This window comes from Streptomyces corchorusii (assembly GCF_001514055.1).
Classification (GTDB): domain Bacteria; phylum Actinomycetota; class Actinomycetes; order Streptomycetales; family Streptomycetaceae; genus Streptomyces; species Streptomyces olivaceoviridis.
In genome coordinates this window covers 451,491-508,717 of the sequence record NZ_KQ948352.1, presented here as the reverse complement: position 1 = coordinate 508,717, position 57,227 = coordinate 451,491, and the positions used below count along the sequence as shown (strand labels likewise).

The following is a 57,227-nucleotide window of genomic DNA, read 5'->3' as shown; positions in this document are numbered from 1 at the left end:
TTGTCCGGGCTGGAGTCGACGCGTTCGGTGACCTCGCCGATGACCGCGAAGTCCTTGATGCGGACGTTGCCCGCCGAGCCGGACTGGTCGATGAAGCGGGAGGTGTGCACGACCGAGTACCAGCTACCCGCGCCCTGGAGGGTCACGTTCTGTACGCCGTTGAGCGAGGACGTGATGCGGTAGTCGCCCGGCGGTATCCACACCGTGCCGCCCTGGGCGGCGGCGATGGCGTCCCGGAAGGCCTGGGTGGAGTCGCCGTTGCCGCTGGGGTCGGCGCCCTTGGAGACGACGGACACCGAACCGGCGGGCTGGCCGGCGGCCGGGGCGACCTGTTCGAAGTCGGCGACGTCGACGGTGACCTGGACGCCGGCCGCCTCCACGGCAACCTTGTCGCCGGCCTGGACGTTCTGCCCGAGCAGCAGCCGGGTGTTGTCGAAGAAGTGGTGCGTCCTGGCGCCGGGGATCCAGCCGGTGTCGATGTAGGAGTACTTGGAGGTCACCGGAAGGGTCTTGGCGAGCTTCGTGCCGTTGACGTACACGTTCAAGGCGCCGGACTGGCCGTCCGGCACGCTGTAGGCGATGTTCACCGCGTTGGCGGCGCGTGGCACGGTGAACTCCACCCGCTGCCCGGGGGACAGCCGGACGGCCTGCCGGCCGGAGGCCTCCGAGGCGAGGCTGCCCTGCGTGTAGTCCGGGCCGATCTTCGTGCCGTTGCCGGTCGCCGACTCAGCCTCCACGGAGGTGAAGGGGAGGGTGGCGCCCGCGGCGGCGTGGGCGGCCGGGGCGATGCTGACGAGCATGCCCGCGGCGAGGGCGACGACCGCCCCGATGGCGGGCATGCGCCGGAGGTGTCCGACGGTGCTGCTGTGCATGTGCTGATCCCTTCGTGGTGGGGGTGCGTGGGATAGCAAGGTGCGTACGGGCGCGGCTCAGGCGCGCAGCCAGGCCGCCGTGTCCCGCGGCAGCCGGCCCGCGTCCAGCGGGCCGCTGCTGAGCAGGAGCCGGGAGTGCGCGGGCAGGTCGGCGGGCGTGGCCGCGAGGTTGACCACGCACAGCGCGTCCGCGCGGGAGAAGGCGAGCACGCCGTCGGGGGCGGGCAGCCAGGTCAGGGGGCCGTCGCCGAACTCCGGGCGCAGCGCGATGGCCTCGCGGTAGAGGGTGAGCGCGGAGTGGGGGTCGCGCTGCTGCCGGTCGACCGCGTACGAGGGCCAGTCGGCCGGCTGCGGCAGCCAGGGCTCGTCGCGGGAACCGAAGCCCGCGTGCGGCAGGCCGGCGGCCCAGGGCAGCGGCACCCGGCAGCCGTCGCGGCCGGGGTCGGCGCCCCCCGAGCGGAAGTACATCGGGTCCTGGATGCGGTCGGCCGGGATGTCGGCCTCCGGCAGGCCCAGTTCCTCGCCCTGGTAGAGGTACACCGACCCGGGCAGCGCGAGGGACAGCAGGGCGGCGGCCCGCGCCCGCCGGGTGCCGAGCGCCAGGTCGGTGGGGGTGCCGAAGGCCTTGGTGGCGAAGTCGAAGGCGGTGTCCTCGCGGCCGTACCGGGTGACCGTGCGGGTGACGTCGTGGTTGCACAGCACCCAGGTGGCCGGGGCGCCGACGGGGGCGTGCTCGGCGAGGGTGGTGTCGATGGAGGCGCGCAGCCGGCCGGCGTCCCAGGGGCAGGACAGGAAGGAGAAGTTGAAGGCCGTGTGGAGTTCGTCGGGGCGCAGGTAGCGGGCGAAGCGCTCGGGGTCGGGGAGCCAGACCTCGCCGACGAACACACCGCCGTACTCGTCGGCGACCCGGCGCCAGGAGCGGTAGATGTCGTGGAGTTCGTCGCGGTCGACGAACGGGTGCGGCTGCGGGTGCGTGGCGAGGTCGGGGAGGTCCGGGTCCTTGGCGAGGAGGGCCGCCGAGTCGATGCGGACGCCGGCGACGCCCCGCTCGAACCAGAAGCGCAGGATGTCCTCGTGCTCCTGGCGGACCGCCGGGTGCGCCCAGTTGAGGTCGGGCTGTTCGGGGGTGAACAGGTGCAGGTACCAGTCGCCGTCGGGCAGCCGGGTCCACACCGGGTCGGTGGAGCCGACGAACTGGGACGGCCAGTCGTTCGGCGGGAGTTCGCCGTGCGCGCCGCGTCCGGGCCGGAAGTGGAACAGCTCGCGCTCGGGGCTGCCCGGCCCGGCGGCGACCGCGGCCCGGAACCAGGGGTGCTGGTCGGAGACGTGGTTGGGCACGATGTCGACGATGGTCCGGATCCCCAGCTCACGGGCCTCGGCGATGAGTTTCTCGGCCTCGGCGAGGGTGCCGAAGGCCGGGTCGATGGCCCGGTAGTCGGCGACGTCGTAGCCGCCGTCCTTCAGCGGAGACACGTACCACGGCGTGAACCACAGGGCGTCCACGCCGAGTTCCGCGAGGTACGGCAGCCGGGCGCGGACGCCCGCGAGGTCGCCGGTGCCGTCGCCGTCGCCGTCCGCGAAGCTGCGGACGTACACCTGGTAGATGACGGCCGAGCGCCACCAGTCAGGGTCCTTCCGGGCATGGCTGGGCTGTCCCACTGGGCTTGCCTTTCTGTAGACGGGGGCGGCGGCGTCAGCCCTTGGTGCTGCCCGCGCTGATCCCGGCGATGATGTGCCGCTGGAAGACGAGGAACAGGGCCACCATCGGGATGCTGGCGATCACCATCGCGGCGATGAGCACGGTGAGCTGGATGTTCTGCGACAGCTGGACCAGGGCGACGCTGATCGGCTGCTTGCCGGTGTCGGAGAAGACCATCAGCGGCCACAGGAAGTCCTGCCAGACGGCGACCAGCGCGAAGATCGACACCACGCCGAGCACCGGCCGGGACATGGGCAGGACGACGGACCACAGGATGCGGAGCTTGCCGGCGCCGTCGATCTCGGCGGCCTCAAGTACATCGCGCGGCAGCTGATCGAAGAACCGTTTGAGCAGGTAGAGGTTGAAGGCGTTGGCGACGGCCGGCAGCCAGATGGCGAGGGGGTCGTTGAGCAGGCTGGTGTGGATCAGCGGCAGGTCGGCGACGGTCAGGTACTTCGGGACGACCAGCGCCTGTGCCGGGACCATGAGCGTGGCGAGGATGCCGCCGAGGACCACCTTGCCGAAGGCGGGCTTCAGCTTGGACAGGGAGTAGGCGGCGGCCGTGCAGAACACCAGCTGGAAGGCCCAGGCGCCGGCCGCCTGGACGAGCGTGTTCCCCAAGTGCCGGGGCAGCTCCATGAGGTCCCAGGCATCGGTGTAGCCGCTGAGGTGCCAGTGTTCGGGAAGCAGGGTCGGCGGGGTCCGGGCCACTTCGTCCGGGGACTTCAGGGCGCCGGTCGCCATCCAGTACACGGGGAAGAGGAAGGCGAGCGCGAAGAGGACGACGACGGCCGTGAACACCGTCCAGTAGAGGGCCTTGCCGCGCGGGCGGGCGAGGGTGGCCGGGGAGATCAGGGTGCGGGTGCCGGTGGTCATGCGTCCCCCTCGGAGCGGGTGAGCCGCAGATAGACCGCGGAGAAGGCGCCGAGCAGCAGCAGGAGCATCACGCTGAGGGCGCAGGCGCCGCCGAAGTCGTTGTAGAGGAAGGCGTACTTGTAGATGAGGTACAGCACGGTGACGGTGGCGTTCTCGGGGCCGCCGCCGGTGATGACGAACGGTTCGGTGAACACCTGCATGGTGGCGATGATCTGGAGGAGCATCAGCATCAGGATCACGAACCGGGTCTGCGGGACCGTGACGTGCCGGACGCGCTGGAGGAGGTTCGCGCCGTCCAGTTCGGCCGCCTCGTACAGCTCGCCGGGGATGGACTGGAGGGCGGCCAGGTAGATGAGGACGGTGCCGCCCATGTTGGCCCACGTGGCGACGATGACCAGGGAGACCAGCGCGGTGTCGGTGCCGTTGGACCAGTTCGAGGTGGGCAGGTGCAGAAACCGCAGCGTCTCGTTGGCGAGGCCGGCTCCGGGATCGTAGAACCACTTCCACAGCAGGGCGCTGACCACCGGCGGGATCATCACCGGCAGGTAGACCACGACCCGGAAGAAGGCCTTGGCGTGCCGCAGCTCGTTGAGCACGAGGGCGAGGACGAAGGGGATCGCGAAGCCGATCAGGAGGGCCAGCAGGGTGAAGGTGAGGGTGTTGCGCCAGGCGGCCGTGAACTCGGGGTCGTGCAGGACCCGGGTGAAGTTGGCGGTGCCGACCCACTCGGGCGGGGAGCCAGGGGTGTACTTCTGGAAGGCGATGACGACCGCGCGGATCGCCGGGTACCAGGAGAACAGGGCGAAGCAGAGCAGTCCGCCGAGGAGGAAGCCGTAGGCGCGGAGCTGGTCGGCAAGGCGGCGCCGCCTCCGGTCCCCTGCCGGGGGCGGCGCCGGGACCGGGGGGACGGCGGTGTGCGCCGGGAGCCGCCGCTCGGCCGTCTTCGTCATGGCGGTCAGCTCCGGGCCAGAATGCTGTCGATCTTGCCGGACGCCTCCTTGAGGAGCTGGTCGATGTCGGCGTCCTTCTTGGTCAGGACGGCGGATACGGTGCCGTCGAGGACGGAGTAGATCTGCTGGGCGTGCGGCGGCTCGATCTTCAGCTGGAGCTTGTGGTTGCCGTCGAGGAACGCCTGGTAGTTCTCCACCGGGACGTTGGCGTTGGCCTTCTTCACCCGCTGGTCGGTGGCGTCGGCGGCGCCGGTGAACAGGCGCGGCTCGGGCAGGCCGACGGGGGCGTCGTGCTTCTTGGCGCGCGCGTAGTCGCCGAGGAAGCCCTTGCCGGGGGTGAGGAACATGTGGTCGAGCCACTTCAGGCCGGCGCGGATCTGGGCGGGCGTGGCCTTCTTGTTGAACATGTAGCCGTCGCCGCCGATGAGGGTGCCCTTGCCGCCCGGCATGGGGGCCAGGGCGAGGTCCTTGTAGTTGCCGCCCTTCTCCTTGACGAGGATCGGGATGTTGTCGGGGGCGGCGAGGTACATGCCGAGCTTGCCCGAACCCATCATCTGCTGCGCGTCGTTGATGACGAGGAGCTGCTTGCTGCCCATGGAGTCGTCGGTCCACCGCATGTCGTGCAGGTTCCGCAGGACGGCGCGGCCCTCGGGGGTGTCGATGGTGGCCTTCTTGCCGTCCGCGCTGACGACGTCGCCGCCCTGGGAGTACAGCTCGGCCGTGAAGTGCCAGCCGCCCTGGTTCTGCGCGCTGTAGTCGGCGTAGCCGACGGTGCCGTCGCCGAGGGCGGCGATCCTCTTGGCGGCGGCGCGGACCTCGTCCCAGGTCGCCGGGGGCTTGTCGGGATCCAGGCCGGCCTTCCGGAAGAGCGCGCGGTTGTAGACCAGCCCCATGGAGTACCCGGTGCGCGGGATGCCGTAGACCTTCCCGTCGACGGTGTAGATGTCCCGCAGCTGCTTCTGGATGCTGTCGTAGTTCTTGAGTTCCTTCAGGTACGGGGTGAGGTCGGCGGCCTGGCGGATGTCGACGACGTGCCGGGCGTCCGTGAAGTACGTGTAGAAGACGTCCTCCATCTGGCCGCCGGCCAGCTTGGCGTCGAAGGTCTTCGGGTCCTGGCAGGGGAAGGCGTCGTGCGCGACGACGTCGATGTCCGGGTTGGCCTCCTCGAAGGCCGCGATGTCCGCCTCGAAGAAGGAGCGGTCGAGCTTGGCGCTCCGGGGCGGTTCGCAGTTGACGGTGATGCGGGTCTTGCCGCTCGCCGAACCGTCGTCACCGGACCCGCAGGCGGTGGCGGCGAGGGCGAGGGAGGAACAGACGCCGATCGCGAGGATGGTACGGCGGAACCCGGTGTGTCTCATCGGTGGACCCCTCATGGCACTCATGGCAGGAGCGGTGGGCGTCGCACACTCAAGCACCGCCGACATCGGTCCGCAAGATGTCGCGCAGAATCTGCAATTGTTCGACAGCAGGCTGGATCTTCCGGAGCTCAGTCGCGTGGGGCTTGCGCGGTGGAGCCGCGCACCACCAGCTCCGGCTCGAACAGCAGCTCCTCGGCGGGTACGGCGGTGCCCCCGATCTGCGCGTTCAGCAGCTCCACGGCCGCGCGTCCCATGGCCTCGATGGGCTGGCGGACGGTGGTCAGCGGGGGCTCGGTGCAGTTCATGAACGCCGAGTCGTCGTAGCCGACGACCGAGATCCGGCCCGGGACGCCGTACCCCTTGCGGCGCGCCGCCCGGACGGCGCCGAGCGCCAGCGGGTCCGAGGCGCAGATGATGCCGGTGACGCCCCGGTCGATCAGGCGCGCGGCGGCGGCGTGGCCGCCCTCGATGGAGAAGATGGCCCGCGCGACGAACTCGTCCGGCAGCGCGCCGGCGATCGCCCGGGCGGCGGCCAGCTTGCGCGCCGACGGCACGTGGTCGCCGGGGCCGAGCACCAGCCCGATGCGCTCGTGGCCGAGGGAGGCCAGGTGGCGCCAGGCCTGCTCGACGGCGACGGCGTCGTCGCAGGACACGCCGGGGAAGCCGAGGTGTTCGATGGCCGCGTTGACCAGCACGACCGGGATGTTGCGCTCGGCGAGCAGCCGGTAGTGGTCGTGCGGCGCGTCCGCCTGGGCGTACAGGCCGCCGGCGAACACGACGCCGGAGACCTGCTGCTGGAGCAGCAGCTCGACGTAGTCCGCCTCCGACACGCCGCCCTTGGTCTGCGTGCACAGCACCGGGGTCAGCCCGAGCTGGGCCAGGGCACCGCCGATGACCTCCGCGAACGCCGGGAAGATGGGGTTCTGCAACTCGGGCAGGACCAGACCGACGAGCCGGGCGCGCTCACCGCGCAGCTGGGTGGGGCGCTCGTACCCGAGGACGTCCAGAGCGGTCAGCACCGCCTGCCGGGTGGCTTCGGAGACTCCGGGCTTGCCGTTGAGGACCCGGCTGACCGTGGCCTCGCTGACCCCGACCTTCTTCGCCACTTCCGCAAGTCGTCGCGTCATGAGCGCAAGAGTAGCGCAAATGACGCAAGCGGCTTGCGTTGGCCGCACAGGGGGCGGAGACGCGCCGTACGAGTCGGGGGTCACGCAGGGAGCGGTGGGGTTCGCAAGGGGTCGGGGTTCGCGCAAGGAACTGTGAGGTGCGCGCGGAGTCGGTGTCGGTACGAGGAACCGGGGATCGGTACGAGGAACCGGTGGCTGCCCGCGAGGAATCGGCGGCGTGCGCGCGGAGTCGGCGGCACGAGGAACCCGCGGTGTGCGCGAGTGGGCGACGGCCGTGCCGCTCGGCCCCCGCGGGGAGCCCGTGTGCCGGCCCGGCGCCGTCGGCGACCTGAACGCCGGCGGTGCCGGGTCAGTCCTCCGTGGACGGCACGACCGTCAGGTGCGAGGCGGCGTCCCGCGGGCGGCGCGGGCGGCGCACCGGCACGGCGGGCCGGCGGGGATCGCGCAGGACCATCGTCAGACGCCGGTAGCCCAGCTCCCGCAGCGGCTGCGGGATCTCCTCGACGATGCGGCACTCGGTGCGCCCGCGCCGCGGGTCCGGGTGGTGCAGGAGGCGTACGGCGCCGTCGAGGCGGGTCGCGGCCTCGCCGACGGCCCGTATCCAGTGCGGCAGGCCCTGCCGGTAGGCGGCCTCCATGATCGGGTCCTGGGCGATCTCCCGGCGGACCGCCTGGAGGTCGTGGTCGTGCCCGTGGGTCTCCAGGGCGGTGCGGAGCTGGGCCAGCATCGGCAGGCACCAGCCGGGCTCGTGCTCGCCGAGGACCTCGCCGGCGTCGGGGTGGAAGAGCACGAACCGGAGGAAGTTCTCCCCCGGCATGGCCGTGGGGTGGGGGCGCACCCCGTGGAAAAGTGTCTCGAACGCGCTGTTGGCCATGACCACGTTCCAGTGGTGGTCGACGACCAGGGACGGGCAGGACTGCGACTCCAGCAGCGCTCCGTAGTCCTGGAGGTACGCCTGGATCTCGCAGGTGTCGGGGACGGGCCGCGGTGCCGGCCGCTGCCCTCCTGCCTGATATGCCATCGGGAGGTCACCCCTCTTGCCTCTGCGGCCTTTCTCGCGGCGATGCGATCCTGCTGCCCAGGCAAGAGCCATGTCAACTATCGTGGCATTTCGTGCCGGTCGGCGGCTGAAATTCGCCACAGTTGTGGCGACACCTGGATGTGAGTTCGAGACACCCGATACTCTCCGGGAGTTCACGCCGATCGCTCGTGAGAAGCACGGACGCATCTGAAGCCCTCTAGAGACGTAGGAGTTCTGTCGGTGACGGATGGCTACGAGGATCCGGGCGCCTCGGCGACCGCCCAGCTGCCGGCCGTCGTCGCCCGCGTCACCGCGCTCGCCGACCGCCTCGGCGTCCCGCACGCCGAGGTCTTCGACGTGGGGCGGCTCTCGACCGCCTGCGGCGTGCCGGAGCCGGTGGTCAAGGCTCTGCTCAGCGGTCGGCCCGCGGGCGAGCCGGACGTCCAGGCCCGCTTCCTGCAACGCCTGGACCTGCTGCGCCGTACCCGGCTGAAGCCGGGCGGACGCCGGTACACCCAGCAGGAGATCGCCGACGGCGCGGGCATGTCACGGCAGCAGGCCGGCGCCCTCATCAACGGCGACCGGCGGCCCACCATGGAGCACTGCGACGCCCTCCAGCGCTTCTTCCGGGTGCACGCCGGCTTCCTCACCGCGGAGGACCCCGAGGCGCTGGCGGGGGCGCTGCAACGCACCGAGCAGGAGCTGTTGCAGAAGCTCGCGGACCGGGAGCGGGCCGCCGCCGAGGACCCGGAGGATCCGCTGGAGCGGCTGTTGCAGGACCACGGCGTGCGCGGAATCGCCTGGCGCGCCGCGCAGTTGCCCACCGACCAGCACCGGGACAAGGTCGCTGAGTGGCTCGACATGCTCCTGGAGAGCGTCAAGCGACCCGAGTCGTGAGCCGGGGGAGAACTGTGGGCATCGGCAGGGACATGCGCCGGCTGTGCAACGAACTGGTGGGCGGGCTCACGCTGTCCGTGCCCGCGCCTCCGGACGAGCTGTACCGCGCGCTGTGCGGGGCGATGAGCCACCGGCGCGGCCGTCCGGTGCACTTCCGCACGGTCGCCTTCCCGCCCGGCACGGCCAGCGGGCTGTGGCTGGACCTGACCGACCGGGACGTCGTCGTGGTGGAAGAACGCACCGCGCCCGAGCACCAGTTGGTGATCCTGGGCCACGAGCTGTGGCACATGCAGGCCGACCACTGCGGGCTCCACATGGACGGCGTCGGCACCGCGACCCGGCTGCTGAGCGACCACACCGACCAGGAAGCGCTCCAGGCGGCGGTGCAACGCGTCGCGGCCCGCAGCCGCTTCGACGTCGCCGAGGAGCGGGACGCCGAGACGTTCGGGCTGCTGCTGGCCAGCAAGTGCCGTACGTGGCTGACCGGTTCGGGGTCGCGCGGGCCGGTGCAGCGGGACGGCGTGGCCGGCCGCATCGAGGCGTCGCTGGGGTACCCGGGTCCGCAGGGCTGAACCGGACCGGGGTCGCCGGGCGGGCGGTCCTGCGGCGCGCGGGGTCGAGTCGGCGCCGGGGCCGCGGGGAGCGGCACCTCGCCGCACCGGAGCGGAGTGTGACGCGCGGAAGTTGAGAAACGTTTCGTCGGGTCGGGCGGCAGGTCGTACGGGGTGATCGGGGGCGGTTCCGCCTCGGCTAAGCGGGCTAACCGGCGCGGGGCCGGGCGGCGTTGTCAGTGGTGGGCGGCAAGCTGGGAGTGTGCGCCGTACGACGCGGTGCACGGCGCCGCAGGGCGCGTGACCGTGACGCCTACTCGGGGAGAGCCGACCGATGCCCACCGCCGTACTGACCGACCGCGAGCGTACCGCCGTACAGGCCTACCTGCGTCTGCTGCACACGGTGCGCGCCGCCTTCGACGGGCCGCCGGAGCAGGACCGGCCCGCCGTCGTCCCGCCCGTCGTGCTCGCGGAGGCGGAACAGGCGCTGGCCCGGGCGGGGCTCGCGGGCAACGAGGCGGAGTTCTTCCGGCTCCTGCGCGACTGGTGCCGGCCCGTGTGAGCGTCGTGACGGCCCGGCGCCGCCGCCGTCACCCGGACGACGGGGCGACGGTGGCGGTGCGGGCCGGGTGGCACCGGCTGTCAGGGGCGTGGGGCGGGGTGCGGTATGACCACCGACGTGGCCACCACGCCGTGCCGTACGGTCCACCGGCCCTCGAAGGACTGGAGCCGGTGCCCGCCGATCACGGGGCCGGGGACGAGGAGCTCGGCGCGCAGGGAGCCGGACGGTTCGCCCTCGGCGTCCGGCCGCACGGTGATGTCGGCCTCGGAGAAGTCCAGCCACATGCGGGTGAGCGGGAACCACGCCTTGTAGACGGACTCCTTGGCGCTGAACAGCAGCCGGTCCCAGTGCACGGCGGGCCACCGCGCGGCCAGCCGGTCGAGGCGCTCGGCCTCGGCGGGCAGGAAGACGGAGGAGCCCACCCCTTCCGGCAGCGGCCCGTGCGGTTCGGCGTCTATGCCCAGGGAGGCGAGGTCGGTGGCGCGGACCAGCGCGGCGGCGCAGTAGCCGTCGCAGTGGGTCATGCTGCCGAGCAGCCCGTCCGGCCAGCGCGGGGCCCCCCGCTCACCGGTGAGCACGGGCTGCGGCGGCACGCCGAGCTTCTCCATGGCGCGCCGGGCGCAGCCCCGGACGGCCGCGAACTCACGGCGCCGCTTGGCCACCGCGCGCACGACGAGCGCCTCCTCCGCCGGGTAGAGCGGGGAGTCCCACAGCGGGTCGTCAGCGCGCGCCTCCACGGCCACGACCGACTCCGGGAGCAGCTCCTCGATCACCTGCTTCGACCTCCATCGGCAGGACGCGGCGCAGCCTTCCCGGCGGATCCGGACGCTTGCGCCACTCGCGGGGGTATCCCACGGAGACCTCCATGAAGCGGACTCCGTCGTGCCAGGTGGTGCGGGGGATGTGCAGATGGCCGTAGACCGCGGTGGCGACCCGGAACCGGCGGTGCCAGTCGGCGGTCAGCGTGGTGCCGCACCACATGGCGAACTCGGGGTGCCACAGGACCTCGGTGGGGTGCCGGTCCAGCGGCCAGTGCCCGGCCAGCACGGTCGGCAGGTCCGCGGGCAGCTCGGACAGCCTGCGCTCGGTCTCGGCGACCCGCGCCCGGCACCACGCCTCACGGGTCGGGTAGGGGTCGGGGTGCAGCAGGAACTCGTCGTTGCAGACGATGCCCGTGCTCTCCGCGTAGGCCAGGCCCTCCGCCTTGGTGGCGGAGCCGGCCGGCAGGTACGAGTAGTCGTAGAGCAGGAAGAGCGGGGCCACGACGGCCGGGCCGCCCGCGCCGCGCCACACGGGGTAGGGGTCCTCGGGGGTGACGACGCCGAGCTCGCGGCACACCTCGACCAGGTGCTCGTAGCGGGCGACGCCACGCAGGGTGACCGGATCGCTCGGATGGGTCCACAGTTCGTGGTTCCCGGGCGCCCACAGCACCTTGCCGAAGCGGCTCGCGAGCGTGCCGAGGGCCCAGCGGATGTCGGCGACGGTCTCCGCGACGTCACCGGCCACGATCAGCCAGTCGTCGTCGCTCTCGGGGTGCATGCCGTCGATCAGGGCGCGGTTGTCCGGATACCCGATGTGGAGATCACTGATGGCCAGAAGCTGTCCGGCCCCGGCCGTCGACTCCACCCCGCACACCCCTTCCGATCATCCGATGACACAACGAGAACACATGCCCCGGGCACCGGACAAGAGGTTCCCCCCCGCCGCGTGTCGCGATCCGGGCCCGGTCCGCCCCGCGCGCGACCGGGGCGAGACGGCCGCGCGTCCGGCCCGGGACGGCCCGGGAATGCGTGACTGGACGACCCGCGAATGCCTGACCGGGCGGCCCGCGAATCCGTAACACCCGCGTTGCACGGGGGACCCTTGGAAAGCCGTATGATCGCCCCAACACCAGCGCCCTCAACCCCCCTTGTTCCGGGGCTGTTTGGTGACCCTTCCTCCCTCTGCCCGGGCACGGGCCGCTCCGCCCTGCCCGCACACCCGAAAGGCGGCCTGCATGCCCTCTCGCGTACGCGTCTGGCTCAACCGCACGTACTCGGAGAACGTGTTCTTCATGGATCAGCTGCGGAGAAATCCCAGCGACCGCGCGGTCGAGATCCACGCCACGCACGGCGACCCGGACTCCCCCGTGCTGGCCGCCGCCGACACCGCCGAGCTGGAGCCGGAGGGCCTGTCCCCGGCCGCGTACGTCGAGTACGCCCTCGACCAGTGCGCCCGGCGCGGCATCGACGTGTTCGTGCCCCGGCTGCACCAGGCCGCGATCGTGGCGCACCGGGCCGAGTTCGCGGCGGCCGGTACGGCGCTGCTGGCACCGACGCCCGAGGCGGTCGCCGTGTTCGAGGACAAGGCGGTCGCGTACGCGGCGGTCCGCTCGGTGGGCGTCCCGGTGCCGCCGTGGCGCCGGGTCCGCACGGCGGACCAACTCGTCTCCGCGGTCGAGGAGTTGGAGGCGGACGGGCACCGGGCGTGCTTCAAGCCGACTGCCGGCGCGGGCGGGGTCGGCTTCCGGATGATCACCCGGGCCCCCTTCTCGCTCACGCACCTGACCGGCTTCCCGGGCCCGTACGTCCAGCTGGACCTGGTCGTGGAGGCGCTGCGGCGGGCCGAGGAGCCCGTGGACTGGCTGGTGATGCCGCGCCTGGAGCAGCCCGAGGTGTCCGTCGACTGCCTGACCGGGCCGGACAACCGGGTCCGGCTCGCGGTGGGCCGCACCAAGAACGGCCGCCGCCGGGGCTTCACCCTGGACGAGCGGTGGCTGGCGCCGGCCCGGCTGATCGCGGAGGGCTTCGGACTGCACCACCTGTCCAACATCCAGTTCCGGATGCTCGGCGACCGGCCGGTGCTGCTGGACGTCAACACGAGGCCCGCCGGCGGCCTGCACCAGCTGTCGCTCTGCGGGGTGAACGCGCCGTGGGCCGCGGTGCAGCTGGCGCTGGGCGAGGACCCCGGAGTCATCGAGCCGCCGTTCCTGGGGCAGGACTACACGGTGGTCTCGGGGCCGCGTCCGCTGGCGCCCGCGACGCTTCCGCGGCAACGGGTGGAGTCCGAGGTCCTGCTGCCCGTGGTGCCGGCGCCCGTGCAGGCGGCTTCGGCGGGCGAGGTACTGCCGCTCTAGTCACCGGCCGGCCGCGGGCCCGTCGTGGCTCGTCGCGCGGTTCCCGGCGCCCCGTCCGGAACGCCGGCGCCCACCGGTATGGACCAATTCCGCTCTTCTCCTTGACAGGGCGGATTGGTCCATACCAAATTCGTTGACGCAACGCTTCCGCACTCCCCAGCACTCCCGAACACCCCACCCCTGACAGGGAGATCGCGTGCGCGACACACTCGGGCGTTCCAGACGCCGGCTCCTCGCCCTGCTCGGCTCCGCCGCCCTCGCGGTCGGCGGGGCCATCGCCCTCCCCGGTACGGCCCACGCGGCCAACATCCTCACCAACCCCGGCTTCGAGTCCGGCGGCCTCTCCCCCTGGACCTGCACCGGCAACCTCGGTTCGGTCGTCTCCTCCCCCGTGCACGGCGGCGCCAAGGCGCTCCAGGGCGCGGTGACGTCCAGCGACAACGCGCAGTGCAGCCAGACGGTCGCCGTGCAGCCGAACACGACGTACAGCCTCAGCGGCTGGGTGCGCGGCAGTTACGTGTACCTGGGCGTCAACGGCGGCGCGTCCACCTGGACGTCGTCCCCGTCGGCGTACAGCCAGCTCAGCGTCTCCTTCACCACCGGCGCCTCGCAGACGAGCGCCACCATCTATGTGCACGGCTGGTACGGCCAGGGCACCTACTACGCCGACGACATCGGCCTGGACGGCCCGGGCGGCGGGGGCGGCGGTGACACCCAGGCGCCGACCGCGCCGAGCGGGCTCACCTCCACCGGCAAGACGTCGTCGAGCGTGTCGCTGAAGTGGAACGCGGCCACGGACAACACGGGCGTGACGGCGTACGACATCTACAGCGGGGCCAACCAGCTCCTGAGCGTCTCCGGTACGTCGGCCACGGTCAGCGGGCTGTCGCCGAGCACCAGTTACACCTTCACCGTGAAGGCGCGGGACGCGGCCGGGAACGCCTCGCCGGCCTCCAACTCCGTCACCGTGACGACCGACGCGGGCACCGGCGGCGGCACCGGCTTCAAGCAGGCAGCGCCGTACCTGTACCAGGGCTGGGGCGATCCGCCGAACCCGACCACGGTGATGAACGCGACCGGGGCCAAGTGGTTCACGATGGCGTTCGTGCTGGACTCCGGCGGCTGCACCCCGGCCTGGGACGGCAGCCGGCCGCTGACCGGCGGCGTGGACCAGTCGGCGATCAACCAGATCCGGTCCGCCGGCGGTGACATCGTGCCGTCGTTCGGCGGCTGGTCGGGCAGCAAGCTCGGCGCCAACTGCTCCTCCGCGAGCGCGCTCGCCGGGGCGATCCAGAAGGTGGTCGACGCCTACGGCCTGAAGGCCATCGACTTCGACATCGAGAACACCGACGAGTTCGAGAACGAGGCCGTCCAGGCGAGGATCCTCACCGCGCTGAAGACGGTCAAGGCCAACAACCCCGGCCTGAAGACCATCGTCACGTTCGGCACGTCCACCACCGGGCCGACGTACTACGGCAACCGGCTCATCGAGCAGGCGCAGGCGCTGGGCGCGAACATCGACGTGTTCACCATCATGCCGTTCGACTTCGGCGGCGGCTCGGACATGTACGGCAACACGGTGAACGCGGCGGAGGGGCTGAAGAACAAGCTGAAGTCCACCTTCGGCTGGGACGACGCCACCGCCTACGCGCACATCGGCATCTCCGGCATGAACGGCCTGTCCGACCAGCAGGAGTCGACGACTCCCGCGATCTGGACGCAGATCCGGGACTGGGCGAACTCGCACCACATCGCGCGGCTGGCCTTCTGGTCGGTCAACCGCGACCGGCCCTGCCCGGGCGGCGGTGTCGCCGAGAACTGCTCCGGGATCAGCCAGAACAACTGGCAGTTCACCTCGATCACGGCCGGCTTCACCGGCTGACGCGCCCCTGAGGTGACGCGGAGGGCCGCTCGGCGGAGCGGCCCTCCGTTCTCATGCGAGGTACGCCAGACCGGGGTGGACCTCGGTGTAGCGCTCGACCAGTCTGCGGGCGACGGTGACCGAGTCGACCAGCGGATGCAGCGCGAAGGCCGTCACGGCAGACGCCCGGGAACCCGACGCGGCGGCGGCGAGCACCTCCCGCTCGACGGCCTTGACCGCGCACACCAGGCCGGTGGCGTGGCCGGGCAGCGGATCGGCGGCGAACGGGTGGGCCCCGCTCGCGTCCACCAGGCACGGGACCTCGACGACCGCGTCGGCGTCCAGGGCGGAGAGGGTGGAGCGGTTGCGGACGTTGAGGATCAGGGTGGCGCGTTCGTCGCGGGCGATGGCCCGCATCAGGGCGAGGGCGACCTTCTCGTACCCGCCGGACAGGTCCTCGGCCTCGCGTTCGCCCGCGCCGGCGCTCTCCCGGTTCTCGGCCATGTAGGTCGCCTCGCGCTCGGCGCGGGTGCGGTCCCAGGCGCGCAGGGCGGAGACGGCGGGGTCGGCCGCCTCCTCGTAGAACCGGGCCTGCTGGTCGCGGAGGAAGGCGCCGCGGGTCTTGCCGGCCTCCTGGTAGGCGCGGACGGTCTCCCGGTTGAAGTAGTAGTAGTGCAGGTACTCGTTGGGGATCGCGCCGAGCGAGCGCAGCCAGTCGGCGCCGAACAGCCTGCCCTCCTCGAAGGACCCGAGCAGCGCGGGATCGCCGAGCAGGCGCGGCAGTTCGTCGCGTCCGGCGACGCGCAGGCCGCGCACCCAGCCGAGGTGGTTGAGCCCGACGTAGTCGACGAAGGCCTGTTCCTGGCGGGTGCCGAGGACCCGGGCGATACGGCGGCCGAGGCCGACCGGCGAGTCGCAGATGCCGATGACGCGGTCGCCCAGGTGGCGGGACATGGCCTCGGTGACCAGCCCGGCCGGGTTGGTGAAGTTGATGACCCAGGCGTCCGGGGCGAGCCGGGCCACGCGCCGGGCGATGTCGACGGCGACGGGCACGGTGCGCAGGCCGTAGGCGATCCCGCCCGCGCCGACGGTCTCCTGGCCCAGCACCCCTTCGGCGAGCGCGACCCGTTCGTCGTCCGCCCTGCCCTCCAGGCCGCCGACTCGGATGGCGGAGAAGACGAAGTCGGCGCCGCGCAGGGCCGCGTCCAGGTCGGTGGTGGCGGTCACCGCGGGCGCGTCGGGGACCCCGGCGGCCTGTTCCGCGAGGACGCGGGTCACCGCGTGCAGTCGGCGGTCGTCCAGATCGTGCAGGACGACCTCGGTGACCCGCCCCTCGGCGTGGTCGGTCAGCAGCGCGCCGTACACCAGGGGGACCCGGAATCCGCCGCCGCCCAGAATCGTCAGCCTCACGCCCGCACCTTTCCTCACACCCGCACTCTCGCAGACCTCCGCGCTGAGGGACGACCCCGTACCCACACCGGCGCTCACCGACCACGGGCGGCCATCGGGTCAACGCCGGGTCCTCGGGGCGGCTTCACCCCGGCGTCCCGGGGCCACGGAATCACGCGGCGCGTGGACGACGCACGACCGGCCGGGTCCGTGGGCGCGGGGCCGGACGACAGCGGTACGGCCGCGCCCGGCCGCCGCGGGGCGTACGGCGGTGACGCCGACGCGGGGGGGAGAGGAGGAGGGCGCGGCACCGGTCGGTGTCCGGTGTCACCGGCACGAGGGGATCGTGGTCACCGACCGGCAGCGCGTCCGGGGCCTCGGATGGCCGGCGGCCACCTGGGAGCCTGCCCTGGCCGACGGCCGCCGGCTGACCGCCCCCGCCGGGCTGCCGGATCTGCGGCCGGGCGAGACCGGGGCCGTACCCCTGCCGTGGCGGCGGTCAGCGGAGGGCGGTCCGGCCTGGCTGACGCTGCGCGTGGTGACGGCCGAGGACCGGCCGGGGGCACCGCGCGGTACCGAGGTGTGCGCACCGTGCGTCCCGCTGCGGGGGACGGGGGGGCGACAGCTCGGTGGACGGCTACCGGTTCCACGACAGTGCGGTGCCGGGAGGCGTGGTGATCGTCCGGAACGGCAGCGCGGTCTGCGCCGGTACGGGCGGCTTCACCCCGTGAACTGCCGTACCGGGCAAGGACTTTCCTTGCTTCAACTCTTGACGGCCCCAGGGGCGGGGAGCACATTGGCGGCACCGTGAGAGCGCTCTCAAGCAGGCGTGCCCAGCACGCTTGGGAGCGCTCTCAGCAAACCCCCGCACACACCCGTACCGAGAGGCTCCCCATGAGCGCATCCTCCGGTATCCCCAGATCCCGCCCGCTGCGGCGCGCGTTCACCGCCGCCGTCGCCACGCTCGGCTTGGCCGCGGCCCTCGCCACGGCCGCCACCGTGCCCGCCGACGCCTCCGCGCCCGCTCCGCCCTCGGGCTGGACGCAGGTCTTCGCGGACGACTTCAACGGCGCGGCCGGCTCGGGCGTCAACACGGCCGACTGGCAGTACGACACCGGGACGTCCTACCCCGGCGGGGCCGCCAACTGGGGCACCGGCGAGGTCGAGACGATGACGTCGAGCACCAGCAACGTCGCGCTCGACGGGAACGGCAACCTGCTCATCACCCCGCGCCGCGACGCCTCCGGCAACTGGACCTCCGGCCGGATCGAGACCACCCGCACCGACTTCCAGCCCCCGGCCGGCGGGAAACTGCGCGTCCAGGCGCGCATCCAGATGCCGAACGTCACCGGCGCCGCCGCGAGGGGCTACTGGCCGGCGTTCTGGATGCTCGGCGCGCCCTTCCGCGGCAACTACTGGAACTGGCCGGGCGTCGGCGAGCTGGACATCATGGAGAACGTCCAGGGCCTGAACACCGACTGGGCCACGATGCACTGCGGCACCAACCCGGGCGGCCCCTGCAACGAGACCTCCGGCATCGGCAACTCCACCTCCTGCACCGGCGGCACCTGCCAGGCCGGCTTCCACACCTACGCGATGGAGTGGGACCGCTCGACCAGCCCCGAGGAGATCCGCTTCTACCTCGACGGCGTCAACTTCCACACGGTGCGGGCGAACCAGGTCGACGCGACGACTTGGGCGAACGCCACGAACCACGGCTACTTCCTCATCCTCAACGTCGCGATGGGCGGCGGCTTCCCGGCCGCGTTCGGCGGCGGACCGGACAGCGGGACCGAGCCGGGCCACCCGATGGTCGTCGACTACGTACAGGTCCTGCGGTCTTCGGGCGGCGGCACCACTCCCCCGCCGACCGGCAACCGGGACGCCTACAGCCCCGTCCAGGCCGAGTCCTACGACAGCCAGTCCGGCGTCGTCACGGAGACCACCACGGACAGCGGCGGCGGCCAGGACATCGGGTCCCTCGCGAACGGCGACTGGGCGCTGTACAAGGGCGTCGACTTCGGCTCCACGGCGGCGAGGCAGTTCTACGCCCGGGTCGCGAGCGGTGCGGCCGGCGAGGTCAGCGGTCTGGTCGAGGTGCGCCTGGACAGTCGCGGCAACGCGCCCGTCGGCAGTTTCGCCGTGGCGAACACGGGCGGCTGGCAGTCCTGGCGGACGGTCCCGGCCAACATCGGCGCGGTGACCGGCACGCACGACGTCTACCTCACCTTCACCAGCGGCCAGCCGGCCGACTTCGTGAACGTGAACTGGTTCGACTTCGGTCACTGACCGGGGAAGCCCGCGACGCCGGGGGCCGACGCGCACGGACACGTCGGCCTCTGGCGTCGCGCCATGGACCCGTCGCCCCCGCGGGTCCGACGGAGGTGGCCGCCCTCCAGGGGGCCGGGGGCGGTGACCCGGGTCCGCGGTATGCGCGAGCTGCCTCCACCACGACCCGCCGGAGGCGTTCACCGGCCCCCGTGGCCGGCGGGCCCGGGTCCGGTGGCGTCGCGAGCGCTCAGCGCAGCTCCGCCCGGAAGGCCACCGGCGTCTGGCCGGTGTGCAGGTGGAAGAACTTGGAGAAGTTCGCCGCGTCGGGGAAGCCCACGGCCACCCCGACGCGGCCGATCGGCAGGTCCGTGTGGGCGAGGAGGCGCTTGGCCTCCAGGACGACGCGCTTGTCGATGAAGCCCTTGGGTGTCTCGCCGGTGGCCGCGCGGACGGCGCGGACCAGGGTGCGGCGGGAGTAACCGAGGGCGTCGGCGTAGGCGCTGACGCTGTGGTTGGTGGGGAAGCCCCGCTCGACGGCGTCCCGGAAGCGGGTGAAGGTGCTGTCGGCGTGCTGCCGGGAGGTCTCGGCCGAACTGGCGGCGAGATGGGCGAGGCGCAGCAGGCACGCGGTCAGCGTGTGCCTCAGGACGGCCGTGTGCAGGCTGAGCGGGAGCGTCTCGGTGTCCTCGTACTCGCGGCGCAGCTGGTCGAAGGCCGCGTGGAGCGCGGCCAGCTGCGCCGGGTCGGGGTGCAGCAGCGGCGGCAGGTCGTAGCGGTACAGGCCGGCGGCCTCGACGGTGGCGCGGGGCAGGAAGCCGGGCTGCATGGTCAGGACGGTTCCGCGGTACTCGGATTCGCGGGAGAACCGGTGGACCTGTCCGGGGCGGATCCACAGCAGGTCGCCGGCCGCGGCCTCGTACTCGGCGAAGTCGATCATGTGCCGTACCGGGCCGTCGATGAAGAGCATGACAACGTGGAAGTCGATACGGTGGACGCGGTGCAGGGGGGCGTCGACGTGCCAGCGGTGGTCGGTGCCCATCGGGCCGATCTGCATGCCGACACCGCCGACGGCCAGGTCGGCCGGGAAGGGGAACGTTCTGATCGCGTCACCCTCAGCTTGCTGTCTTATGCCCGTCATGCCCGGTTCGCCCTATCTCTGTCGGGTGATCACTGTCCCAGATTCACCACAGGCTGACACACCCCGACCTTTCCTTAAAAAAGTCAGACTTTTAAGTTTGAACGCGTCCGGCCAGCCATCCCGTACTGAACGAGGACTTCTTGAAGATGACTACGCAGACTTCCGACAGCTTCGAGTGGACCGACCTCGACCGGCGTGCCGTGGACACCGCCCGACTTCTGGCGGCCGACGCGGTGCAGAAGGTGGGCAACGGACACCCGGGCACCGCGATGAGCCTGGCGCCTGCCGCGTACACGATCTTTCAGAAGGTGATGCGACACGACCCGGCCGACCCGGAGTGGACCGGCCGTGACCGGTTCGTCCTCTCCCCCGGCCACACCTCGCTGACCCTCTACACGCAGCTGTTCCTCGCCGGCTACGAGCTGGAGCTGGACGACCTCAAGGCCTTCCGCACGCACGGCTCGAAGACGCCGGGCCATCCCGAGTACGGGCACACCGCGGGCGTGGAGACCACCACCGGCCCGCTCGGCCAGGGCGTCGCCAACGCCGTCGGCATGGCGATGGCCGCCCGCTACGAGCGCGGCCTGTTCGACCCGGAGGCCCCCGCCGGCACCTCCCCCTTCGACCACACCGTCTGGGCCATCGTCTCCGACGGCGACCTGGAGGAGGGCGTCTCCGCCGAGGCCTCCTCGCTCGCCGGCCACCAGAAGCTGGGCAACCTGGTCTTCGTCTACGACGACAACCACATCTCCATCGAGGGCGACACCGCGACCGCCTTCTCCGAGGACGTGCTGAAGCGGTACGAGGCCTACGGCTGGCACACCCAGCGCGTCGAGCCCACCGCGGAGGGTGACATCGACGCCCCCGCCCTGCACGCCGCGCTGGAGGCCGCCCGGGCCGAGACCGAGCGGCCCTCGATCATCGCCATGCGCACGATCATCGCCTGGCCGGCCCCGAACGCCCGGAACACCGAGGCCTCGCACGGCTCCGCGCTGGGCGAAGAGGAGATCGCCGCCACCAAGCGCCTCCTCGGTTTCGACCCGGAGCAGACCTTCGAGGTGGCCGACGAGGTCCTGAAGCACACCCGGCGGGCCCTGGACCGGGGTGCCGAGGCGCACGCGGCCTGGGACAAGCGGATCGCCGAGTGGCGCGCCGCCAACCCCGAGCGGGCCGAGCTGTTCGACCGCGTCAGCAAGGGCGAGCTGCCCGAGGGCTGGGAGGAGAGCATCCCGGTCTTCGAGGAGGGCAAGTCGGTCGCCACCCGCGCCGCCTCCGGGAAGGTGCTCCAGGCGCTCGGCCCGGTGCTCCCCGAGCTGTGGGGCGGCTCCGCCGACCTGGCCGGCTCGAACAACACCACCATCGACAAGGCCAGCTCCTTCCTGCCGAAGGGCAACCCGCTGCCCGGCGCCGACCCGTACGGCCGTACCGTGCACTTCGGCATCCGCGAGTTCTCCATGGCCGCGGAGATGAACGGCATCGCCCTGCACGGCAACACCCGGATCTACGGCGGCACCTTCCTGGTGTTCTCCGACTACATGCGCAACGCCGTCCGGATGTCGGCGCTCATGCAGCTGCCGGTGACGTACGTGTGGACGCACGACTCCATCGGCCTCGGCGAGGACGGCCCCACCCACCAGCCGGTCGAGCACCTGGCCTCCCTGCGCGCGATCCCGGGCCTGAACGTCGTCCGCCCGGCGGACGCCAACGAGACCGCGATCGTCTGGGCCGAGATCCTGAAGAGGCACGCCACGCACCCCGCCCCGCACGGGCTCGCGCTCACCCGCCAGGGCGTGCCGGTGTACGCGCCCAACGCGGACGCGGCCAAGGGCGGCTACGTGCTGCGCGAGTCCTCGACGGAGGTCCCGGAGGTGATCATCATCGCGACGGGCTCCGAGGTGCAGCTCGCCGTGGCCGCGCGGGAGCGGCTGGAGGCCGAGGGGATCGGCACGCGGGTGGTGTCCATGCCGTCCGTGGAGTGGTTCGAGGAGCAGCCGCGCGAGTACCGCGAGCGGGTGCTGCCGCCGGCCGTGAAGGCCCGGGTCGCGGTCGAGGCCGGCATCGGCCTGACCTGGTACCGGTTCGTCGGTGACGCCGGACGCATCGTCTCGCTCGAACACTTCGGTGCCTCCGCCGACGCCAAGACCCTGTTCGCCGAGTTCGGCTTCACCCCCGAGAACGTCGCCGCGGCGGCCCGCGAGTCGCTCGCCGCCACGCGCGCCTGACACCGCGCACACCGACGGATACCAAGCACACCGACGCACAGAAGACGCACAAAAAGAGAGATGAGCACAGTGACCGAAGCAATCCCGACCCCGGGAGCCCTCAAGCGCCTCGCCGACGAGGGCGTGTCGATCTGGCTGGACGACCTGTCCCGCAAGCGGATCACCTCGGGCAGCCTCGCCGAGCTGGTGGCGAGCGGAAGCGCCGTCGGTGTGACCACCAACCCGTCCATCTTCCAGGCCGCCATCGGTTCCGGTGAGGGCTACGAGGAGCAGCTGACCGACCTCGCCGTGCGCGGCGTGACGGTCGACGAGGCCGTACGGATGATGACGACCGCCGACGTGCGGGACGCCGCCGACATCCTGCGTCCCGTGTACGACGCCTCGGGCGGCCGTGACGGACGGGTCTCCATCGAGGTCGACCCCCGCCTCGCGCACGAGACCGAGGCCACGATCGCCGAGGCCAAGCAGCTCGCCTGGCTGGTGGACCGGCCCAACGTGATGATCAAGATACCGGCGACCAAGGCCGGCCTGCCGGCGATCACCGAGGTCATCGGCCTCGGCATCAGCGTCAACGTGACCCTGATCTTCTCCCTGGAGCGCTACCGCGAGGTCATGGCCGCCTACCTGGCCGGCCTGGAGAAGGCCCGCGAGCGGGGCGTCGACCTCTCCACGATCCACTCGGTGGCGTCCTTCTTCGTCTCCCGCGTGGACAGCGAGATCGACAAGCGGCTGACCGCCCTCGGCACCGACGAGGCCCTCGCCCTCAAGGGCCGCGCGGCCCTCGCCAACGCCCGCCTCGCCTACGAGGCGTACGAGGAGGTCTTCGCCTCCGACCGCTGGCTGGCGCTCGCCGGGGACAAGGCGAACAAGCAGCGCCCGCTGTGGGCGTCCACCGGTGTGAAGGACCCCGCGTACAAGGACACTCTGTACGTGGACGAGCTGGTCGCGCCGGGCACCGTCAACACCATGCCGGAGGCCACGCTGAACGCGGTCGCCGACCACGGCGAGATCACCGGTGACACGGTGACCGGCGGCTACGCGCAGGCCCGCGCCGACCTGGCCGCCGTCGAGCGGCTCGGCATCGCCTACGACGAGGTCGTCCGGCAACTGGAGAACGAGGGTGTCGCCAAGTTCGAGGTGGCCTGGCAGGACCTTCTGGACGCCGTAGCGAAGTCCCTGAAGAGCAAGGGAGTTGACGCCCGATGACCGAGAACGCACCCGCCCAGGCGCCCGCACCCGAGGAGGTGCGCGTGCCGGTGGCCCCGGCCGCCGACTGGGTGAACCCGCTGCGGGACGCCCGGGACCGCCGGCTCCCCCGCATCGCCGGGCCGTCGGGCCTGGTCATCTTCGGGGTGACCGGTGACCTGTCCCGCAAGAAGCTGATGCCGGCCGTGTACGACCTGGCCAACCGCGGTCTGCTGCCGCCGGGCTTCTCCCTGGTCGGGTTCGCCCGCCGGGACTGGGCCGACCAGGACTTCGCGCAGGTCGTGCACGACGCCGTGAAGGAGCACGCCCGCACCCCGTTCCGCGAGGAGGTGTGGCAGCAGCTCGCCGAGGGCATGCGGTTCATCCCCGGCGACTTCGACGACGACACCGCGTTCAAGCAGCTGAAGGACGCCGTCGACGAGCTGGACTCCTCCCGGGGCACCGGCGGCAACTTCGCCTTCTACCTCTCGGTGCCGCCGAAGTTCTTCCCGAAGGTCGTGCAGCAGCTGAAGAAGCACGGCCTGGCCAGCCCGCCGGAGGGCTCCTGGCGGCGCGCGGTCATCGAGAAGCCGTTCGGCCACGACCTGGACAGCGCGCGCGAGCTGAACAAGATCGTGCACGAGGTGTTCGAGCCGGACCAGGTGTTCCGCATCGACCACTACCTCGGCAAGGAGACCGTCCAGAACATCCTGGCGCTGCGCTTCGCCAACCAGATGTACGAGCCGATCTGGAACCGCTCGTACGTCGACCACGTGCAGATCACCATGGCGGAGGACATCGGCATCGGCGGCCGGGCCGGCTACTACGACGGCATCGGCGCCGCCCGGGACGTCATCCAGAACCACCTGCTCCAGCTCATGGCGCTGACCGCCATGGAGGAGCCGATCGCGTTCGACGCGGAGGCGCTGCTCACCGAGAAGCTGAAGGTGCTGAAGTCGGTGCGGCTGCCGGAGGACCTGGGCGAGCACACCGTGCGCGGTCAGTACGCGGCTGGCTGGCAGGGCGGCGAGAAGGTCGTCGGCTACCTCCAGGAGGACGGCATCGACCCCAAGTCGAAGACCGACACCTTCGCCGCGATCAAGCTGGGCATCGACAACCGCCGCTGGGCGGGCGTCCCGTTCTACCTGCGCACCGGCAAGCGGCTCGGCCGCCGGGTCACCGAGATCGCGGTGGTCTTCAAGCGGGCCCCGCACTCCCCGTTCGACTCCACCGCCACCGAGGAGCTGGGGCAGAACGCGATCGTCATCCGCGTCCAGCCGGACGAGGGCATGACCGTGCGGTTCGGCTCGAAGGTGCCGGGCACGTCGATGGAGATCCGGGACGTGTCGATGGACTTCGCCTACGGCGAGTCGTTCACCGAGTCGAGCCCGGAGGCGTACGAGCGGCTCATCCTGGACGTACTGCTCGGCGACGCCAACCTGTTCCCCCGTCACCAGGAAGTGGAAGAGTCCTGGAAGATCCTCGACCCGATCGAGGAGTACTGGGCGGCGCACGGCAGGCCGGCGCAGTACGCGTCGGGCAGCTGGGGACCGAGTGAAGCCGACGAGATGCTCGCACGAGACGGACGGAGCTGGCGCAGGCCATGAAGATCGACCTGACCGACACCACGGCAAGCAAGATCAACAAGGCGTTGGTGCAGGGCCGCCGCGCCATCGGGACGCCCGCCGTGGGCATGGTCCTGACGATGGTCATCGTCACGGACGAGGAGAACGCCTACGACTCGATCAAGGCGGCCGAGGAGGCCTCGCACGAGCACCCCTCGCGCACCCTGGTCGTCATCCGGAGGCAGGCCCGCACCCTGCGCGACCGCACCCACTCGCGGCTCGACGCCGAGGTCCGGGTCGGCTCCGAGGCCGGCACCGGCGAGACGGTGGTGCTGCGCACCTACGGCGAGGTGTCCGACCACGCCGACTCGGTGGTGCTGCCGCTGCTGCTGCCGGACGCCCCGGTGGTCGTGTGGTGGCCGGTGGACGCGCCCGACGCACCGTCCAAGGACGCGCTGGGCGCGCTCGCCCAGCGCCGGATCACCGACCTGTACGCCGTCGAGCGCCCGCTGGACGTCCTGAACACCCGGGCCCGCACCTACGCCCCCGGTGACACCGACCTCGCCTGGACCCGGCTGACCCTGTGGCGGTCCATGCTGGCCGCGGCCATGGACCAGGCCCGCGTGAAGGTGACGTCGGCGGCCGTCGAGGCCGAGGCCGACAACCCCAGCGCCGAGCTGCTCGCCCGCTGGCTCCAGGTCCGCCTGGGCGTGCCGGTGGACCGGGTGCACAGCGCCGGCCCGTTCGTGACGACGGTACGCCTCGGCACCGCGAACGGCGAGATCGTCGTCGACCGCCCCGAGGGCCCGCTGGCCACGCTGACCCTGCCGGGCCAGCCGCCGCGCACCCTCGCCCTGAAGGTCCGCCCCACCTCCGAACTCATCGCCGAGGAACTGCGCCGCCTCGACGCGGACGAGATGTACGCCATCGCCCTCCAGGGCGATGGCACCAAGGAGAACGCCTGAGATGGCCGAGTACCCGAAGCTCACCCACCGGCCCGAGTGGACGGCCCTCGCCGACCACCGCGCCCAGGGCCAGCCGCACCTGCGCGAGCTGTTCGCGGCGGACCCCGGCCGCGCCGAGCGGTACGTCGTGCGGGTCGGTGACCTGCACATCGACTACAGCAAGCAGCTGATCACCGACGAGACCCTGGCGCTGCTCCAGGAACTCGCCACCGCCACCGGCGTGTTCGCGCTGCGGGACGCCATGTTCCGCGGCGAGAAGATCAACCTCACCGAGAACCGGGCCGTGCTGCACACCGCGCTGCGCGCCCCGCGGGACGCCGTGGTCGAGGTCGACGGCGAGAACGTCGTGCCGAAGGTGCACGCCGTGCTCGACAAGATGGCCGGCTTCGCCGAGCGGGTCCGCTCCGGCGAGTGGACCGGCCACACCGGCCGGCGCATCAGGAACGTCGTCAACATCGGCATCGGCGGTTCCGACCTCGGCCCCGCGATGGCCTACGAGGCGCTGCGCCCGTACACCGCGCGGGAGCTCACGTTCCGGTTCGTGTCGAACGTGGACGGCTCCGACCTGCACGAGGCCACCCGCGACCTGGACCCGGCCGAGACGCTGTTCATCGTGGCGTCCAAGACGTTCACCACGATCGAGACGATCACCAACGCCACCTCCGCCCGCTCCTGGCTGCTGAGGGCCTTCGACGGCGACGAGAAGGCCGTGGCCAAGCACTTCGTGGCGCTGTCCACGAACGCGGAGAAGGTCACCGAGTTCGGCATCGACCCGGACAACATGTTCGAGTTCTGGGACTGGGTCGGCGGCCGGTACTCCTACGACTCCGCCATCGGCCTCTCCCTGATGATCGCCATCGGCCCGGACCGCTTCCGCGAGATGCTGGACGGCTTCCGGATCGTCGATGACCACTTCCGCACCGCGCCCGCCGAGGCCAACGCGCCGCTGCTGCTGGGCCTGCTGGGCATCTGGTACGACAACTTCTACGACGCCCAGACCCACGCGGTGCTGCCGTACTCGCACTACCTGTCGAAGTTCACCGCGTACCTCCAGCAGCTGGACATGGAGTCCAACGGCAAGTCGGTGCAGCGCGACGGCAACCCGGTGGAGTGGCAGACCGGCCCGGTCGTCTGGGGCACGCCCGGCACCAACGGGCAGCACGCCTACTACCAGTTGATCCACCAGGGCACCAAGCTCATCCCGGCCGACTTCATCGGCTTCGCCCGCCCCATCGGCGAACTGAGCGAGGAACTCAAGGCCCAGCACGACCTGTTGATGGCCAACTTCTTCGCCCAGACCCAGGCGCTCGCCTTCGGCAAGACCGCCGAGGAAGTCCGCGCGGAGGGCGTGGCCGAGGAGCAGGTCGCGCACCGCACCTTCCGCGGCGACCACCCGACCACCACCATCCTCGCCACCGAGCTGACCCCGTCGGTGCTCGGCCAGCTGATCGCCCTCTACGAGCACAAGGTGTTCGTCCAGGGCGCGGTGTGGAACATCGACTCCTTCGACCAGTGGGGCGTGGAGCTGGGCAAGGTCCTCGCCAAGCGCGTCGAACCGGCCCTCACCGAAGGCGCGGACGTGCCGGGTCTCGACCCGTCCACCACGGCCCTCGTCGCCGCCTACCGCACTCTCAAGAACGCATCGGAGAACTGATCATGCAGCTCGGTCTCATCGGTCTCGGCAAGATGGGCGGCAACATGCGCGAGCGGATCCGCCGCGCCGGCCACACCGTCATCGGCTACGACCGCAACCCTGAGGTCTCCGACGTCAAGAGCCTCGCCGAACTGGTCGAGAAGCTCGACGCGCCGCGCAACGTGTGGGTGATGGTCCCGGCCGGCACGGCCACCCAGACCGTCATCGACGAACTCGGCGACCTGCTGTCCCCCGGCGACACGGTGATCGACGGCGGCAACTCCCGCTGGACGGACGACGAGAAGCACGCCGCCGCGCTCGGCATCAAGGGCATCGGCTTCGTCGACGCCGGTGTCTCCGGCGGTGTGTGGGGCCTGGAGAACGGCTACGCGCTCATGGTCGGCGGCGACAAGGAGAACGTGGACCGGCTCCAGCCGATCTTCGAGGCGCTCAAGCCGGAGGGCCCGTACGGCTACGTCCACGCGGGCCGGGTCGGCGCCGGGCACTTCTCCAAGATGGTCCACAACGGCATCGAGTACGCCATGATGCAGGCCTACGCCGAGGGCTGGGAGCTGCTGGAGAAGGTGCACTCCGTGGAGAACGTCCGCGAGGTGTTCCGCTCCTGGCAGGAGGGCACGGTCATCCGTTCCTGGCTGCTGGACCTCGCGGTCAACGCCCTGGACGAGGACGAGCACCTGGAGAAGCTGCGCGGCTACGCGGAGGACTCCGGCGAGGGCCGCTGGACCGTCGAGGCGGCCATCGACAACGCCGTACCGCTCCCCGCGATCACGGCGTCGCTGTTCGCCCGGTTCGCCTCGCGGCAGGACGACTCCCCGCAGATGAAGATGATCGCCGCGCTGCGCAACCAGTTCGGCGGCCACGCGGTCGAGAAGAAGGACTGAACTGCCGTGGGGGACCTCCTGCTGGTCCGCCACGGTGAGACGGAGTGGAGCCTGTCGGGACAGCACACCAGCTGGACCGACCTGCCCCTCACGGAGCACGGCGAGGAACAGGCCAAGTCCCTCGCCCCGCTCCTCACCGGACGGTCCTACGCCCTGGCGCTCGCCAGCCCGCTGAGCCGCGCCCTGCGCACCGCCGACCTGGCGGGCATACCCGGGGTCGTGCCCGACCCCGACCTGCACGAGTGGGACTACGGTGGCTACGAGGGCATCACCACCGTCGAGATCCACCGTTCCCGGCCCGACTGGGACCTGTGGACCGACGGCGTGCCGCCCGGTCCCGAGGGACACCCGGGCGAGTCGCCGGAGGAGATCGGCGCCCGCGCCGACCGGGTCCTGGCCCGCCTGTCCCCGGCCCTGGCCGAGGGGGACGTGATCCTCGTCGCCCACGCCCACTTCCTGCGCGTCCTCACCGCCCGCCGCCTGGGCCTGCCGCCCGCCGAGGGACGGCTGTTCCAGCTCGCCACGGGCACGGTCAGCCGTCTGTCGACGGAACACGACCGCCCGGTGATCACGGAGTGGAACGTCCGGCCGTAGCCGCACCGCACAGCCGTGTGCCCCCGGTCCGCCGACAGCGGCGCACCGGGGGCACACGCGTGCAACGCCCCGGCAGCGGAAGCGGATTGACAGGTGCCTGCCCGTCGGGTGAGAGTCCCGCTGGTGGAGATCAACGATCTGACGGCGGCCGAGGAACGGGTGTGGCGGGCGTTCCCGCGCGGGGAGGCCGTGGACTTCCGTCAGTCGCCCGGCGACGACCCCGCCGACGGGGCCGGCTGGGGCGCCGAACGGACCGTGCGGGCCCGGGTGCTGCGGGCACTGCTCCTCGGCGGCCCGCGGCAGGACGGGGAGACGGCCGCGCTCAGTCTCGCGGGCGCCCGGATCACGGGCCGGCTCGACGTGCAGTACGCGACCATCGACCATCCGGTGCGGCTGCGGCACTGCCACTTCGACGAGGCCCCGCGGTGCCACGCCGCCCGGCTGCGCGAGCTCAACCTCAGCGAGTCCGTCCTGCCCGGACTGGTCGCCCACGCCGTACAGGTCGACGGTGTCGTGCGGCTGACCCGCGCCCGGTGCACGGGGATCGTGCGGCTGGGCGGCGCCCGGATCGCCGGCAGCCTGTACCTGGAGGGCGCCGAGGTGGCCGTGCCGGACGCCGAGGAGCCGGTGCTCCAGCTCAACCAGGCCGCGGTCGGCGCCGACCTGTGGGCGCCGGGGCTGCGCGCCCGCGGGCAGACACGGCTGAGCGGTGCGACCGTCGCCGGGTCGGTCAACCTCGGCGAGGCGCGGCTCGACAACCCCGGGCACGCCGCGCTGGAGGCGGAGACCTTCACCGTCGGCGGCGACCTGCTGGTGCGGTACGCGCAGGTGCGCGGCTCGATGGGCCTGCGCGGCGCGCGCATCGCCGGGCGGCTCGATCTGTCGTACACCTCCCTGTCCCATCCGGAGGGTTCGGCGCTGCGGGCCAGCAGCACGACCATCGGCGAGCTGTGGCTGCGCAAGGGGCCGCCCATGGACGGCGCTCTCAACCTGCGCCGCGCGCAGATCGACGTCCTGTTCCTGGAACCGGAGTCGGCGCCCGGCGAGGTGCTCCTCAACCACCTGTCGTACACCTCCCTCGTCCCGCACGAGCCCGCCGAGCGCCGCCTGCCCATGCTGGAACGGGACCGCGACGGCTACATCCCGCACGCGTACGAGCAGTTGACGACCGCCTACCGGCGCGTCGGCGACGACCACGCGGCCCGGCTGGTGCAGCTCGCCAAGCAGCGCCGGCACCGCCACACGCTCCCCTGGTACGGCCGGCTGTGGGGCCTGGTCCAGGACGTCACCGTCGGCTACGGCTTCCGGCCGCTGCGCGCCGCCGGCTGGCTGCTGTCACTGCTCGCGGTCGGTTCCGTCACCTTCGCGCTGCACCATCCGCTGCCGCTGAAGGCGGGCGAGGCACCGCCGTTCCAACCGGTGTTCTACACGCTCGACCTGCTGCTGCCGGTGATCTCCTTCGGGCAGGACTCCGCGTTCGCACCGCGCGGCGGCTACCAGGTGCTGGCCTACGTCCTCGTCCTCACCGGCTGGATCCTGGCGACGACGGTGATCGCCGGCGTCACCCGCGCGGTCAGCCGCCAGTGAAGCCGCGCACCGCGTGCTGGGCCGCCAGCCGCACCGGCGCGTTCACGGCGCCGTACCCCTGGTAGCCCGGATCACGCTGGACCAGCTCGAAGAAGACCCGGCCGACGGTCTCGGTGTAGCAGTGCCGGAAGGCGCCGCCCGCCTCGCGGTCGTAGAGGATGCCGAGGTCGCGGTACGTCTCCAGCTCCCCGTCGGCGAACTCGTAGCGGGCGGCGAGGTCGTCGTGGTAGTTGGCCGGTACCGGCAGCAGCCGTCCGCCCGCCGCGCGGAAGGCGCGGGCGGCGGCCACCACGTCGTCCACGGCGAGCGCGATGTGCGCCGCGTGCACGGTGTCGTCACCGGGGGCCGCGCCGACCGCGAGGGCGATCCGGACGCTGCCGTCGGCGTTGGTGACGGCACGGCTGCGCAGGAGCCCGTAGGGGTCGGCGAGGTCGACGCTCTCCTGTGCGTGCAGGCCGAGGACGCTGCGGTGGAAGAGCGTCGCCTCGTCGAAGTGGTGCCAGGGCTGGGCGAGCGCGAGGTGGTCGATGCGGCAGACCGGGTCCGCTGCCTCCGCCAGGTCCTCGAAGTCGGCGCGCCAGTCGGGGAGTCCGGGGTGTCCGGTGGCGCAGAAGAAGAGTTCCGTGCCGTCGGGTGCGGCCACCGCGTCGAGCGGGACGTCCTCGGGGGCGCGGCGCCGGGGCAGCACCGGGGCCAGCAGGTCCTCCGCTCGGCGGGCCGCGCCGGCCGGGTCCGGCGACTCCAGGCCGATCGCGGTGAGCCGGGTGCCCGCCCGGCGCGCGGCGGGGCCGGTGTTGACCAGCACCCGGGCGGTGCCGCGCTGCCACAGGTCGACGGGTTTGCCGCGGTGCCGGGCGGCCCGGGTGAAGCCGAGGGCGCCGAGCAGGGCGGTGACGGGTTCGGCGTCCGGGGTGAGGAGTTCGGCGAAGGCGACGCCGGTCGGGACGACGGGCGCGGGCAACTCGGCCACGCCGACGGCCTCCTGGAGGAGCAGCAGGGAGCGGTGGGCGTCGACGGCGGTGGGACCGGCGTCGGCCTGCCGGAAGACGTCGTTGAAGACCTCCAGGGAGAGCGGGCCCGAGTAGCCGGTGCGCAGCACGTGGGTGAGCAGGCCCGGCAGGTCGAAGCCGCCCTGGCCGGGGAAGCAGCGGTAGTGGCGGCTCCACTGGAGGACGTCCATGGCGAGCAGCGGGGCGTCCGCCAGCTGGAGGAAGAAGATCTTCTCACCGGGGATGTCCTCGATGCCCTTGGGGTCGCTGCCCCGGGACAGGATGTGGAAGCTGTCCAGGCAGGTGCCGAGAGCCGGGTGCCCGGCGGCCTCGACGACGCGCCAGGCGTGGTCGTACGTACTGATGTGCCGCCCCCAGGCGAGCGCCTCGTACGCCACCCGGATGCCGAACTCGGCCGCGAGGTCGGCGAGCCGGCTCAGCTGCTCGGCGGCGAGGGCGTCGTCGTCCAGGGCGTCCGGGGAGACGCTGGAGCAGACGAGGACGGTGTCGGCGCCGAGCCGCCGCATCAGCTCGAACTTGTGCCGGGCACGGCGCAGGTTGCGCGCGAAGACCTCGTCCGGCACGGCCTCGATGTCCCGCATCGGCTGGTAGAGGTCGACGGCCAGACCGAGGTCGGCGCAGCGGGCCCGGACCTCCTCGGGCGAGAGGGGACTGGCGAGGAGGTCGTTCTCGAAGATCTCCACCCCGTCGAACCCGGCACGGGAGGCGGCGGTGAGCTTCTCGGTGAGGGGGCCGCTGAGGGAGACGGTGGCGATGGAGGTGTGCACGGGGGGACTCCTTGGGATTCACGGTGCCAGTGCCGCGCCCGGGGGGTGCGGGGCTGTGTTCACGCGGGCGGACCGGCGACGGGCGCGGCCCCTCACAGCCGGCCCCGCCGCGTGGGCGCGACCGCCACGACGGGCCCGCTGCGTCAGCCGGCAGCGCTCCCCGAGCGCTCCACCCCGGCCAGTTCCTCGATGTCGGCCAGCATCCGCGCACTGTCCGGCTCCCGCCCGGTGAACAGCCGAAACGCGTCAGCGGCCTGGAAGACGGCCATCCCGCCGCCGCCCAGCACGGCGCAGCCGGCCGCCCGGGCCGCCCGCACCAGCTCCGTCTCCAGCGGCCGGTACACCACTTCGGCGACCCACAGCCCGGGCCTCAGCGACTCCGCCGGCAACGGCAGACCGGGGTGGGCGGCCATCCCGGTGGGCGTGGCGTGCACGAGGCCGTCGGCATCGCGCAGCGACGCCCCCAGCCGGTCCGCCGTCGCCGTCCCCGCCCGGTCGGGGCCGAAGTGCCGCTGGAGGGAGGCCGCCAGGGCGGCGGCCCGGTCGGGCAGGGCGTCCACGACGGTGACCCGGCCGGCGCCGAGGGTGAGGACGGCGTGCGCGACGGCCGCGCCGGCGCCGCCCGCGCCGAGCTGGACGACCCGTTCCATGCGGGCGTCCGGCAGACCGCGGGCGAAGGAGGCGGCGAAGCCGGTGACGTCGGTGTTGTGCCCGACGGCCCGGCCGCCGTCGAAGACGACGGTGTTGACCGCGCCGAGCGCCTCGGCCCGCGGGTCGAGCGCGTCCAGGTGCGGCAGGACGAGCTGCTTGCAGGGGTGGGTGATGTTGAGCCCGTCGAAGCCGAGGTCGCGGGCGGCGCGGACCAGGTCGCCGACCGCCTCCGGCGGCACGCCGAGGACGTCGGTGTCGAGGAGCCGGTACAGGTACCGCAGGCCCTGCCGGTCCGCCTCCCGGTGGTGCAGGGCCGGGCTGAGCGAGGGGCCGATCCCGGCCCCGATCAGCCCGACGAGATACGAGTCCTTGGCCACGCGGGACCTCCCGAGGCGGAGCTAATGTACGAACCAGTACGTTAGCTATATCAGCCGCACGGGTGGCGCGGAAGACCCCCGCCGCGCGCCCGAGCCCTGCTTCTACAATCACCGGCACGCGAACGAGCGCGCCACCCCGGCGCCTCACGGCCCGAAGGACAGCGATGACCAGCGTCGACGAACCGGTACGACCCGGCGGACGGGTGCGCGACGCCGCCCGCACCAAGGCCGAGATCCTCGACGTGGCCACGCAGGAGTTCGCCCGGGCCGGCTACGACGGCGCCCGCGTGGACGAGATCGCCGCCCGCACCCGCACCACGAAGCGGATGATCTACTACTACTTCGGCGGCAAGGAGCAGCTGTTCACGGCCGTGCTGGAGCGGGCGTACGGGGTGATCCGCCAGGCCGAGCAGCAGTTGGACGTGGACCACCTGGACCCGGTGGCCGCGATCCGGCGGCTGGCCGAGCTGACCTTCGACCACCACGAGCGGCACCCGGACTTCATCCGGCTGGTCAGCATCGAGAACATCCACGGCGCCGAGCACATCGCGGCCTCCGAGGAGCTCGGCCGGATCGGCTCCCCGGCACTGGACGTGATCCGCCGCATCCTCGCCGCCGGGCAGGAGTCCGGGCTGTTCACGGCCGACGTGGACGCGGTCGACCTGCACGCGATGATCAGCTCGTTCTGCTTCTTCCGGGTCGCCAACCGGCACACGTTCGGCGCCCTGTTCGGCCGGGACCTGGTGGACCCGGCGCAGCGCGAGCACTACCGGACCATGCTCGGCGACATGGTGATCGCCTACCTCACGGCGGAGCGGACGGCCGGCTGACGGTTCCGCGGGCGGCCGACGGTTTCGCGCGCGGGCTCCCGGGACCGGGGACGCGCGAACTCTTGACAGCGGGGAAACGCGGGCGCAACATCCCACCCACCACGACTAACTACCCAGTGGGTTAATTAGCCGCCGCGATCCGGCCCTCGCCCCCCGCTCACTCCCACCCTCCCCCGCGCAGGGTGGAGTCCTCCCCGAAGGAGCACCGCCGTGTCCGTCCCCGCCCCCGCTCCCGGCCCCGCGGCCCCGCCCGGCCAACCGTGGAAGGCGGCCGCGGCCGCCTGGATCGGCAGCGCGCTGGAGTACTACGACTTCTTCCTCTACGGCAGCGCCGCCGCCCTGGTCTTCCCGAAGGTGTTCTTCGACGCCTCCGACCCGGCCACCGCGACCCTGCTCTCGCTCGCCACCTTCGGCGTCGCCTACGCGGCCCGGCCGCTCGGCGCGCTGGTCCTCGGGCACGTCGGCGACCGGCTCGGCCGCAAGAAGATCATGGTGTTCACGCTCATGCTGATGGGCCTGTCGACGTTCCTGATCGGCTGTCTGCCCACCCGCGCCCAGGTCGGCACGCTCGCGCCCGTCCTGCTGGTGCTGTGCCGCGTCCTGCAAGGCGTCTCGGCGGCCGGCGAACAGGCGAGCGCCGGCTCGATGAGTCTGGAGCACGCGCCGCCGCACCGGCGCGGCTTCTTCACCAGCTTCACGCTCAGCGGCACCCAGGGCGGCCAGCTCATCGCCACCCTCGTCTTCATCCCGGTCGCCCAACTGCCCGAGGAGCAACTGCTGTCGTGGGGCTGGCGGGTGCCGTTCTGGCTGAGCGTGGCCGTCGCCGTCGTCGGCTGGGTCATCCGGCGCCGGCTGCACGAGACCCCGGCCTTCGCCCGGCAGGCGGCGGACGGGGGCGTGGCCCGGCTGCCGCTCGCGGTGCTGCTGCGCGAGCACTGGGCGGATGTGCTGCGGGTGATCGCGGGCGCGCTCATCGCCTCGGTCAGCACGGTCTTCACGGTGTGGGCGCTGGCGTACGCCACGAGCGACGCGGTCGGCATGTCCCGTACCGCGATGCTGTGGGTGGGCGCGCTGGCCAACCTGGTGGCGCTCGGCGCGATCCCGCTGTGGGCGACGCTGTCGGACCGGATCGGACGCCGGCCGGTGTACCTGATCGGCGCGGTCGGCAGCGCGGTGGCGATGACGGGCTATCTGTGGGCGATCTCCACCGGCTCCTATCCGCTGACGCTGCTGCTCGGCGTCGTGGCCTTCGGCATCGTCTACAGCGCGGCGAACGGTGTGTGGCCCGCCTTCTACGGCGAGATGTTCGCGACCCGGGTCCGGCTGTCCGGCCTCGCGATCGGCACGCAGACCGGTTTCGCGGTGGCCGGGTTCGCGGTCACCTTCGCCGCCGAGATCGCCGGTCCGGGCGGCGACGACTGGGCGGCGGTGGCTCTGTTCACGGCGGCACTGTGCGTCCCGCCGGCGCTCGCCGCGCTCACCGCCCGCGAGACGCACCGGGTACCGACGGAACTGCTCGGCGAGCACGCGACACGAGGGGCGTCCCGCCGGGAGCGGGTTCCGGCCTGACACCGGGACTGCGGGGCGAGGGGCCGCGGGGGGGGGTACGCCGGGGCGGCCAGGGGTCTACGGCCAGAGGCCAGGCGAGGGAGCCGGGGGGAGGTACGCCAGGATGACGAGGGGCCTGCGGCCAGAGGCCAGGCGTAGGGCCGCCGCGGGGAGGTACGCCGGGGTGGCCAGGTGCCCGTGGCCACAGATCGGGCGAAGCGGCTGCGCTGGAGGCATGCCAGGGCGGCCAGACGCCCACCGCCACAGGCCAGGCGAAGGGACCGCGCGGAAGGTGCACCGGGGCAGCCAGGTGCCCATGGCCACAGGCCGGACGAAAGGACCGCGCGGAAGGCACGCCGGGGCAGCCAGGTGCCCACAGCCACAGGCCAGGCGAAACGGCCACACCGGAAGCACGCCAAGGCGGCCAGACGCCCACCGCCACACGCCAGATGCTCAGCGGACCGTGGCGGCGTCGAGCAGGGGGCCCAGTTCCTTCACGACCGTGGTGAGGGGCCGCACGTCCCGCTCCGCGCGTGCCATCAGGATCGCCCCCTCCAACGCGCTGATCATGAGGGTGGCCAGGGACTCGGCGCGGGACGGGGGGACGCCCATGCCGGTCAGCGCCTCGGCGACCGGGCCCCGCCAGGTCGCGAACGCGGTGGCCGCCGCCTCCCGGGTCGAGTCGCCGGACGCGGCGCAGTCGACGGTGGCGGCGGCGACCGGGCATCCCGCCGCGAAGCCGTCCGCCGCGTACTCGTCGGCCCACTGCGCGGCCATCGCCGCGAACAGGCCGCTCGGCGTCGGCCGGTCGAGTCCCGCGAGGAAGCGGTCGACCCGCTTGCCCGCGTACCGGCCGGCCCATGCGACCGCCTCGTTGACCAGCTGTTCCTTGCCCCCGGGGAAGTAGTGCTGGAGGGAGCCGCGCGGTGCGTCCGCGTGCGCGGCGACCTCGCGCATGCCGGTCGCGGTGACCCCCTGCCGCCGGATGAGCTGGGCCGCGCTGAACACCATCCGCTCCCGCGGTCCGCGCCGCGCCTGCGTCATCGTCGACCTCCGTTCCTCCGCCGCCACTCTATGACCGGCGTCATAGCGGCGGCTACTATGACCGCTGTCATAGTCGACCCGCGGCGCGGAGGGCGGCCAGCCATGCACGTCGGATTCATCGGTCTTGGAGTGATGGGGCGGCCCATGGCCCTGCGCCTGGCGTCGGCCGGCACCCCCCTGGTGGTCTGGAACCGGACCCCGGAGCGTGCGGAGCCGCTGCGCGCGGCCGGCGCCGAGGTCGCCGCGGACGCCGGCGAGGTGTTCGCGCGGGCCGAGGTGGTGCTGCTGATGCTCGCCGACGAGGCGGCGACGGACGCGGTCCTCGGCCGGGGCACGCCCGGACTGGCCGCGCGGGTCGCCGGCCGGACCGTCGTCCACATGGGCACGACCTCCCCGGAGTACTCCCACGCCCTGGAGACGGAGATCCGCGCCGCCGGCGGCCGGTACGTCGAGGCGCCCGTCTCCGGGTCCCGGGTGCCGGCGGAGCAGGGGCAGCTCGTGGCCATGCTCGCCGGGGAGGAGGCCGCCGTGGCCGCCGTACGGCCGCTGCTCGCGCCGGTGTGCCGGGAGGCGTTCGGGTGCGGGGCGGTGCCGGGTGCCTTGCTGATGAAGCTGGCGGTGAACATCTTCCTGATCACCCAGGTGACCGGGCTGACCGAGGCGTTCCACTTCGCCGAGCGGCAGGGCCTGGACCGCCGGCTGTTCCTGGACGTCCTGGACGCTGGCCCGATGGCCAGCGCGGTGTCCCGGATGAAGGCGCCCAAGCTGCGCGAGCGGGACTTCGCGGTGCAGGCGGCGGCGCTGGACGTGCTCAAGAACAACCGGCTGATCGCCGAGGCGGCCCGCAAGGCCGGTCTCGCCTCGCCGCTGCTCGACGTCTGCCACACCCTGTTCGAGGAGACGGTGGCGCAGGGGTACGGCGGCGAGGACATGGTCGCCGTCCTGCGGGCGATCGAGGCGCGGACCGCCGGCGCTCCGTGAGCCCGGGTCAGCCCTTCGGGATCCCGTACGCCCGCTCGACGCGCAGTCGCACCACCAGGCGGCGGTCGCGGACCATCGCGGCCCGGTAGTCGTCCCAGTCCGGGTGCTCGCCGAGGACGTCCCGGTAGAGCCGGATCAGCTCCTCGACGGTCTCGTCGTGCGGGTCGGCGGCGACCGGCGTCAGCTCGGCGGTGCCCTCGGCGACGGTGTACGCCCAGCGGTCGTCGCTGGTGACGTGGTACGAGGCGCGGGGGTCCCGGCGGAGGTTGCGCGTCTTGGCGCGGTCGTCGGTGACCGAGATCCGGATGATCCCCTCCTCGGGGTAGTAGGCGTGACTGACGTTGGACAGCTGGGGGCGGCCGTCGCGCCTGAGGGTGACCAGTACGCCGGCGTGTCCCGCGGAGAGGAGACCGAGCAGCGCGTCCTGCGAGGAGTCCTGAGTCATACCAGGGACAACTCGCGGCGGCTCCCCGCGCATTCCCCCGCCGGAGAGCGAGTAGTAGACAGTGTCTACGCGCGCCTGGTAGACACTGTCCATGACCGACTCCGACGCGGGCCTGCGGGCCCGGCTGGTGGACGTGGGCGTGGAGCTGCTGGCCGCCGAGGGCCCGCAGGCGCTGACCCTGCGGGAGATCGCCCGGCGCGCGGGCGTGTCGCACGGGGCGCCGCGCCGCTACTTCCCCACCCACCTGGAACTGCTCTCCGCCATCGCCCGGCGGGGCTTCACCGAGCTGAGCGAGCGGGCACAGGCGACGCTGGCACAGGAGCCCGGAGGGCCACGCGCCCAGGTGGCGGCGCTGGCGCGGACGTACCTGGAGTTCGCGCTGGAGCGCCCGGGCATGTACGAGCTGATGTTCCGTCACGATCTGCTGGAGAGCGGTCACCTGGGGCTGCGGGACACGAGCCTTCCGCTGTTCACGCTGCTGGCGCGGCTGATCGGCGACGCGGACCCCGAGGCCGACGCCCGGCGGGTGGCGGGCGCCCTGTGGGCGAACCTGCACGGGACGGCGCAGCTGTGGCACTGGCGCAGTCTGCAACTGGCGCTCGGCGAGGAGGACTTCGGTCCGCTGCTCGACACCGTCCTCACCGCGCACCTGGGCGCTCCCGAGGACGGCCGGTGAACCGGCCCTGGACGCTGGCGAGCAGCGTGGCGGGCGCGGTGGTCGTCGCGCTGGACGGTACGGTCCTCACCGTCGCACAGCCCAGTCTGCAACGGGAGTTGCACGCGTCGTTCGCCCAGGTGCAGTGGACCAGCACCGCGTACCTCGTCGCGGTCGCGAGCCTGCTGGTGTTCGCGGGGCGGCTCGGTGACCGGTACGGGCAGCGGCGGGTGTTCGGGCTCGGCATGCTGGGCTTCGCCGCCGCCTCGGCCGGCATCGGCCTCGCGCCCGGCGTGGGGTGGGTGATCGGACTGCGGGCGGTGCAGGGCGTGTTCGGGGCGTTGTCGCAGCCGGCCACCCTGGGCATGCTGCGGGCCGCCTACCCGCCGGACCGGCTCGCGTCGCCGCTGGCCGTGCGGACCGCCGCGATCGGGCTGGCGGCGGCAGCGGGACCGCTGGTGGGCGGGGCGCTGGTGTCCGGCCTCGGCTGGCGGGCGGTGTTCTTCGTCAACGTGCCGCCCGCGCTCGCCTTCGGTCTGCCCGCCCTGCTCCGCCCGGAGCGGCGCCCGGCACCCGCCCGGACCCCGCTGGACCTGCCCGGGGCCGTCCTGCTCGCGGTGACCCTGGCCGGCTTGGTGTACGCGGTCACGGCCCGGCCGGTCTCCGGGGCGGGCCTCGCCCTGTCCGGGGTGACGGCGGCCGTGCTCGTCCGGCACGAGCGGCGTACGGCGAGCCCGCTGCTGCCGCCCGAGGTGATCGGCTCGCGTGCGGTGGGGGCGGCGCTCGGCATCCTGGTCGCCGTCTCCGCGTCGCTGTTCGGCACGCTGTTCGTCGCCACGTACGTCCTCCAGCGCCACCTCGGCCTCGACCCGTTCGACAGCGCCCTGCGCAGCCTGCCGCTGGCCGTGTTCATGGTGGTCTCGGCCTCGCTGTGCCCCGCGCTGCTGCGCCGGTGCGGTGCGCGGGCGACGACGGCGGGGGCGACGGCGGTGCTCGCGCTCGGCGTCCTCGTGCTGTCCGGGGCCACCGGCACGCCCGCGCTCGGGTGCGGGTTCGCGCTGCTGGGGGCCGGGTTCGGCACGGTGATGGTGGCGGCCACGCAGGTGATCGTGCGGCGGGCGGAGGTGACGGTGGCCGGGGTCGCGGGCGGGTTGCAGCAGACCGCGCTGAACGTCGGTCCCGCCGTGGGCGTGGCCGGCGCGACCGCGCTGCTGGGTGCGGGCACCGGTCCCACTCTGCTCGCCCTGGCGGCCCTGGCCGCCCTCGCCCTGCCGGCGGCCCGCGCCCTGCCGGCAGCGACCACGCCCCCGATCACCCCGGAGACACCGGTCCCGGCCGCTGCTCCTCCGCATCCCTGAGGAGGGCCCCGCGCCCCGCCCCCGACGCGCGCCCCGCCCGCCGGCCGGCTCCCCCCGACTCCCCCGGCTCCCCACCCCCCACGGCGTCGAATCGATCACACACACCCCGGATGGACCCCTCCCGACCAGGGGTCCTGCGCGACGATGAGAGGTGGGTGCGGGCCCGCGCGGGAGTCGGGACGCACCGGGGACGACGCGACCGGAGGAGAGCGATGGGACTGCTGCGACAGGACGTGGAGCCGGCGGAGGCGGGGCTGGACGCCGAGGCGCTGGACCGTCTGGACCGGCACTTCGCCCAGCACGTCGACGCGGGACGCCTGCCCGGCTGTCTGGTGGCCGTGGCCCGCGGCGGCCGGGTCGCGCATCTGACCACGTACGGCCTGCGGGACGTGGCCGCCGGGCGGCCGGTCGAGCCGGACACGCTGTGGCGGATCTACTCGATGACCAAGCCGGTCACCGCGGTCGCGGTGCTGCTGCTGGTGCAAGAGGGCCGGCTGTCCCTGGACGACCCGCTGGACCGTCACCTGCCCGCCTTCGCCAATCCCCAGGTGTACGTGGGGGGTTCGGGCGCCGACGTGCGCACGCGCCCGGCCGCCGGTCCGATCCTGATCCGGCATCTGCTCACCCACACCGCGGGCCTGACCTTCGGCTTCTACCACCGCCACCCGGTGGACGCGCTCTACCGCGAGGCGGGCCTGGAGTACTCGGTGCCGCCGGGCAAGGACCTCGCGGAGACCGTCGAGGTCTACGCGCGCATGCCGTTGCAGTTCGATCCGGGCACCCAGTGGAACTACTCGGTCGCCTCCAACGTGCTGGGCCGGGTGATCGAGGTGGTCTCGGGGCAGCCGCTGGACGCGTTCTTCGCCGAGCGGATCCTCGGCCCGCTCGGCATGACCGACACCGGCTTCCACATCACCCCCGAACAGGCCGACAGGCTGGCCGAGTTGTACGGCGAGACCGACGAGGGCGGGATCGAACCGGTGCCGGGCCTGCCGGTGCGCGGCCGGCCGCGGTTCCTGTCCGGCAGCGGCGGGCTGGTCTCCTCCGCGTACGACTTCCACCGGTTCATGGAGCTGCTGCGCCGGGGCGGTGAGCTGGACGGCGTACGGCTGCTGGCCCCGCAGACGCTCGCCCTGATGACCCGCAACCAGCTGCCGGACGGAGCCACCATCCGCTCCTTCGGCGCCCCGGTCCACCAGGAACCGGGCATGGACGGCCTCGGCTTCGGCTTCAACGTCTCCGTCGTCACGGACCCGGCCCGCACCCTGGCCCCGTCCCACCCGGGCACGTACGGCTGGACGGGCGTGGCCACCACCGCGTTCTGGGTCGACCCGGCCCACGACCTGACCGTGCAGTTCATGAGCCAGGTGCGCCCGAAGAAGCTGAAGGTCTTCCCCGAGCTGCGACGGCTGGTGCACGCGGCGGTGACCGACTGACCCGGCGGCCGGCTACTGGCCCAGGGTCAGGGTGAACTCCAGCCCGTCGTCGGCGAGTTCGGCCAGCCACCGGTCCGCGCGCTGGGCGGTCCCCGCCGCCCGGTGCAGTCCGGCCCGCAGGCTGCCGTCCAGGATGTGCCGGACGCCGAGGGCGAGCGGGCGGGAGACGCACCGGGCCATCGCGGACTCCTCGGCGTCACCGGTCAGGTCGAGCAGGTAGGCGCCGGTCCAGGGCCGGCCCTCGCCCGGGTCGACCGTGAGGGAGACGGAGAGCACCACCCGGTCGCGGTCGGCGTCCGTGGTCGGGTGGGCCGCCGCCAACCGCCGTGCCAGCGCGGCGATCCGCTCGTCGTCGCCCGTCGTCAGCTCCTCGAAGACCGGCTCCCACGCCTTCAGCCAGCCGTCCAGCCGAAGGGTGCCCCGGACGAAGGTGCGCGGGGTCCATGCGGCGGGCAGGCCGTACTGGGCGACGAAGGGGACGCTGTCGCGGTTGGGGTAGGCCTCGAAGGTCTCGCCGTCCAGGACGAGCGGGCGGGTCGCCTCCCAGGGCCGGTCGGCCGTGACCTCGGCGCCGTCCTCCAGGTACCGCGCGGGCGAGCGCAGGGCGCCCAGCACGCCGAGCGGCGCCCAGCTGAAGCGGTAGCGGAAGTCGTTCGGCACGGCCGGGACGCCGCCGCAGTACGAGGTGAGCCGGTAGGAGGCCGGGGTGTGCTCGCCGACGCGCGCCCGGGCCCGGCCGATGAGACTGTGCGCGAAGAGGTGGTCGACGCCCGGGTCCAGGCCGGTCTCGGTGAGCACGACCAGGCCCGCCGCCCGCGCCGCCTCCGCGTGCGCCGACAGCTCCGGCGACACGTAGCTGGAGCAGGCGAAGTGCGCCCGCGCCCGCACGCAGACGGCCAGCAGCCCGGCGTGCTCCGGTGCCGGCAGCATCGACACCACGACGTCGCCGGGCTCCAGCGCGGCGGCGAGGACGGCCGGGTCGGTGAGGGCGCGGGGCTCGGCCCGTCCGGTCAGGCCGAGGCCGGCCAGCGCCTCGGCCGCGCGGTCCTCGGTGCGGTGCCACAGCAGGACCCGGCCGGCCGTACGGCACAGGCCGGCGAGCCCGCTGCCGGTGGACAGTCCGGCGCCGATCCAGTGGACGGTTCCGCTCGCCGGGACGCGGTCGGTCATGAGCGTGACTCCCCCTCCTCGATGCCGAGTTCACGGCAGGCCTGGTGGAACCGGTCGAGACAGCGGCCCCAGGCGCCGCCGGGGCCGAAGGCGAGCAACTGTGGCAGCAGGGCCGCCGAGAAGTCGGTGCTGGACTCCCGGGGCAGCAGCGACGGCAGGTTGTCGATGGCGATCAGGTCCAGCGGCGGCTCCGCGCGCAGGTGGCGCACGGGCTCGGCCCAGTCGGTCGTACGGTCGTACACCGGCAGGACGTTGAAAGGGCCGCCGACGTCGCAGGTGACGTCGCACAGGGTGCGCAGCCTGCGGGCCGGGGAGTCCAGGTCCTCCTCGCGCAGGAACGGCGGGACCAGGCTGGTGGCGAGGACCGCGTTCACCATCACGTCGTGCCCGAGCAGGGCCCGCCGGTCCAGGTCGCGGGTCTCCGCCAGGTCCCAGCGGGTCGCCTCGACGCCCGCCGTGCGGAAGGCCGTCGAGGCGCCCCGCCCGCTGCGCCCGAGGGCGCCGATCACCAGCGCCGTGAACTCGGTGTCCCCGGGCGCCGGGCGCAGTACGGCGTCCAGGTCGTCCTTCGTCGTCGGGGTCAGCGGTGCCGTCAGCCGGCCCCGGTGCTGGAGCACGGCGAGCGCGGCGCCCAGGTATCCCGCCCAGTAACCGAAGGCGGCGAGCCGGCGGCCCGCGTCGTCCACCAGGTACTCCAGGTCCAGCAGCGCCCCGCCGCCGGCCGCGAACCGGCGCAGCAGCCCGGCGGCGCCCGGCTGCCGTTTGTAGGCGTGCCCGAAGAAGATGTGCCGGTGGATCAACTCGTCGGGTTCGTCGGGCAGTTCCTTGAGGCCAAGGATCACGGTGTCGCGGGGTGCCGCCACCCAGGAGCCCGCCGGGGCGCGGCGGCAGCCGGCCGCCTCGTACTCCTCGGTGGGGAAGATCCGCTGCGGGGACTCCTCGACGGTCAGCGCGACCCCGCTGTCGACCAGCCGGCGGGCGTCGGCGGGTACGACGGGCGTGCGCCGTTCGGTCGTACGGGGCTCGTGGCGCAGCCACAGGTGGAGCTCGGTCATACCAGGTTGGCCTCCGGGCGCGGGGCGTCGGCCGCGAACCGGCCGGCGCTCAGGGGGCTGATGTCCAGGAAGGGTACGCGGCCGAGGTACAGGTCGCGGATCACCTCGCCGACGGCCGGGCCCTGGAGGAAGCCGTGCCCGGAGAAGCCGGTCGCGTACAGGAACCGGGACACGTCCGGCGCCTCGCCGATCAGGGCGTTGTGGTCGGGGGTGTTCTCGTACAGGCCCGCCCAGCCGCCCGTGCGGGGTGCGTCGAGCAGGGCGGGGGCGCGCTGCCGCATCGCCTCGGCGAGTCGCGGGATCCACCGGTCGTGGGTGTCGGTGGCGAAGCCGGGCCGCTCGTCCGGGTCGGACATGCCGAGCAGCAGGCCGGGGCCCTCGCGGTGGAAGTACAGGCTGGTGGTGAAGTCGATGGTCATGGGCAGTGTGGGCGGCAGGCCCGGCACCGGTCCGGTGACGGCGATCTGCCGGCGCAGCGGCCGTACCGGCAGCTCCACGCCCACCATGGCGCCGACCGCGCGGGACCAGGCGCCGGCCGCGCAGATCACCGTGCCGGTCTCGATCCGGCCGAGGGTCGTGCCGACCGCGGTGACGGTGTCGCCGCGCAGTTCGATGCCGGTGACCTCGGTGTGGCGCAGGATGCGGGCGCCGTGGGCGCGGGCGGCGGTCGCGTAGCCGTGGACGACGGCCTCCGGGGTGCAGTGGCCGTCGTCCGGGGAGTACGCGGCGGCCAGCAGGCCGTCGGTGCGGATCAGCGGGGAGAGGCGGCGGGCCTCCTCGGGGGTGAGCAGGCGGCTGGGCACCCCGAGGGAGTTCTGCAGCCGCACGCCCGCCTCGAAGGCGGCCACCTGCTCGGGCGTGGAGAGGAGGAACAGATAGCCGACCCGGTGCAGCCCGATGTCCTGCCCGACCTCCTCCTCGAACCGGCCGAACGCCTCCAGGCTGCGCGCCCCCAGCCGGATGTTCAGCTCGTCGGAGAACTGCGCCCGCACTCCGCCCGCGGCCTTCGAGGTGGAGCCGGCGGCGAGTTCGTCCCGTTCGACGAGGACGACGTCCCGTACTCCGGCCCGCGCCAGGTGCCAGGCGATGCTCGTGCCCACCACCCCGCCGCCGACGATGACCACCTCGGCCCGAAGGTCCACGCCGCCGCCTCCTTCACCGCGCCGCACGCCCGTCGCCTGATCCTTTCCGGAACCCGGCCCGCCGAACCCGCGACCGGGCGTTCAGGAGCCGTGGGCGACGGCGTCCAGATGGGGCAGGTGGTGGTCCATCCGCTCCCGCTTGGTCCGCAGGTACGTGATGTTGCTCTCGCACGGCTCGATCAGCAGCGGCACCTGCTCGGCGACCTGGACGCCGTGCCGGACCAGCGCCTCCCGCTTGCGCGGGTTGTTGGACATCAGCCGGACCGAGCGCACCCCGAGGTCGCGCAGGATCTCGGCGGCCACGCCGTAGTCACGGGCGTCGACCGGCAGGCCCAGCGCGAGGTTCGCCTCCACCGTGTCCAGGCCCTCCGCTTGGAGCGCCATCGCGCGCAGCTTGGCGAGCAGACCGATGCCGCGGCCCTCGTGCCCCCTCAAGTAGACGACGATGCCGCTGCCTTCGGCGACCACCGCGCGCATCGCGGCCTCCAGCTGGTCCCCGCACTCGCAGTGCCGGGAGCCGAACGCGTCCCCGGTCAGGCACTCCGAGTGCAGCCGGGTCAGCACGTTCTCGGCGCCGATCTCGCCGTACACCAGGGCCACTTGCTCGTCACCGCGGTCGTGGTCCAGGTAGCCGATCGCCTGGAATTTCCCGTACACGGTGGGCAGCGGTGCATTCACGACGCGTTCCGCGCCGGAACGCAGCGGGGACTTCTTGCCGAGTACGCCGATGTTGACGCCGGTGTTTTCTGTCATGATCTGATTCCTAAGCAGAGACGAAAGGCCGTGGAAGGATGAGTGGTTCGGGCGCGCGGACGGCGGCGTACGGGGTGGCGAGCGGCGTGGTGCCGACGGACACCACCGAGGACGTACGGACCCGGGGGGCGGGCGTGTCAGCACAGGTCGCCGTCCTTCCCGTCGGGAGCTTCGAACAGCACGGTCCGTTCCTTCCGCTGGCGACGGACACGCTGGTCGCCTGCGCGGTGGCGCGGGAGATCGCCGCCGCGTACCCGGTGCACCTCCTCCCTCCGGTGACGGTCTCCTGCTCGCACGAGCACGCGGCCTGGCCGGGGACCGTCAGCATCTCCGCCGTGACCCTCCACGCGGTGGTCTCGGACATCGCGGCGTCGCTGCGCCGTTCGGGCGTCGGCGCGCTGGTCGTCGTCAACGGGCACGGCGGCAACTACGTGCTGGGCAACGTCGTCCAGGAGGCCTCCGCGCGCGGTGAGCGGATGGCGCTGTTCCCGGCCGCCGAGGACTGGGAGGCGGCGCGGGAGCGGGCCGGGGTGGTCACCTCGCTGCTCACCGACATGCACGCGGGAGAAATCGAGACCTCGATTCTGCTGCACGCTCACCCCGAATTCGTCCGCCCTGGTCACGAGTCCGCCGATTTCGTCGCCGACGACCGTCGCCATCTGCTCACCGTGGGAATGTCCGCCTATACCGAATCGGGCGTCATCGGCCGTCCTTCCCTGGGTTCGGCGGAAAAGGGAAAGGAACTGCTGGCGAGCCTGGCGGAATCCTTCGACCCGTATTTCCGACTGCTCACCTCGACGCCGGACCGGGACTGACCCCGGCCGGCGGCCCCCTGCCGACCGGGACCCGTGGGGGCGGCCCCGGTCGGCGGGGGGTCGTCGGGGGCGGGGGCGCAGAGCGGTCCGGCGGGCTCGGTGCGCAGGGTCTCGTACCAGCGCCGGAGCAGGACCACGACGCCGGGCAGGCTCGCCACGAAGCTCAGCACGCCGTAGACGACGGCGACCGCGACACCGGTGTCCGCCCCGAGCCCCGCCGCGCCGAACGCCCACGCGGTGACGCCCTCGCGGGGGCCGAAGCCGCCGACGTTCAGCGGCAGCCCCATTACCAGCAGCGCCAGTACCGCGAGCGGCAGCAGCACCGTGACCGGTGCGGCCGAGCCGGCCACCCGGGCCGCCACGACGAACATCACCAGGTGCCCGGCCAGGACGACCGCGGAGGACAGGGCGACACCCGGTCCGCTCCGCCGGGACGCCAGTCCCCGGCGGGCCTCGCCGAGCGTCCGGCGCAGCGCGCCGGGCCGGCGGGCCGGCGGACGGTTCATCCGCAGGGCGAGGACGACGGCCAGCGCGCCGACCGCGGCCGGCACCGCGAGCGGGGCGGAGTCACGGATGCCGGCGCGCACCGGCGACGGCAGGGTCAGCAGCACCGCCGCGCCCACCACGGCCAGCGCGATCTGCCCCGCGACCCGCTCCAGTACGACCGCCTTCACCCCGCGCCGGACATCACCCGCGCTCTGCCCGTGCCGGACCGCCCGGTGCACATCGCCCAGGATTCCGCCGGGCAGGGCCGCGTTCAGGAAGAGCGCCCGGTAGTAGTCGGCCACGGCCGCTCCCAGCGGCAGCCGCAGCCCGAGACCCCGGGCCACCAGCTGCCAACGCCACGCGCTGCACACGGTGGTGACCACGCCGATGCCCAGCGTCGCCAGCACCGTCACGGCGTCGATCCGCCGCAGCCCGTCCAGCAGGGCGCCGGTACCGAGCCGCCACAGGAGCGCGGCGAGGATGCCGGCCCCGACGAGGGTGCCGATGCGGGTGCGCAGGGCCCGGGAGGTGCGGCGCCGGGAAGTGGGGGCCGTCTGCGAGTGCGTCACGTCCGCGCGGAGCGCCTGCGTCACGCGCGTGCGCGCGGGAGCCGCGTCGGGTGCCGCGCACGCCGGTTCCGCCGGTGCCGTAGGCGCGTACGTGCCCGTGTCCTCCCCCGCCGGCACCCTCGTGCCCGCTGCCGTCGTCCTCCCGCTCACGCCGCCGCGCCCCTCGGCCGGGGCAGCGCCAGCAGGTCGGTGTGGTGGACGGTGACCCGCAGCGCGCCGGCCGCGCAGGCGGCGAGCCGGGCGCTCAGGTACGCCGCGGCCCGGTCGCCCAGTTCCGGCCGCTGTTCGACGGCGGCGCCCACCCAGCCGCGCAGCCACTGCTCGGTCAGCGCGGCCTCCTCGGCGCCGAGCCGCCACGGGCTCGCGTGCACCCGGACCGTCGCCCCGCGCTCGGCGAACGCCTCGCAGGCCACGGTGACCGCGTCCGGGCCGAGCAGCCCGGCGCGCCGCTGGTGGGCGTTGAACGCCTCGGCGATCTCGGCGTCCAGCGGGTCCTGCGGGGCGAGTTCGACGCGTCCCGCGACGGAGAGGGTGAGCAGCGCCGGGCAGCCGGCGCCCGCGCAGGCGTCCGCCAGGGCCTCGATCTCCTCCCGGGTGAGCACGTCGAGCAACGCGGACGCGGTCACCAGCGAGGCCCCGGCCAGCGCGTCCGGGGTGAGCCGGGCGACGTCACCGCGCCGGGTCTCGACCGTGACCGGGCTGCCGTCGGCGGCGGAGCGCGGGGAGGCCGCGGCGGCGAAGTGCAGCAGGTAGGGATCGCGGTCGTGCAGGATCCAGTGCTGGGCGCCGTCGAGGCGGGGTGCGAGCCAGCGGCCCATCGAGCCGGTGCCGCAGCCCAGGTCGTGCACGACCAGTCCGCCGGAGCGGCCCGGCGGGTCGGCCAGCCGGATCCGCAGCGGGTCGAGCAGTTCCCGCGCGCGGGCCGCCGCGTCGGCGCCCTCGCGCAGCCGCAGCCACTCGGGCGCGTAGCGCGGGGGTTCCTCCGGGTCGCCGTCCCGCAGCCGTACGGTGGCCCGCTCGGCGGGACCGGCCACGGGCCCGGCACCGGCGATGACCGGACCGGCGCCGCGGTCGCCGGCGCTCGGCTCCCCCGCCCCGGACGAGCCCCCGGCACGCGCGTCCGCGTCCGTCTTCTCCGCGCCTACGGTCTCCACGTCCGGTACCTCCTCGCTCCGCGCACGCGCGGCACCCCGTACGGACTCGCCCGCCCGGGGACCGGGCTGTGCCGGGATCAGTCCGTTCGAACCCGGTCGGACGGCCGCTTCAGCGTCCCCCGGCCCGCCTGTCTCCGCCGGGACCGGCACCGTCTCCCCACCCCTGTCCCGGTGCCCGCTCACGCCGTCCTCCGCGGTGGTTCCGGGAGGCGGCCGAGGACCGCCGCCAGGCTGCGGGCGGTGGTCGCCCAGCCGTCGAGGGCGGCGCGGCGGCCACGGGCCGCGGCCTTGAGGCGGCGGCGCACGTCGGGTTCGCCGAACCAGCCGCGCAGTTCGGCGGCGAGCGCGGCGGGGTCCTCCGGCGGGACGAGGATGCCGGGCACCCCGCCGTCCGGGGCGCGGCCGACCGCCTCGGGCAGTCCGCCGACGTCGGTCGCGAGGACGGGGATGCCCCGGGCGAGGGCCTCGGTGACCGCCATGCCGTAGGTCTCGGCGTAGGAGGTGAGGACCATCAGGTCGGCGGCGGCGTAGGAGGCGTCGAGGCCGGCGCCGGAACGGGGGCCGGTGAGGTGCAGGCGGTCGGTGAGACCGTACCGGGCGATCAGCTCCCGCAGGTGGGCCACGTACCCGGGGTCGTGGCCGAGGCCGCCGACGCACTCGCAGGTCCACGGCAGGTCCCGGACCGCCGCGAGCGCCTCCACCAGCCGGTGCTGGCCCTTGCGCGGGGTCACGGCGGCCACGCACAGCAGCCGGGAGACGCCGTCGGTGCCGGGGGCGAGGGGCGCGATGTCGGCGCCGGGCGCGGCCACGTGCACCCGGTCGGGGGCGAGTCCGTGGTGGGAGACGAGCCGGCGGACCGCCCAGTCGCTGGTGGCGATCACCGCGGGCACCGCCCGCAGCACCGTCCGCTCGCGCGCGTCCAGGTCGGCGGCGACGTCCGGGTCCAGGCCGGTCTCGTCACCGAGGGGGAGGTGGACGAGGACCGCGAGGCGCAGGCGCCCCGCCTCGGGGACGACGGTCTCCGGGGCCCCGCAGGCGACCAGGCCGTCCAAGAGGACGACGGAGTCGGCCGGGAGGCTCCGCAGCGTGCGGGCGAGCGCTTCGCGGGCGGCGGCGTCCGGGCGCGGCCAGGTGCCGGGTACGGCGTGCCGGGTGACCTGCCAGCCGAAGCCGGGCAGGTCCAGGCAGACCCTGCGGTCGTAGGCGTTGCCGCCGCTGGGCGCGGCCGGGTCGTCGACGCCGCCCGGCATCACGAAGTGCACACTGCGCAGGGACATGGGGACGATTCCGGCGTTCGGGGCGGCGCTGGGCTGCGCGGGCACGTACGCGAGGCGGGCCCGCTCCACGGTCAGGTCGGTCACAGGCCACGCTCGTAACTCGCCCAGGCGATGTGCGACTCGTGGAGCGTGACGGTGATCCCGGCGAGACCCTTGGCGCCCTCGCCGAGCGCGCCCTTCGCGATCCGCTCGGCGAGTCGGTCGGCGACGACCTTGGCCAGGAACTCCGTGGAGGTGTTGACGCCGGCGAACTCGGGCTCGTCGTCCAGGTTCCGGTAGTTCAGCTCCGCGGTGATGGTGCGCAGTTCCCGCGTGGCCAGGCCGATGTCGACCACGATGTTGTCCTCGTCCAGCTGCTCGCGGCGGAACGTCGCGTCCACGAGGAACGTGGCGCCGTGCAGGCGCTGCGCGGGGCCGAAGACCTCGCCGTGGAAGCTGTGGGCGATCATGATGTGATCGCGGACGGTGATGCTGAACAACGGACGACCCTCCAGGTGCGGCGCGTCTGGTCCCCCGCCTTGCCCGCCGGGGGATGCCGTGTAGTACGGCTCTTCGCTTCCCCGTGTTCAGCCGCCCCTCACTCTTTTCTCAGGTCAGGCCGGTCTCCGTGTAGCGGATCCGGTGGCACAGGGCGGGGATCTCACCGGACGCCAGCCGGGGCATGACGTGCGGGAGTTCCTCGAAAGCGCTCTCCCCGGTGATGAGCGCGTCCAGCGCCGGGTCGGCGAGCAGGTCCAGGGCGAGCGCCATCCGGTCGGCGTACGTGCGGCCGGGCCGGGCGGCCGGGGAGACGGTGCCGACCTGGCTGCCGCGCACGGTGAGCCGGCGGGAGTGGAAGGCCTCGCCGAGCGGCAGGGTCACGTGCCGGTCGCCGTACCAGCTCAGTTCCACGACCGTGCCCTCGGGGGCGAGGAGTTGCAGGGCCCGGGTGAGGCCGGCCTCGGTGGCGCTGGCGTGGACGACGAGGTCGCAGTCGCCGAGGGCGTCGGCCGGCGTGGCGAAGTCGACGCCGAGCGCCTCGGCGGTCCTGGCGCGGGCCGGGTCGGCGTCGACCAACTGGAGGCGGACGCCCGGGAAGCGGGCGAGCAGCGCGGCGACCGAGCAGCCGACCATGCCGCCGCCGACGACCGCGATCCGGTCGCCGAGCAGCGGTGTCGCGTCCCACACGGCGTTGACGGCGGTCTCGACGGTCCCGGCGAGCACGGCCCGCCCGGCCGGCACCCGCTCGGGCACGACGGTGACGGCGCTTACCGGAACGACGTAGCGGCTCTGGTGCGGGTAGAGGCAGAAGACGGTACGGCCGACCAGCGCGGCCGGGCCCTCCTCGACCACGCCGACGCTGAGGTAGCCGTACTTCACCGGTGCCGGGAAGTCGCCCTCCTGGAACGGTGCCCGCATCACGGTGTGCTGGCTGTCCGGCACGCCGCCGCGGAAGACGAGGGTCTCGGTGCCCCGGCTGACCCCGGAGTACAGGGCCCGTACCAGGACCTCGTCCTCGGCGGGGGCCGCGAGGGTGACGTCGCGCAGCTCCCCGTGGCCGGGCGAGCGGAGCCAGAACGCGCGGGCCGAGTGGTTCATCGGCATCCTCCTGAACGATCGGGAAGTTGTTCACGTACCGAGTTGTGCACAGGCCGCGCACGGTACGCGGCGTTGATCGACTCTGTCACTCGGCCGGAGGGTGTGCGGTGGCCCTGAACAACACGTATGACGCGAGGCTCCAGCAGGAGACCGCTGTGGGAGCGGGCGCGCAGATCCTGCTGCTGGCCCTGCTCGGCCCGGCGATCGGCATGGGGCCGGCCGGCTGGCTGACGGGGCTCGCCTTCGCGTTCGCCACCTGGGCGGTCCTCTCCCGCGCCGTGCACCGCTCCCGGCTGCGCTCCTTCGGCCCCGCGAACCGGGTCACGCTGGGCCGGACCACCCTGGTCGGCGCGGTGACCGCGCTGGTCGCCGACTCCTTCGAGAGCGCGCCGCCGGTGACGGTGCTGGTCGCGCTGACCGCCGTGGCGCTGCTGCTGGACGGCGTGGACGGCAAGGTCGCCCGCCGCACCGGCACCTCCTCCGCGCTCGGCGCGCGCTTCGACATGGAGGTCGACGCGTTCCTGATCCTGGTGCTGAGCGTGTACGTGTCGACGCGGTTGGGGCCGTGGGTCCTCCTGATCGGCGGCATGCGCTACGCGTTCGTCGCCGCGGCCCGGTTCGCCCCCTGGCTGTCGGCCCCGCTGCCGCCGTCGTTCGCCCGCAAGACCGTGGCGGCGATCCAGGGCATCTGCCTGCTCCTCGCGGGCTCGGAGCTGCTGCCGGCCCCGGCCGGCCTCGCCGTCGTCCTGCTGGCGCTGGGTTCGCTGGTGTGGTCCTTCGGACGGGACGTGCTGTGGCTGTGGCGGAACGCGCGGGCGGTGCGCCCGGCGCCGGCGCGGCCGGTACGGGAACTGGTGCCGTCGGGCCGCTGACGGCACCCGCACCGCCTGCCGGGTGCCGTCAGCGGGGACCGCCGGTCTCCGCGGGTTCCCCCGGCTCCCCCTCACCCCCGGCGCCCGCGTTCGGACCGTGGCTCCCGCTCCCCCGTCAGGGAGCGCACGTCTTCCACCGGTGAAGAGGCACAGCCCCCCCCACCGTGCCACCGCCCGCGCGGCGTTGCGCCCGGAGCGGTTGTCACTGGTGAGCGATATGCTCGAAGGCGCTTGTGACACATGTGTCTTCAGACCACGGGGGGTGTCCATGCACGGTCGTGACCACGGCTTCCTTCAGGACTGCCCGGGTGATCACCCGGGCATGTCGACCGAGGCCGGAATCGACGTCCAGCGGCAGCTGGAGTCCCTGATCCAGGACTTCCGGACCGGCGACCGCCCGATGCCGGTCATCGTGCTGCACGCCGAGGACGCGGCGGACGACGACCGCGTCATCGAACTCGTCGACGAACTGCGCGAAGGACAGCAGCGGCACGGGACCCGCCTGGCCGTCGCCCCGACCGAGCCGCAGCCGGGGGACGTCGACCCCCTGGCCAGGGCCACCCGGCTGCTGTGGGACCTCGGCGACTGGCGGAAGTGGGGCGGCCGGTCCGCCGCCTACCGGCCCTACACCTTTCCGCGCCTCAACCTCGTCCGCGCCCTCCAGGAGGCCACCGACGCCCCGGAGATGCGCGAGCACTGGCCGACCGCACCCGCCGGCACACCGGACGGCAACGCGCAGCGGGAGCAGGCCCAGACGCATCTGCTGCGCATCCTGGCCCGGCAGCGCTGGCGGCCCCGCAGGCCCTCGCGCTGGCACCGGCAGTTACTCCTCAACGACGTGCAGCAGTTCCTGCCCATGGGCATCCTGGGCGCGTTCACCGCGCTGCTCACCCGCCCCGAGTGGTACGTCGCCGCCCTGGCGGGCCTCGGACTGATGATCCTGCTCGCCGGCCTCAACCACGTCCCCGGACGCGCTCCCCTCTTCCTGTGGCTGCGCACGGAGAGCCGGTGGTTCCTGACCACGACGTTCCTCCAGTCCGCCGCCCGCCGCCGGTCGACCAGCGTGCGGCTGCTGCGGCCCGTCCACTCCTGGAGGGCCATAGCGGCCCGCGCCTACGACGTGGCCGAGGCGATGCGGGAGGGCGGCCCGTTCCCACTCCAGCTGTACGTGCTGGCGCTGTTCGAGGACCTGCGGGACAACCACCGGCGCGGCAGCTGGGACCTGCGGGGCCTGAAGCGGACGCGTCCCCCCGTGCTGTTCCTGCGCCGGATCAGCCGGGAGAACGGCGGCGTCGAACTGATCAGGGCGGTGAGCGACGTCCGCAGCCGGCGCAGTGAGCTCGATCCGCTGCTCATCGTGGCGGGCGTGGCGGCGGGCGACGCGGCGCTGCTCGACCGCGGCACGGACGCGGAGCCACCGGCCGGCCGGCCGCAGCCCGCGCCCTGGCGCCTCCAGCAGCGGTTGCGGCACTGGTACGACGAGTGGGCGGGGAACCTCCGGGCCGACCAGTCGCCGAGCCGGACGAACGCCCTGCCCTGGGTGCTCAGGGCGGCGCTGCCCCGCGACGAGCTGGTGCAGTTGCGGCAGACGGACTGGCGGTGCGTGCGGGCCAGGCACCGGCCGCCCCTCGCCCGCGTGGTGTGGTCGGCGTACAGCCTCGTCCTGGTCCTCGTCCTCGCCGGCACCGCGGGTGTCGTCCACTCCCTCGAACTGCACCGCGCGTACTGCTCGGCGGGCCTGGTGAGCGCCGACCGCGACACCGTACGGCGTCCCGCGCCCGGCGGCGGCACGGAGTGCGTCGGCATAGCCACCGGAGACGTCCGGTTCGGCGCGTACCTCGCGGGCGGTGCCCACGGGGAGGGCCGGCGGATGCGTGAGCTGGAGGACCTGGTGCGCGCCGAGAACGCCGACGTGCTGCACCAGCACCCCGGCACGTACGTCACCGTGGTGTACGCGGGCCCGCTGAGCTCCTCCGCGACGGACTCCTCCCTCGTCAAGGGTGCCGAGGAGCTGGCCGGCGTGTACCTCGCCCAGCGCGTGGTCAACGAGAACTACACGGTCAAACTCCGGGTGCTGCTCGCCAACGCGGGTGTGGACATGGGGCAGCAGCGCGTGGCGGCGGACGCGATCGCCCGGTACGCCGACCGCGACCCGACCGTCGTCGGCGTGGTCGGCTTCGGACGTGACCTGCAAAGCAGCACCTACGTCACGCGCCGGCTCCACGAGGTGGGACTGCCCATCGTCTCCGGCACCAACTCGGCGACCTACCTGCCGAAGCGGTTCTCCAACTGGTTCAGCCTCGCGGCTCCCGACGAGCACCAGGCGAAGGCGCTCGGCTTCGTCGCCCGGCAGCTGCGCGCCCGGGAGAAGGACCCGTACGCGCTGGTGCTGGCCCGCGACACCAAGGATTCGCAGGACCGCTACACCAGCGAACAGGCCGCCTACGGCGGGAAGATGCTGTCCGATGAAGAGTTCCGGCTGCTGCCCGAGGAGCGCTACCGGGTGGCGAACGGCAAGCCCGAACTGCGGCTGCTCGCCGGGAGCATCTGCCGGGCGGAGCACGTCCCCTCGGTGATCTACTTCGCCGGACGGGTCGAGGACATCGGTCCGCTGATGACCCAGCTGAGCACCGAACCGGGCTGCGCGAACCGGGAGATATCCATCCTCACCGGGGACGACCTGAGCAAGGCCAGGTTCTCCGGCACGGGCGGCCGTGACGGCGTGGCCCCGCGGATCACGCTCTACCACGCCGCCCTGGCCGAGCTGAGGGAGGCCGCGTCCACGACCGCCTTCTACCAGGACGCCGTCAAGTACCTCCCCTGGCTGGAGGGCAAGGAGGTCACGTACGACTCCCCCGACCTCGCCAGCGGCCAGACGGCCCTCGCCCACGACGCCACGCGTGCGCTGTACTGGGCGGCCAGCCTCGGCGATGTCCGCCAGAGCCGCGCGGCGACCTGGGTGAACCTCAGGGGCGTGAAGCTGGACGGGATGGCCACCGGGACGATCGACTTCACCGACGCGCCGCTGTACGGCGAACGGCGCGGCCACAGCATCGTGATCAAGCGGGTGCGCAGGACGCCCCGGGGCACCTCGGAGACGGAAGTGCTGTGCAGCAGAACGGCCGGCAGCACCAAGCCGCTCAGTACGAAGGAGTGCTCGATCGGATGACCGGACGGGGTCCGGGCCGAGACCGCACCGGCCCGGACCCGGCGGGAGGGCCGTACGGACCGCTCCACGGCGGTTGTTAGGCTCCCCGGATGAGCATTCCGGGACCCGACGAGATCCGTGCGCTGCACGAGAAGTACGCGCCCACCGCCGAGGCGTTCGCCCTCGTCCACACGCACTGCGAGATCGTCTGGAGCATCGCCCGGCGGCTCCTGTCCGCCCCACGCCTGCGCCACCTCGACGCCGACCTGGTCCGCGCCGGCTGCCTCCTCCACGACATCGGCGTCTACCGCCTCTACGACGCCGACGGACGGCTGGACCACGCGCGGTACATCCGGCACGGACTGCTCGGCCACGAGATCCTGGAGCAGGAGGGCTTCCCCGAGCCGCTGCGCCGGTTCTGCTCCCACCACACCGGAGTCGGTCTCACCCGGCACGACGTCCTGAGCCAGGGCCTCCCGCTGCCTCCCGCCGACTACCTGGCGGTGACGGAGGAGGAGCGGCTGGTGATGTACGCGGACAAGTTCCACACCAAGTCCCGCCCGTCGGCGTTCCTCACCGCCGACGACTACGCCGCCCACGTCCGCCGCTTCGGCGAGGACAAGGTCACCGCGTTCCAGGCTCTGCGTGCGGAGTTCGGCGACCCGGAACTGTCCGGGGCGGTGCCGTGCGGGGACACCGGACGCGCCGCCGGCGTCCTCGGCCGCTCCGAGTAGCAGCCACCCCAGGGAGCTTGAAAGCATCGTCAAATACGTCGACGGATTTGACGAGTGCTGTAGGTTGTGGACCGTCCGCAACCGAGAGGCCGCCATGCCACCGTCGTCCGCCCAGGTCACCGCCGCCGAGATCTCCCGCATCGCCGGAGTCACCCGCGCGACGGTGAGCAACTGGCGCCGTCGGTACGAGGACTTCCCCGATCCGTCCGGCGGCACGGAGAGCAGCCCGCTGTACGACCTGGAGGCCGTGCGTGCCTGGCTGGCCTCGCGCGGGCACGCCTCGGCGGCGACCCCGTCGGAGGAGCTGCGCACCGCCCTGCGGCTGCGCGCGCAGAGCGGCGGCGGCACGCCCGAGGGTCTGCTGCTCCTGGTCCTCGCCGCGGCGGGCCGCTCGGCCCAGGAGCTGACGGCGGCCACGCGGTCGCCGGACGCGGAGCTCGCCGCCCGCGCACAGCGGGACGCGGCGTCCGCTTCCGGCGCCGTGCCGGCCGCGGAGGCGGTCCGCTTCCAGGCGGACGACGCCGCGGTGCTGCGCGCCCTGTACACGTGTGTACGCGACGAGGGCGGACAGGCCGCGCTCGGCGTGCTCGCGGAACGGGAGCTGGAGGACAGTGCCGCGTCCGGCACGTACCGGACCCCCGCGCCGCTGGCGGACCTGCTCGTCCGTCTGGTTCCCGGCTCCCCGGCCCGCGTCCTGGACCCGGCCTGCGGCAGCGGCACGCTGCTGGCGGCCGCCGCCCGCCGGGGGGCGCGCGAACTGTACGGACAGGACGCGCTCGACGTGCAGGCCCGGCGCAGCGCCGTGAGTCTGATGCTGACGGCTCCGGACGCCGCGGTCACCGTGCGCGCCGCCGACAGCCTCCGCGCGGACGCCTTCCCCGGCCTGGCCGTCGACGCGGTGCTGTGCAACCCGCCGTACGGCGTCCGCGACTGGGGCCACGACGAGCTGGCGTACGACCCGCGCTGGGCGTACGGCGTCCCGGCCCGCGCGGAGTCGGAGCTGGCGTGGGTCCAGCACGCGCTCGCCCACCT

The 57,227-nt window shown here is 73.1% G+C and carries 49 protein-coding genes and 1 pseudogene (2 of these 50 cut by a window edge); 26 read left to right on the top strand and 24 right to left on the bottom strand.

The window, feature by feature from the left end:
• The 7 genes from AQJ11_RS06410 to AQJ11_RS06380 form a co-directional block, all read right to left on the bottom strand.
• Positions 1 to 872: the start of a discoidin domain-containing protein gene (locus AQJ11_RS06410; RefSeq protein ID WP_059262166.1), read on the bottom strand. The gene continues 1,306 nt to the left of window position 1, outside the view; 872 of the gene's 2,178 nt are visible here — the first part of the coding sequence; it begins with the start codon at positions 870 to 872; its stop codon lies beyond the left edge, outside the window.
• Positions 873 to 929: 57 nt separating this feature from the next.
• Positions 930 to 2,531: a glycoside hydrolase family 13 protein gene (locus AQJ11_RS06405; protein WP_059262165.1), complete on the bottom strand. Its 1,602-nt coding sequence runs from the start codon at positions 2,529 to 2,531 to the stop codon at positions 930 to 932.
• A gap of 34 nt (positions 2,532 to 2,565) precedes the next feature.
• The gene (locus AQJ11_RS06400; RefSeq protein ID WP_014676145.1) at positions 2,566 to 3,447 is read right to left on the bottom strand and encodes a carbohydrate ABC transporter permease; all 882 of its coding nucleotides are present in this window, start codon (positions 3,445 to 3,447) and stop codon (positions 2,566 to 2,568) included.
• Complete coding sequence (locus AQJ11_RS06395; protein ID WP_014676144.1) at positions 3,444 to 4,397, bottom strand: carbohydrate ABC transporter permease; 954 nt, start codon at positions 4,395 to 4,397, stop codon at positions 3,444 to 3,446. The genes AQJ11_RS06400 and AQJ11_RS06395 overlap by 4 nt, the downstream gene beginning before the upstream one ends.
• A 5-nt stretch (positions 4,398 to 4,402) precedes the next feature.
• The gene (locus tag AQJ11_RS06390; RefSeq protein ID WP_059262164.1) at positions 4,403 to 5,755 is read right to left on the bottom strand and encodes an ABC transporter substrate-binding protein; all 1,353 of its coding nucleotides are present in this window, start codon (positions 5,753 to 5,755) and stop codon (positions 4,403 to 4,405) included.
• A gap of 128 nt (positions 5,756 to 5,883) precedes the next feature.
• Positions 5,884 to 6,882 (bottom strand): LacI family DNA-binding transcriptional regulator, encoded by a 999-nt coding sequence (locus AQJ11_RS06385; RefSeq protein WP_175252317.1) that lies wholly within the window; start codon positions 6,880 to 6,882, stop codon positions 5,884 to 5,886.
• 349 nt (positions 6,883 to 7,231) lie between these two features.
• Positions 7,232 to 7,903, bottom strand: a complete 672-nt coding sequence (locus AQJ11_RS06380) for an MmyB family transcriptional regulator (protein WP_014676141.1) — start codon at positions 7,901 to 7,903, stop codon at positions 7,232 to 7,234.
• A 240-nt stretch (positions 7,904 to 8,143) separates the two neighbouring features.
• On the opposite strand from AQJ11_RS06380, the gene AQJ11_RS06375 reads away from it, so the two are divergent.
• The 3 genes from AQJ11_RS06375 to AQJ11_RS06365 all read left to right on the top strand — a co-directional run bounded on the left by AQJ11_RS06375 (position 8,144) and on the right by AQJ11_RS06365 (position 9,913).
• Positions 8,144 to 8,800, top strand: a complete 657-nt coding sequence (locus tag AQJ11_RS06375) for a helix-turn-helix domain-containing protein (RefSeq protein WP_014676140.1) — start codon at positions 8,144 to 8,146, stop codon at positions 8,798 to 8,800.
• A 14-nt stretch (positions 8,801 to 8,814) separates the two neighbouring features.
• A complete protein-coding gene (locus AQJ11_RS06370; RefSeq protein ID WP_059262163.1) occupies positions 8,815 to 9,372 on the top strand; it encodes a hypothetical protein in 558 nt (185 codons plus the stop codon).
• 313 nt (positions 9,373 to 9,685) lie between these two features.
• Positions 9,686 to 9,913, top strand: a complete 228-nt coding sequence (locus AQJ11_RS06365) for a hypothetical protein (protein ID WP_014676138.1) — start codon at positions 9,686 to 9,688, stop codon at positions 9,911 to 9,913.
• 80 nt (positions 9,914 to 9,993) lie between these two features.
• Here AQJ11_RS06365 and AQJ11_RS06360 read toward each other — a convergent pair whose 3' ends face one another.
• Complete coding sequence (locus tag AQJ11_RS06360; protein WP_041665563.1) at positions 9,994 to 10,686, bottom strand: 4'-phosphopantetheinyl transferase family protein; 693 nt, start codon at positions 10,684 to 10,686, stop codon at positions 9,994 to 9,996.
• Positions 10,634 to 11,539: a metallophosphoesterase family protein gene (locus tag AQJ11_RS06355; protein WP_014676136.1), complete on the bottom strand. Its 906-nt coding sequence runs from the start codon at positions 11,537 to 11,539 to the stop codon at positions 10,634 to 10,636. The genes AQJ11_RS06360 and AQJ11_RS06355 overlap by 53 nt, the downstream gene beginning before the upstream one ends.
• Positions 11,540 to 11,909: 370 nt before the next feature.
• On the opposite strand from AQJ11_RS06355, the gene AQJ11_RS06350 reads away from it, so the two are divergent.
• Positions 11,910 to 13,028, top strand: a complete 1,119-nt coding sequence (locus AQJ11_RS06350) for an ATP-grasp domain-containing protein (protein WP_059262162.1) — start codon at positions 11,910 to 11,912, stop codon at positions 13,026 to 13,028.
• Positions 13,029 to 13,224: 196 nt separating this feature from the next.
• Positions 13,225 to 14,910: a carbohydrate binding domain-containing protein gene (locus tag AQJ11_RS06345; RefSeq protein WP_014676134.1), complete on the top strand. Its 1,686-nt coding sequence runs from the start codon at positions 13,225 to 13,227 to the stop codon at positions 14,908 to 14,910.
• Between the two features lie 51 nt (positions 14,911 to 14,961).
• On the opposite strand, the gene AQJ11_RS06340 is transcribed toward AQJ11_RS06345, so the two are convergent.
• Complete coding sequence (locus AQJ11_RS06340) at positions 14,962 to 16,299, bottom strand: 6-phospho-beta-glucosidase (RefSeq protein WP_059262161.1); 1,338 nt, start codon at positions 16,297 to 16,299, stop codon at positions 14,962 to 14,964.
• Here AQJ11_RS06340 and AQJ11_RS50805 point away from each other — a divergent pair.
• Positions 16,211 to 17,089 carry a DUF4981 domain-containing protein gene (locus AQJ11_RS50805; RefSeq protein WP_244218129.1) on the top strand — a complete coding sequence of 293 codons (879 nt, stop codon included), beginning with the start codon at positions 16,211 to 16,213 and terminating at the stop codon, positions 17,087 to 17,089. The two genes, AQJ11_RS06340 and AQJ11_RS50805, sit on opposite strands and share 89 nt — an antisense overlap.
• 83 nt (positions 17,090 to 17,172) lie before the next feature.
• Entirely contained in the window at positions 17,173 to 18,567 is a 1,395-nt protein-coding gene (locus tag AQJ11_RS06335; protein WP_059262160.1) for a glycoside hydrolase family 16 protein, read from the top strand.
• 229 nt (positions 18,568 to 18,796) lie between these two features.
• Here the strand turns inward: AQJ11_RS06335 and AQJ11_RS06330 are convergent, their stop codons facing one another.
• A complete protein-coding gene (locus AQJ11_RS06330) occupies positions 18,797 to 19,687 on the bottom strand; it encodes a helix-turn-helix domain-containing protein (protein WP_059262159.1) in 891 nt (296 codons plus the stop codon).
• Positions 19,688 to 19,833: 146 nt separating this feature from the next.
• On the opposite strand from AQJ11_RS06330, the gene tkt reads away from it, so the two are divergent.
• From tkt to AQJ11_RS06290, 8 genes are all read left to right on the top strand, one after another.
• Positions 19,834 to 21,909: a transketolase gene (gene tkt, locus AQJ11_RS06325; RefSeq protein WP_014676129.1), complete on the top strand. Its 2,076-nt coding sequence runs from the start codon at positions 19,834 to 19,836 to the stop codon at positions 21,907 to 21,909.
• Positions 21,910 to 21,969: 60 nt separating this feature from the next.
• On the top strand, positions 21,970 to 23,115 hold the full coding sequence (gene tal / locus AQJ11_RS06320) for a transaldolase (protein WP_041665562.1): 1,146 nt from the start codon (positions 21,970 to 21,972) through the stop codon (positions 23,113 to 23,115).
• Entirely contained in the window at positions 23,112 to 24,701 is a 1,590-nt protein-coding gene (gene zwf, locus AQJ11_RS06315) for a glucose-6-phosphate dehydrogenase (protein WP_059262158.1), read from the top strand. Before tal ends, zwf begins: the two co-directional genes overlap by 4 nt.
• The gene (opcA, locus tag AQJ11_RS06310) at positions 24,698 to 25,624 is read left to right on the top strand and encodes a glucose-6-phosphate dehydrogenase assembly protein OpcA (RefSeq protein ID WP_059262157.1); all 927 of its coding nucleotides are present in this window, start codon (positions 24,698 to 24,700) and stop codon (positions 25,622 to 25,624) included. The genes zwf and opcA overlap by 4 nt, the downstream gene beginning before the upstream one ends.
• A gap of 1 nt (position 25,625) precedes the next feature.
• Positions 25,626 to 27,278, top strand: coding sequence for a glucose-6-phosphate isomerase (gene pgi, locus AQJ11_RS06305; RefSeq protein WP_059262156.1), 1,653 nt, complete (start codon positions 25,626 to 25,628; stop codon positions 27,276 to 27,278).
• A 2-nt stretch (positions 27,279 to 27,280) separates the two neighbouring features.
• The gene (gene gnd, locus AQJ11_RS06300) at positions 27,281 to 28,159 is read left to right on the top strand and encodes a phosphogluconate dehydrogenase (NAD(+)-dependent, decarboxylating) (protein ID WP_014676124.1); all 879 of its coding nucleotides are present in this window, start codon (positions 27,281 to 27,283) and stop codon (positions 28,157 to 28,159) included.
• A gap of 6 nt (positions 28,160 to 28,165) precedes the next feature.
• Positions 28,166 to 28,753, top strand: a complete 588-nt coding sequence (locus tag AQJ11_RS06295; protein WP_014676123.1) for a histidine phosphatase family protein — start codon at positions 28,166 to 28,168, stop codon at positions 28,751 to 28,753.
• A 123-nt stretch (positions 28,754 to 28,876) separates the two neighbouring features.
• Entirely contained in the window at positions 28,877 to 30,340 is a 1,464-nt protein-coding gene (locus tag AQJ11_RS06290) for a hypothetical protein (protein ID WP_059262155.1), read from the top strand.
• Here the strand turns inward: AQJ11_RS06290 and AQJ11_RS06285 are convergent.
• A complete protein-coding gene (locus AQJ11_RS06285) occupies positions 30,327 to 32,117 on the bottom strand; it encodes a bifunctional sugar phosphate isomerase/epimerase/4-hydroxyphenylpyruvate dioxygenase family protein (protein WP_059262154.1) in 1,791 nt (596 codons plus the stop codon). The two genes, AQJ11_RS06290 and AQJ11_RS06285, sit on opposite strands and share 14 nt — an antisense overlap.
• Positions 32,118 to 32,260: 143 nt before the next feature.
• Positions 32,261 to 33,145, bottom strand: a complete 885-nt coding sequence (locus AQJ11_RS06280; protein ID WP_058082771.1) for a shikimate dehydrogenase — start codon at positions 33,143 to 33,145, stop codon at positions 32,261 to 32,263.
• Positions 33,146 to 33,309: 164 nt separating this feature from the next.
• Here AQJ11_RS06280 and AQJ11_RS06275 point away from each other — a divergent pair, with 164 nt between their 5' ends.
• Together AQJ11_RS06275 and AQJ11_RS06270 are read left to right on the top strand one after the other, a co-directional pair.
• Positions 33,310 to 33,975 (top strand): TetR/AcrR family transcriptional regulator, encoded by a 666-nt coding sequence (locus tag AQJ11_RS06275; protein ID WP_058082770.1) that lies wholly within the window; start codon positions 33,310 to 33,312, stop codon positions 33,973 to 33,975.
• 210 nt (positions 33,976 to 34,185) lie between these two features.
• Positions 34,186 to 35,544, top strand: coding sequence for an MFS transporter (locus AQJ11_RS06270; protein ID WP_059262153.1), 1,359 nt, complete (start codon positions 34,186 to 34,188; stop codon positions 35,542 to 35,544).
• A 432-nt stretch (positions 35,545 to 35,976) separates the two neighbouring features.
• On the opposite strand, the gene AQJ11_RS06265 is transcribed toward AQJ11_RS06270, so the two are convergent.
• On the bottom strand, positions 35,977 to 36,567 hold the full coding sequence (locus AQJ11_RS06265; RefSeq protein ID WP_059262152.1) for a TetR/AcrR family transcriptional regulator: 591 nt from the start codon (positions 36,565 to 36,567) through the stop codon (positions 35,977 to 35,979).
• Between the two features lie 102 nt (positions 36,568 to 36,669).
• On the opposite strand from AQJ11_RS06265, the gene AQJ11_RS06260 reads away from it, so the two are divergent.
• Positions 36,670 to 37,548: an NAD(P)-dependent oxidoreductase gene (locus tag AQJ11_RS06260; protein ID WP_059262151.1), complete on the top strand. Its 879-nt coding sequence runs from the start codon at positions 36,670 to 36,672 to the stop codon at positions 37,546 to 37,548.
• A gap of 7 nt (positions 37,549 to 37,555) precedes the next feature.
• Here the strand turns inward: AQJ11_RS06260 and AQJ11_RS06255 are convergent, their stop codons facing one another.
• Positions 37,556 to 37,993 carry a PPOX class F420-dependent oxidoreductase gene (locus tag AQJ11_RS06255; RefSeq protein ID WP_014676115.1) on the bottom strand — a complete coding sequence of 146 codons (438 nt, stop codon included), beginning with the start codon at positions 37,991 to 37,993 and terminating at the stop codon, positions 37,556 to 37,558.
• Between the two features lie 91 nt (positions 37,994 to 38,084).
• Between AQJ11_RS06255 and AQJ11_RS06250 the strand changes: the two genes are divergently transcribed.
• From AQJ11_RS06250 to AQJ11_RS06240, 3 genes are all read left to right on the top strand, one after another.
• Positions 38,085 to 38,669: a TetR/AcrR family transcriptional regulator gene (locus tag AQJ11_RS06250; RefSeq protein WP_059262150.1), complete on the top strand. Its 585-nt coding sequence runs from the start codon at positions 38,085 to 38,087 to the stop codon at positions 38,667 to 38,669.
• On the top strand, positions 38,666 to 40,006 hold the full coding sequence (locus AQJ11_RS06245; RefSeq protein WP_059262149.1) for an MFS transporter: 1,341 nt from the start codon (positions 38,666 to 38,668) through the stop codon (positions 40,004 to 40,006). Before AQJ11_RS06250 ends, AQJ11_RS06245 begins: the two co-directional genes overlap by 4 nt.
• Before the next feature lie 212 nt (positions 40,007 to 40,218).
• Entirely contained in the window at positions 40,219 to 41,442 is a 1,224-nt protein-coding gene (locus tag AQJ11_RS06240) for a serine hydrolase domain-containing protein (RefSeq protein WP_059262148.1), read from the top strand.
• A gap of 12 nt (positions 41,443 to 41,454) precedes the next feature.
• On the opposite strand, the gene AQJ11_RS06235 is transcribed toward AQJ11_RS06240, so the two are convergent.
• From AQJ11_RS06235 to ribA, 4 genes are all read right to left on the bottom strand, one after another.
• Positions 41,455 to 42,612, bottom strand: coding sequence for a saccharopine dehydrogenase family protein (locus tag AQJ11_RS06235; protein ID WP_059262147.1), 1,158 nt, complete (start codon positions 42,610 to 42,612; stop codon positions 41,455 to 41,457).
• Positions 42,609 to 43,667, bottom strand: coding sequence for a saccharopine dehydrogenase (locus tag AQJ11_RS06230; protein ID WP_059262146.1), 1,059 nt, complete (start codon positions 43,665 to 43,667; stop codon positions 42,609 to 42,611). The genes AQJ11_RS06235 and AQJ11_RS06230 overlap by 4 nt, the downstream gene beginning before the upstream one ends.
• Complete coding sequence (locus AQJ11_RS06225; protein WP_059262145.1) at positions 43,664 to 44,809, bottom strand: NAD(P)/FAD-dependent oxidoreductase; 1,146 nt, start codon at positions 44,807 to 44,809, stop codon at positions 43,664 to 43,666. Before AQJ11_RS06225 ends, AQJ11_RS06230 begins: the two co-directional genes overlap by 4 nt.
• Positions 44,810 to 44,890: 81 nt before the next feature.
• A complete protein-coding gene (ribA, locus tag AQJ11_RS06220; RefSeq protein WP_058082762.1) occupies positions 44,891 to 45,562 on the bottom strand; it encodes a GTP cyclohydrolase II in 672 nt (223 codons plus the stop codon).
• Between the two features lie 38 nt (positions 45,563 to 45,600).
• Between ribA and AQJ11_RS45420 the strand changes: the two genes are divergently transcribed.
• A complete protein-coding gene (locus AQJ11_RS45420) occupies positions 45,601 to 46,377 on the top strand; it encodes a creatininase family protein (protein ID WP_107120793.1) in 777 nt (258 codons plus the stop codon).
• 200 nt (positions 46,378 to 46,577) lie between these two features.
• On the opposite strand, the pseudogene AQJ11_RS50800 reads toward AQJ11_RS45420, so the two are convergent.
• The 5 genes and pseudogenes from AQJ11_RS50800 to AQJ11_RS06190 all read right to left on the bottom strand — a co-directional run.
• Positions 46,578 to 47,432, bottom strand: a pseudogene (locus AQJ11_RS50800) (lysylphosphatidylglycerol synthase transmembrane domain-containing protein); the annotation flags it as partial.
• A 146-nt stretch (positions 47,433 to 47,578) separates the two neighbouring features.
• Positions 47,579 to 48,586 carry a class I SAM-dependent methyltransferase gene (locus AQJ11_RS06205; RefSeq protein WP_059262143.1) on the bottom strand — a complete coding sequence of 336 codons (1,008 nt, stop codon included), beginning with the start codon at positions 48,584 to 48,586 and terminating at the stop codon, positions 47,579 to 47,581.
• Positions 48,587 to 48,765: 179 nt separating this feature from the next.
• Positions 48,766 to 49,947, bottom strand: coding sequence for a glycosyltransferase family 4 protein (locus tag AQJ11_RS06200; protein WP_059262142.1), 1,182 nt, complete (start codon positions 49,945 to 49,947; stop codon positions 48,766 to 48,768).
• Entirely contained in the window at positions 49,944 to 50,342 is a 399-nt protein-coding gene (locus AQJ11_RS06195) for a 6-pyruvoyl trahydropterin synthase family protein (RefSeq protein WP_059262141.1), read from the bottom strand. The genes AQJ11_RS06200 and AQJ11_RS06195 overlap by 4 nt, the downstream gene beginning before the upstream one ends.
• A 109-nt stretch (positions 50,343 to 50,451) precedes the next feature.
• The gene (locus AQJ11_RS06190; RefSeq protein ID WP_059262140.1) at positions 50,452 to 51,441 is read right to left on the bottom strand and encodes a zinc-dependent alcohol dehydrogenase; all 990 of its coding nucleotides are present in this window, start codon (positions 51,439 to 51,441) and stop codon (positions 50,452 to 50,454) included.
• 107 nt (positions 51,442 to 51,548) lie between these two features.
• Between AQJ11_RS06190 and AQJ11_RS06185 the strand changes: the two genes are divergently transcribed.
• The 4 genes from AQJ11_RS06185 to AQJ11_RS06170 all read left to right on the top strand — a co-directional run.
• The gene (locus tag AQJ11_RS06185) at positions 51,549 to 52,313 is read left to right on the top strand and encodes a CDP-alcohol phosphatidyltransferase family protein (RefSeq protein WP_059262139.1); all 765 of its coding nucleotides are present in this window, start codon (positions 51,549 to 51,551) and stop codon (positions 52,311 to 52,313) included.
• Positions 52,314 to 52,635: 322 nt separating this feature from the next.
• Positions 52,636 to 55,482, top strand: coding sequence for a type 1 periplasmic-binding domain-containing protein (locus tag AQJ11_RS06180; RefSeq protein ID WP_059262138.1), 2,847 nt, complete (start codon positions 52,636 to 52,638; stop codon positions 55,480 to 55,482).
• Between the two features lie 89 nt (positions 55,483 to 55,571).
• Entirely contained in the window at positions 55,572 to 56,195 is a 624-nt protein-coding gene (locus tag AQJ11_RS06175; protein WP_059262137.1) for an HD domain-containing protein, read from the top strand.
• A 94-nt stretch (positions 56,196 to 56,289) separates the two neighbouring features.
• A protein-coding gene (locus tag AQJ11_RS06170) for an N-6 DNA methylase (RefSeq protein WP_079082240.1) crosses the window boundary here: on the top strand, positions 56,290 to 57,227 show its beginning. It continues 1,387 nt past the right edge of the window; only the first 938 of its 2,325 coding nucleotides appear in the window; the start codon lies at positions 56,290 to 56,292; its stop codon lies off the right edge, out of view.

Excerpts from the sequence above, each read along its gene's own strand:
- AQJ11_RS06255 (WP_014676115.1), bottom strand. The coding sequence starts at position 37,993 with ATGACTCAGGACTCCTCGCAGGACGCGCTGCTCGGTCTCCTCTCCGCG.
- AQJ11_RS06385 (WP_175252317.1), bottom strand. The coding sequence starts at position 6,882 with ATGACGCGACGACTTGCGGAAGTGGCGAAGAAGGTCGGGGTCAGCGAG.
- AQJ11_RS06395 (WP_014676144.1), bottom strand. The coding sequence starts at position 4,397 with ATGACGAAGACGGCCGAGCGGCGGCTCCCGGCGCACACCGCCGTCCCC.
- AQJ11_RS06275 (WP_058082770.1), top strand. The coding sequence starts at position 33,310 with ATGACCAGCGTCGACGAACCGGTACGACCCGGCGGACGGGTGCGCGAC.
- AQJ11_RS06240 (WP_059262148.1), top strand. The coding sequence starts at position 40,219 with ATGGGACTGCTGCGACAGGACGTGGAGCCGGCGGAGGCGGGGCTGGAC.
- AQJ11_RS06400 (WP_014676145.1), bottom strand. The coding sequence starts at position 3,447 with ATGACCACCGGCACCCGCACCCTGATCTCCCCGGCCACCCTCGCCCGC.
- AQJ11_RS06390 (WP_059262164.1), bottom strand. The coding sequence starts at position 5,755 with ATGAGACACACCGGGTTCCGCCGTACCATCCTCGCGATCGGCGTCTGT.
- AQJ11_RS45420 (WP_107120793.1), top strand. The coding sequence starts at position 45,601 with ATGAGTGGTTCGGGCGCGCGGACGGCGGCGTACGGGGTGGCGAGCGGC.
- AQJ11_RS06365 (WP_014676138.1), top strand. The coding sequence starts at position 9,686 with ATGCCCACCGCCGTACTGACCGACCGCGAGCGTACCGCCGTACAGGCC.
- AQJ11_RS06260 (WP_059262151.1), top strand. The coding sequence starts at position 36,670 with ATGCACGTCGGATTCATCGGTCTTGGAGTGATGGGGCGGCCCATGGCC.
- pgi (WP_059262156.1), top strand. The coding sequence starts at position 25,626 with ATGGCCGAGTACCCGAAGCTCACCCACCGGCCCGAGTGGACGGCCCTC.
- tal (WP_041665562.1), top strand. The coding sequence starts at position 21,970 with ATGAGCACAGTGACCGAAGCAATCCCGACCCCGGGAGCCCTCAAGCGC.
- AQJ11_RS06350 (WP_059262162.1), top strand. The coding sequence starts at position 11,910 with ATGCCCTCTCGCGTACGCGTCTGGCTCAACCGCACGTACTCGGAGAAC.
- ribA (WP_058082762.1), bottom strand. The coding sequence starts at position 45,562 with ATGACAGAAAACACCGGCGTCAACATCGGCGTACTCGGCAAGAAGTCC.
- tkt (WP_014676129.1), top strand. The coding sequence starts at position 19,834 with ATGACTACGCAGACTTCCGACAGCTTCGAGTGGACCGACCTCGACCGG.
- zwf (WP_059262158.1), top strand. The coding sequence starts at position 23,112 with ATGACCGAGAACGCACCCGCCCAGGCGCCCGCACCCGAGGAGGTGCGC.
- gnd (WP_014676124.1), top strand. The coding sequence starts at position 27,281 with ATGCAGCTCGGTCTCATCGGTCTCGGCAAGATGGGCGGCAACATGCGC.
- AQJ11_RS06250 (WP_059262150.1), top strand. The coding sequence starts at position 38,085 with ATGACCGACTCCGACGCGGGCCTGCGGGCCCGGCTGGTGGACGTGGGC.
- AQJ11_RS06180 (WP_059262138.1), top strand. The coding sequence starts at position 52,636 with ATGTCGACCGAGGCCGGAATCGACGTCCAGCGGCAGCTGGAGTCCCTG.
- AQJ11_RS06265 (WP_059262152.1), bottom strand. The coding sequence starts at position 36,567 with ATGACGCAGGCGCGGCGCGGACCGCGGGAGCGGATGGTGTTCAGCGCG.
- AQJ11_RS06190 (WP_059262140.1), bottom strand. The coding sequence starts at position 51,441 with ATGAACCACTCGGCCCGCGCGTTCTGGCTCCGCTCGCCCGGCCACGGG.
- AQJ11_RS06175 (WP_059262137.1), top strand. The coding sequence starts at position 55,572 with ATGAGCATTCCGGGACCCGACGAGATCCGTGCGCTGCACGAGAAGTAC.
- AQJ11_RS06330 (WP_059262159.1), bottom strand. The coding sequence starts at position 19,687 with ATGACGGGCATAAGACAGCAAGCTGAGGGTGACGCGATCAGAACGTTC.
- AQJ11_RS06335 (WP_059262160.1), top strand. The coding sequence starts at position 17,173 with ATGAGCGCATCCTCCGGTATCCCCAGATCCCGCCCGCTGCGGCGCGCG.
- AQJ11_RS06380 (WP_014676141.1), bottom strand. The coding sequence starts at position 7,903 with ATGGCATATCAGGCAGGAGGGCAGCGGCCGGCACCGCGGCCCGTCCCC.
- AQJ11_RS06230 (WP_059262146.1), bottom strand. The coding sequence starts at position 43,667 with ATGACCGAGCTCCACCTGTGGCTGCGCCACGAGCCCCGTACGACCGAA.
- AQJ11_RS06235 (WP_059262147.1), bottom strand. The coding sequence starts at position 42,612 with ATGACCGACCGCGTCCCGGCGAGCGGAACCGTCCACTGGATCGGCGCC.
- opcA (WP_059262157.1), top strand. The coding sequence starts at position 24,698 with ATGAAGATCGACCTGACCGACACCACGGCAAGCAAGATCAACAAGGCG.